The organism is Simplicispira hankyongi (assembly GCF_003570885.1).
Taxonomy (GTDB): Bacteria; Pseudomonadota; Gammaproteobacteria; order Burkholderiales; family Burkholderiaceae_C; genus Simplicispira; species Simplicispira hankyongi.
Window position 1 is genome coordinate 282,946 of the sequence record NZ_QXJC01000003.1, and the last position, 57,671, is coordinate 340,616.

The 57,671-nt window shown below is 65.6% G+C and carries 46 protein-coding genes and 2 tRNA genes (2 of these 48 only partly in view); 22 read left to right on the top strand and 26 right to left on the bottom strand.

Annotated features, from left to right (window positions below; all coding sequences use genetic code 11):
- From D3F03_RS08050 to D3F03_RS08065, 4 genes are all read left to right on the top strand, one after another.
- Window positions 1-951: the 3' portion of a vWA domain-containing protein gene (locus D3F03_RS08050; protein ID WP_119108871.1), read on the top strand. It extends 237 nt beyond the left edge of the window; the window shows 951 of its 1,188 coding nt (coding positions 238-1,188); its start codon lies beyond the left edge, outside the window; its stop codon occupies window positions 949-951.
- Window positions 952-955: 4 nt separating this feature from the next.
- Complete coding sequence (locus D3F03_RS08055) at window positions 956-2,821, top strand: autotransporter assembly complex protein TamA (protein WP_119108872.1); 1,866 nt, start codon at window positions 956-958, stop codon at window positions 2,819-2,821.
- Window positions 2,822-2,823: 2 nt separating this feature from the next.
- A complete protein-coding gene (locus D3F03_RS08060) occupies window positions 2,824-6,951 on the top strand; it encodes a translocation/assembly module TamB domain-containing protein (RefSeq protein WP_119108873.1) in 4,128 nt (1,375 codons plus the stop codon).
- Between the two features lie 25 nt (window positions 6,952-6,976).
- Window positions 6,977-7,051, top strand: a tRNA-Arg gene (locus tag D3F03_RS08065).
- 152 nt (window positions 7,052-7,203) lie between these two features.
- Here the strand turns inward: D3F03_RS08065 and D3F03_RS08070 are convergent.
- Window positions 7,204-7,833 carry a Rossmann-fold NAD(P)-binding domain-containing protein gene (locus D3F03_RS08070; protein ID WP_119108874.1) on the bottom strand — a complete coding sequence of 210 codons (630 nt, stop codon included), beginning with the start codon at window positions 7,831-7,833 and terminating at the stop codon, window positions 7,204-7,206.
- A 337-nt stretch (window positions 7,834-8,170) separates the two neighbouring features.
- On the opposite strand from D3F03_RS08070, the gene D3F03_RS08075 reads away from it, so the two are divergent.
- Window positions 8,171-8,515: a single-stranded DNA-binding protein gene (locus D3F03_RS08075; RefSeq protein WP_119108875.1), complete on the top strand. Its 345-nt coding sequence runs from the start codon at window positions 8,171-8,173 to the stop codon at window positions 8,513-8,515.
- A 210-nt stretch (window positions 8,516-8,725) separates the two neighbouring features.
- Here the strand turns inward: D3F03_RS08075 and D3F03_RS08080 are convergent.
- Both D3F03_RS08080 and serS read right to left on the bottom strand, forming a co-directional pair.
- Window positions 8,726-8,815, bottom strand: a tRNA-Ser gene (locus D3F03_RS08080).
- A 186-nt stretch (window positions 8,816-9,001) separates the two neighbouring features.
- The gene (serS, locus tag D3F03_RS08085) at window positions 9,002-10,315 is read right to left on the bottom strand and encodes a serine--tRNA ligase (RefSeq protein ID WP_119108876.1); all 1,314 of its coding nucleotides are present in this window, start codon (window positions 10,313-10,315) and stop codon (window positions 9,002-9,004) included.
- A gap of 86 nt (window positions 10,316-10,401) precedes the next feature.
- Here serS and D3F03_RS08090 point away from each other — a divergent pair, with 86 nt between their 5' ends.
- Window positions 10,402-11,073 carry a CBS domain-containing protein gene (locus D3F03_RS08090; protein ID WP_119109453.1) on the top strand — a complete coding sequence of 224 codons (672 nt, stop codon included), beginning with the start codon at window positions 10,402-10,404 and terminating at the stop codon, window positions 11,071-11,073.
- A 175-nt stretch (window positions 11,074-11,248) separates the two neighbouring features.
- Here the strand turns inward: D3F03_RS08090 and ispH are convergent, their stop codons facing one another.
- Window positions 11,249-12,217, bottom strand: coding sequence for a 4-hydroxy-3-methylbut-2-enyl diphosphate reductase (gene ispH / locus D3F03_RS08095; RefSeq protein ID WP_199665432.1), 969 nt, complete (start codon window positions 12,215-12,217; stop codon window positions 11,249-11,251).
- A 163-nt stretch (window positions 12,218-12,380) separates the two neighbouring features.
- Window positions 12,381-12,833 (bottom strand): FKBP-type peptidyl-prolyl cis-trans isomerase, encoded by a 453-nt coding sequence (locus D3F03_RS08100; RefSeq protein WP_119108877.1) that lies wholly within the window; start codon window positions 12,831-12,833, stop codon window positions 12,381-12,383.
- Between the two features lie 66 nt (window positions 12,834-12,899).
- Between D3F03_RS08100 and radC the strand changes: the two genes are divergently transcribed.
- Window positions 12,900-13,613, top strand: a complete 714-nt coding sequence (gene radC, locus D3F03_RS08105; protein ID WP_119108878.1) for a RadC family protein — start codon at window positions 12,900-12,902, stop codon at window positions 13,611-13,613.
- Complete coding sequence (locus tag D3F03_RS08110) at window positions 13,610-14,275, top strand: Smr/MutS family protein (protein WP_425453101.1); 666 nt, start codon at window positions 13,610-13,612, stop codon at window positions 14,273-14,275. Before radC ends, D3F03_RS08110 begins: the two co-directional genes overlap by 4 nt.
- A 105-nt stretch (window positions 14,276-14,380) precedes the next feature.
- On the opposite strand, the gene D3F03_RS08115 is transcribed toward D3F03_RS08110, so the two are convergent.
- From D3F03_RS08115 to D3F03_RS08185, 15 genes are all read right to left on the bottom strand, one after another.
- The gene (locus tag D3F03_RS08115; RefSeq protein ID WP_119108879.1) at window positions 14,381-15,499 is read right to left on the bottom strand and encodes a M48 family metalloprotease; all 1,119 of its coding nucleotides are present in this window, start codon (window positions 15,497-15,499) and stop codon (window positions 14,381-14,383) included.
- Between the two features lie 12 nt (window positions 15,500-15,511).
- Entirely contained in the window at window positions 15,512-16,105 is a 594-nt protein-coding gene (locus D3F03_RS08120; RefSeq protein ID WP_119108880.1) for a LemA family protein, read from the bottom strand.
- Between the two features lie 126 nt (window positions 16,106-16,231).
- Window positions 16,232-18,751 carry an ABC transporter permease gene (locus D3F03_RS08125; RefSeq protein WP_119108881.1) on the bottom strand — a complete coding sequence of 840 codons (2,520 nt, stop codon included), beginning with the start codon at window positions 18,749-18,751 and terminating at the stop codon, window positions 16,232-16,234.
- A gap of 23 nt (window positions 18,752-18,774) precedes the next feature.
- Window positions 18,775-19,671 (bottom strand): formate dehydrogenase accessory sulfurtransferase FdhD, encoded by an 897-nt coding sequence (locus tag D3F03_RS08130; RefSeq protein WP_119108882.1) that lies wholly within the window; start codon window positions 19,669-19,671, stop codon window positions 18,775-18,777.
- A 54-nt stretch (window positions 19,672-19,725) separates the two neighbouring features.
- Window positions 19,726-20,094, bottom strand: a complete 369-nt coding sequence (locus D3F03_RS08135) for a hypothetical protein (RefSeq protein WP_119108883.1) — start codon at window positions 20,092-20,094, stop codon at window positions 19,726-19,728.
- A gap of 17 nt (window positions 20,095-20,111) precedes the next feature.
- A complete protein-coding gene (locus tag D3F03_RS08140; protein WP_119108884.1) occupies window positions 20,112-21,341 on the bottom strand; it encodes a formate dehydrogenase subunit gamma in 1,230 nt (409 codons plus the stop codon).
- A gap of 13 nt (window positions 21,342-21,354) precedes the next feature.
- Window positions 21,355-21,582, bottom strand: a complete 228-nt coding sequence (locus D3F03_RS08145) for a hypothetical protein (protein WP_119108885.1) — start codon at window positions 21,580-21,582, stop codon at window positions 21,355-21,357.
- Window positions 21,579-22,226 (bottom strand): formate dehydrogenase FDH3 subunit beta, encoded by a 648-nt coding sequence (gene fdh3B, locus D3F03_RS08150; RefSeq protein ID WP_245960547.1) that lies wholly within the window; start codon window positions 22,224-22,226, stop codon window positions 21,579-21,581. The genes D3F03_RS08145 and fdh3B overlap by 4 nt, the downstream gene beginning before the upstream one ends.
- Before the next feature lie 28 nt (window positions 22,227-22,254).
- Window positions 22,255-25,224, bottom strand: coding sequence for a formate dehydrogenase subunit alpha (locus tag D3F03_RS08155; protein ID WP_119108886.1), 2,970 nt, complete (start codon window positions 25,222-25,224; stop codon window positions 22,255-22,257).
- A gap of 15 nt (window positions 25,225-25,239) precedes the next feature.
- Window positions 25,240-25,449: a formate dehydrogenase gene (locus D3F03_RS08160; RefSeq protein WP_119109456.1), complete on the bottom strand. Its 210-nt coding sequence runs from the start codon at window positions 25,447-25,449 to the stop codon at window positions 25,240-25,242.
- Between the two features lie 154 nt (window positions 25,450-25,603).
- Window positions 25,604-26,182: a TorD/DmsD family molecular chaperone gene (locus D3F03_RS08165; RefSeq protein WP_119109457.1), complete on the bottom strand. Its 579-nt coding sequence runs from the start codon at window positions 26,180-26,182 to the stop codon at window positions 25,604-25,606.
- Between the two features lie 50 nt (window positions 26,183-26,232).
- The gene (locus tag D3F03_RS08170; protein WP_119108887.1) at window positions 26,233-28,299 is read right to left on the bottom strand and encodes a 4Fe-4S binding protein; all 2,067 of its coding nucleotides are present in this window, start codon (window positions 28,297-28,299) and stop codon (window positions 26,233-26,235) included.
- Window positions 28,259-28,924 carry a DUF3306 domain-containing protein gene (locus D3F03_RS08175; protein WP_119108888.1) on the bottom strand — a complete coding sequence of 222 codons (666 nt, stop codon included), beginning with the start codon at window positions 28,922-28,924 and terminating at the stop codon, window positions 28,259-28,261. The genes D3F03_RS08170 and D3F03_RS08175 overlap by 41 nt, the downstream gene beginning before the upstream one ends.
- Window positions 28,921-29,499, bottom strand: a complete 579-nt coding sequence (locus D3F03_RS08180; protein WP_199665433.1) for a DUF3305 domain-containing protein — start codon at window positions 29,497-29,499, stop codon at window positions 28,921-28,923. The genes D3F03_RS08175 and D3F03_RS08180 overlap by 4 nt, the downstream gene beginning before the upstream one ends.
- Window positions 29,490-30,980 carry an ABC transporter substrate-binding protein gene (locus D3F03_RS08185; protein WP_119108889.1) on the bottom strand — a complete coding sequence of 497 codons (1,491 nt, stop codon included), beginning with the start codon at window positions 30,978-30,980 and terminating at the stop codon, window positions 29,490-29,492. The genes D3F03_RS08180 and D3F03_RS08185 overlap by 10 nt, the downstream gene beginning before the upstream one ends.
- 132 nt (window positions 30,981-31,112) lie before the next feature.
- Between D3F03_RS08185 and D3F03_RS08190 the strand changes: the two genes are divergently transcribed.
- On the top strand, window positions 31,113-33,170 hold the full coding sequence (locus D3F03_RS08190; protein WP_119108890.1) for a GGDEF domain-containing protein: 2,058 nt from the start codon (window positions 31,113-31,115) through the stop codon (window positions 33,168-33,170).
- Here D3F03_RS08190 and fdhF read toward each other — a convergent pair.
- The 3 genes from fdhF to apbC form a co-directional block, all read right to left on the bottom strand.
- Window positions 33,136-35,994: a formate dehydrogenase subunit alpha gene (fdhF, locus tag D3F03_RS08195; RefSeq protein ID WP_119108891.1), complete on the bottom strand. Its 2,859-nt coding sequence runs from the start codon at window positions 35,992-35,994 to the stop codon at window positions 33,136-33,138. The genes D3F03_RS08190 and fdhF overlap by 35 nt on opposite strands.
- On the bottom strand, window positions 35,991-37,871 hold the full coding sequence (locus tag D3F03_RS08200; RefSeq protein ID WP_245960548.1) for an NADH-ubiquinone oxidoreductase-F iron-sulfur binding region domain-containing protein: 1,881 nt from the start codon (window positions 37,869-37,871) through the stop codon (window positions 35,991-35,993). The genes fdhF and D3F03_RS08200 overlap by 4 nt, the downstream gene beginning before the upstream one ends.
- Window positions 37,872-38,000: 129 nt before the next feature.
- A complete protein-coding gene (gene apbC / locus D3F03_RS08205; protein ID WP_119108893.1) occupies window positions 38,001-39,092 on the bottom strand; it encodes an iron-sulfur cluster carrier protein ApbC in 1,092 nt (363 codons plus the stop codon).
- 101 nt (window positions 39,093-39,193) lie between these two features.
- On the opposite strand from apbC, the gene D3F03_RS08210 reads away from it, so the two are divergent.
- The 4 genes from D3F03_RS08210 to D3F03_RS08225 all read left to right on the top strand — a co-directional run bounded on the left by D3F03_RS08210 (window position 39,194) and on the right by D3F03_RS08225 (window position 45,125).
- Window positions 39,194-39,769, top strand: a complete 576-nt coding sequence (locus D3F03_RS08210; protein WP_245960549.1) for a restriction endonuclease — start codon at window positions 39,194-39,196, stop codon at window positions 39,767-39,769.
- Between the two features lie 95 nt (window positions 39,770-39,864).
- Window positions 39,865-41,190 (top strand): patatin-like phospholipase family protein, encoded by a 1,326-nt coding sequence (locus tag D3F03_RS08215; protein WP_245960550.1) that lies wholly within the window; start codon window positions 39,865-39,867, stop codon window positions 41,188-41,190.
- 116 nt (window positions 41,191-41,306) lie between these two features.
- Window positions 41,307-43,403, top strand: coding sequence for a methionine--tRNA ligase (metG, locus tag D3F03_RS08220; protein ID WP_119108894.1), 2,097 nt, complete (start codon window positions 41,307-41,309; stop codon window positions 43,401-43,403).
- A gap of 12 nt (window positions 43,404-43,415) precedes the next feature.
- Complete coding sequence (locus D3F03_RS08225; RefSeq protein WP_119108895.1) at window positions 43,416-45,125, top strand: SulP family inorganic anion transporter; 1,710 nt, start codon at window positions 43,416-43,418, stop codon at window positions 45,123-45,125.
- Here D3F03_RS08225 and D3F03_RS08230 read toward each other — a convergent pair.
- Window positions 45,028-46,068, bottom strand: coding sequence for an AraC family transcriptional regulator (locus D3F03_RS08230; RefSeq protein WP_245960551.1), 1,041 nt, complete (start codon window positions 46,066-46,068; stop codon window positions 45,028-45,030). The genes D3F03_RS08225 and D3F03_RS08230 overlap by 98 nt on opposite strands.
- Before the next feature lie 72 nt (window positions 46,069-46,140).
- Here D3F03_RS08230 and D3F03_RS08235 point away from each other — a divergent pair, with 72 nt between their 5' ends.
- The 4 genes from D3F03_RS08235 (at window position 46,141) to D3F03_RS08250 (ending at window position 53,043) form a co-directional block, all read left to right on the top strand.
- Window positions 46,141-47,769, top strand: coding sequence for an FAD-dependent oxidoreductase (locus D3F03_RS08235; protein ID WP_119108896.1), 1,629 nt, complete (start codon window positions 46,141-46,143; stop codon window positions 47,767-47,769).
- 18 nt (window positions 47,770-47,787) lie between these two features.
- Window positions 47,788-49,446: an acetolactate synthase large subunit gene (locus D3F03_RS08240; protein ID WP_119108897.1), complete on the top strand. Its 1,659-nt coding sequence runs from the start codon at window positions 47,788-47,790 to the stop codon at window positions 49,444-49,446.
- Between the two features lie 363 nt (window positions 49,447-49,809).
- Window positions 49,810-50,967 carry an FIST signal transduction protein gene (locus D3F03_RS08245; protein WP_119108898.1) on the top strand — a complete coding sequence of 386 codons (1,158 nt, stop codon included), beginning with the start codon at window positions 49,810-49,812 and terminating at the stop codon, window positions 50,965-50,967.
- A 69-nt stretch (window positions 50,968-51,036) separates the two neighbouring features.
- Window positions 51,037-53,043: an EAL domain-containing protein gene (locus tag D3F03_RS08250; protein WP_158606148.1), complete on the top strand. Its 2,007-nt coding sequence runs from the start codon at window positions 51,037-51,039 to the stop codon at window positions 53,041-53,043.
- A gap of 88 nt (window positions 53,044-53,131) precedes the next feature.
- Here the strand turns inward: D3F03_RS08250 and D3F03_RS08255 are convergent, their stop codons facing one another.
- Entirely contained in the window at window positions 53,132-53,638 is a 507-nt protein-coding gene (locus tag D3F03_RS08255) for an outer membrane protein assembly factor BamE (RefSeq protein ID WP_119108900.1), read from the bottom strand.
- A gap of 44 nt (window positions 53,639-53,682) precedes the next feature.
- Between D3F03_RS08255 and D3F03_RS08260 the strand changes: the two genes are divergently transcribed.
- The 5 genes from D3F03_RS08260 (at window position 53,683) to D3F03_RS08280 (ending at window position 57,212) form a co-directional block, all read left to right on the top strand.
- Complete coding sequence (locus D3F03_RS08260; RefSeq protein ID WP_119108901.1) at window positions 53,683-53,895, top strand: DUF3460 family protein; 213 nt, start codon at window positions 53,683-53,685, stop codon at window positions 53,893-53,895.
- Window positions 53,896-53,957: 62 nt separating this feature from the next.
- A complete protein-coding gene (locus D3F03_RS08265; RefSeq protein WP_119108902.1) occupies window positions 53,958-54,794 on the top strand; it encodes a segregation and condensation protein A in 837 nt (278 codons plus the stop codon).
- A 71-nt stretch (window positions 54,795-54,865) separates the two neighbouring features.
- A complete protein-coding gene (gene nadB, locus D3F03_RS08270; RefSeq protein WP_119108903.1) occupies window positions 54,866-56,446 on the top strand; it encodes an L-aspartate oxidase in 1,581 nt (526 codons plus the stop codon).
- 14 nt (window positions 56,447-56,460) lie between these two features.
- On the top strand, window positions 56,461-56,841 hold the full coding sequence (gene panD / locus D3F03_RS08275; RefSeq protein WP_119108904.1) for an aspartate 1-decarboxylase: 381 nt from the start codon (window positions 56,461-56,463) through the stop codon (window positions 56,839-56,841).
- Window positions 56,842-56,852: 11 nt separating this feature from the next.
- Window positions 56,853-57,212 (top strand): 5-carboxymethyl-2-hydroxymuconate Delta-isomerase, encoded by a 360-nt coding sequence (locus D3F03_RS08280; RefSeq protein ID WP_119108905.1) that lies wholly within the window; start codon window positions 56,853-56,855, stop codon window positions 57,210-57,212.
- 123 nt (window positions 57,213-57,335) lie between these two features.
- Here the strand turns inward: D3F03_RS08280 and tatC are convergent, their stop codons facing one another.
- A protein-coding gene (tatC, locus tag D3F03_RS08285; RefSeq protein WP_119108906.1) for a twin-arginine translocase subunit TatC crosses the window boundary here: on the bottom strand, window positions 57,336-57,671 show its 3' end. It continues 462 nt past the right edge of the window; only the last 336 of its 798 coding nucleotides appear in the window; its start codon lies off the right edge, out of view — the gene reads right to left on this strand; its stop codon occupies window positions 57,336-57,338.

Here is a 57,671-nt window from a genome sequence, read left to right on the forward strand (position 1 = left end):
GACTTCACCAAGGAAGTGCCCGCCGACTGGCTGCGCAAGATCCTGGAAAACGAACTCACGCCCGAGCAAAAGGCCGCCATCGAAAAAATGGGCTGGGACGAGCTCATGGAGACGCTCAAGAAGCGCCTCGAAGAGCAGAAGGAGCGCCACGAAGGCGGCAGCAAGTGGATAGGCACCGGCGGCACCAGCCCGTTTGGCCACGGCGGCTACAACCCGCAGGGCATTCGCATTGGCGGCGCCGGCAAGAACAAAAGCGCCGTCAAGGTGTGGGAGCAGCGCGCCTACCGCGACTACGACGACCAACAGGAACTCGGCACGCGCAACATCAAAGTCGCGCTGCGGCGCCTGCGCAAATTTGCCCGCGAGGGGCACGAGCTGGAACTGGATTTGCCCGACACCATCCGCAGCACGGCCGCCAACGCCGGCTACCTGGACATCAAGATGGTGCCCGAGCGCCACAACAACGTGAAGGTACTGCTGCTGATGGACGTGGGCGGCACCATGGACGAGCATGTTCACCGCGTGGAAGAGCTTTTCAGTGCCGTGAAAAGCGAGTTCAAGCACCTGGAGTTCTATTACTTCCACAACTGCGTCTACGACTTCATGTGGAAGAACAACCGGCGCCGGTTTGCCGAAAAATTCCCCACCTGGGACATCATTCGCAAGTACAACAAGGACTACAAGCTGATCTTCGTGGGCGACGCCACCATGAGCCCCTATGAGATTTTGCAGCCCGGCGGCAGCGTGGAATACAACAACGAGGAAGCCGGCGCCGAGTGGCTGCAGCGCCTCACGCACGCCTTCCCCAAGTTCGCCTGGATCAACCCCGAGCCCCAAGGCGTGTGGCAGTACCGCCAGAGCATCAGCATCATCCAGCAGCTCATCGGCAACCGTATGTACCCTCTGTCACTCAAAGGCCTGGAGGAGACGATGCGGCTGCTGTCAAAATAGGTGCATGCCCCACTCTCGCGCGGTGCGTGCCGGGCAACTCGCCCTGCCCCTTCTTTTTGCCATTTCAGGTGCGCTGACCGGCTGCAGTGCCCTAACCCCCAAGACCAGCGAGCGCAGCAGCGAAGCCGCAACCCCTGATGTCGCCGCGTTCACGCTGCAAGTGCGCGCGCCCAAGGAGGTGCGCGACTATCTGGAAAAGCACCTCGAACTGCAGCGCTTTAGCGCCTTTCCCGATCTGCAGGAACGTGAGCTCTCGCGCCTGCTGGGCGCGGCCGATACCAATGCACGCGAACTGCTCGCCACGCTGGGCTACTTCAGCCCGGACATCCAGATTGATCTGAGCAACACGCCCGACGACCGCCGCGCGCCCCGCGCCATCGTGGCCACCGTCGATCCGGGCGAGCGCACCACCATCAAGGCGCTGGACTTGAGGTTTCAGGGCGACATCGAGACGGGCCTAGCCACCAGCCGCCCCAAGGTGCGCGCACGCGCCGCGTGGACGCTGAACCCTGGCGAATCGTTTACCCAGGAAGCCTGGGACAACGCCAAGAAAAGTGCCCTGCGCGCGCTGCAAAAGCGCCGCTACCCGACCGCCAGCCTCGCCAACAGCCGCGCAGACATCGACGCGGATACGCACCAGGCTGCGCTGTCGGCCACCTTCGATTCGGGCCCAGCCTACCGCTTCGGTCCGCTGCACCTCAAAGGCATGAAGCGCTACGACGCGCAAGGCATCAAGAACATCGCGCGCCTGCCCACCGGGGCCATATACGACGAAACCGAGTTGCTCGATACCCAGCAGCGCCTGGCCGCCAGTGGCTATTTCGACACGGTGTTCCTCACACTGGACCCCGATACCCCGCAACCGGGCGCCGCCCCCGTCACCGCGCAGGTGCGCGAGGCACCGCTGCAAAAAGCCATCTTCGGCATCGGCGTTTCCACCGACAGCGGCGTGCGCCTGTCGCTGGACCACACCTACAACCGGCTTCCCTGGCTCGGCTGGCGCGCACTCACCAAGCTCTCGTTCGATCGGGAAGCCAAAGTTCTCGGCACCGAGTGGACCGCACTGCCCGGCACCAACGGCTGGCGCTGGGTGGCCGGTGCGCAATTGCAGCGCGAAGCCACCGGTGACTACCAGGTCAACGGCACACAGTGGCGCTTTGGCCGCAGCCAGAGCACCGACCACATCGACCGCAACTACGCCTTGCAGTACAACAGTGCCGTCAGCCAAGGCCCCATGGCACCGCCCGAGAGCACGGCACTGAGCCTGAACACGGGCTGGACGGGCCGCTATTTCGATAGCAACACGGCACCGGCCAGCGGTTGGGGCCTGGCGGCTGAATTCGGCGCGGGCACCACGCTGCGCCCTGAGCACGACCCCTTCGTGCGCGCACTGGCCCGCGGCTTGTATTTCCAGCCCCTCGCCAAGGTGACAGCGCCCGACGGCAGCAGCCGACGTGCCCGCATCGCGCTGCGCACTGAAGTCGGCGCAGTATTCGCCCGGCCCGGCGCGCAGATTCCGGTGACGCAGCTGTTTCTGACCGGCGGCGACACCACCGTGCGTGGCTACAGCCTGCGCTCCATTGGCGCGCGTACCGAAAACGACCAGCTCTTTGGCGGACGGTACCTCGCCGTAGCCAGCGCCGAATGGCAGCGCCCCCTCGTGTTTGGCGGCACGGTGAGCGATTTTGAGAGCGCCTTGTTTGTGGACGTGGGCGCCGTTGCCGACCGCGTGGCCGACTTGCACGCGCGTGTCGGCGTGGGCGCGGGGCTGCGCTGGCGCAGCCCGGTCGGGCCTTTGCAGACCGACCTGGCTTACGGGGTGCAAGCCAAACAACTGCGCCTGCATCTGCGCCTGGGCTTTACGTTCTGACGATGGCAAACCGCCCCACCACGCCCCCAGACGCCGGCCCTGACGTCTTTGCTGCCGGCGCCACCCACCGCGCCGGCCCCAACGTTTATGCGGCCGCCTCGGGCAACCACCCCCCACCAACACCTCGGCGCAAGCGCTTGCTGCGCCCCTTCCTGCTCGCCTTTGCCGCCTTGCTGGTGGTGCTGCTGCTGGCCGCCTTGCTGGCCTGGCAATGGCTGGGGCGGGACGATTCGCTCGCCTACGTGCTGCAACGTGCGTCGCAGAGCCTGCCCGCAGGCCAGCAGTTGACAACCGAAGGCGTCCGTGGCTCCCTGCGGCGCGGCGGCCACATCGCGCACCTGCGCTGGCAAAGCAGCACACTCAGCGTGAACGCGCAGGACATCGACCTTGGCTGGAGCCTCACGCCCCTGCTCAACAAGACCCTGCGCCTGGGCAAGCTCGAAGCGGCCCGGGTGGTCATCACGCCCCTAGCGCAGCCTGAGGTGGCAACACCGCCGCCGACGCCTTTGCAGCAACTGAACTTGCCGCTTTACATCGACATCCCCTTTGCCGTGCGCGAACTGGTCTGGGCTGCCGACAAGCCCTTCGACGCCAAAGCCCTCTCGGGCCGCTACCGCTACAACGGCGCCGCGCACCACCTCGAAGTTGCGAGCGTGGATCTACCGCAGGGCCACCTCAGCGCCGATGTGCGAGTGGACGGCAAGGCGCCCATGGCAGTGGACGCCACGCTGCAAGCGCAGTGGCAGGCCCAGCTTCCGAAAGGGGCAGCAGAGAGCGAACGCACGCTCGGCGTCCAAGTTGAAGCCCAGGCCAAAGGCACCCTGGCCGGCCAGGAGGCACGCATCGAACTGACTGCCAAGCTGCGCGCAGCGCCGCAAGAGGCATCGGCACCAAAAGACTCGGCACCCATGCAAGCCGACGCCAGCGCCAGCGTCGCGCCCTGGGCAGCCCAACCGCTGCTCACAGCGCAAGCCGATCTGCAAGGCGTCGACCTGGCAGTGCTGTCGCCCCAAGCCCCCACCACCTTGCTCAGCGGCCACGTCGCAGCCGGGCCAACGCCCGAAGGCTGGGACGTGGAAGCGACCCTCACCAATGCCCGCCCGGCCCCCTGGGACAAAAAGGGCCTGCCGGTGAACGCCGTCACGGCCCATGTGCACTTTGACGGCACGCAATGGAGCACCGAGGACGCCCGCGTCGACATCGGCAAGGGCACGCTGGCCTTGCAAGGCCGTTTCGCGCCAGCATCACAATCCTTCGCACTCAAGGCCCAGGTCGAACGCGTCGACCCAGCGCAACTGCACAGCGCGCTTGCCGCGGCGCCACTGAGCGGCCGCGCCACGGCGGAAGGAAGCGCGCAAGACCTCCAATTCGAGCTGCAATTGGCCGCCAGCGGCGCGCGCAGCGCACGCAAGCGTGCGCCAGCAACCCTGCGCATCGACCGCGTGGCAGCGCGCGGCACCTGGAAAGAGGGCATGCTCCACCTGCCGCAAGCCGATATCGAGACGCTGCAGGCACAGGTCAAGGCGACCGACGTGCAGGTCGCCACCCTTCCTGCGCTCGCCATCAGCGGCAAGGTTCAGGCCAAGCTGCCTGGCACCAGCGCGCAAGCAGACGGCAAGCTTGCCGCGCACCTTGGCGCCGGTACGCTGCAAGTGCAATCGGCGTCAGCGGAGCAGACGCTGGCGTGGCTGAGAACCCTGCCTGGTCTCAGCCAGCTCGCGCCGGACTTTGCGGCGCGCGGCAGCGCCTCGCTCAATGCCCAATGGCGTGGCGGCTGGGAAGGCTTTACCACCTTGCCCAAAGCAACTACCGCTGCCGCCAGCAAGAGCGCCAATGCCCCGCGATTGCAGGCCACGTTCGACGCGCCGAAACTGCAGCTCGATCTGCCAAACGCGAAAGGCGCCGCGCCCACCCAGATCGAACTGCACGGCATGCGCCTGCGCGCGGCGGGCAGCGCCGCCCGCGCCGAGATTTCGCTGCAAGGCGAACTGCGCCGTGACAAGCAAAGCGCCACCGTGCAGAGCAGCGTGATCGCCCGCCTGCTGGAGGCCACCGACAAGGGCGCCGTCGCCGCGAATGCGCAGGTGCAAAGCCTGAGCGTGACGCTGCAAGACGGCCTGCACAAGGGCCGCTGGACCTTGCTGGCAGGCGCTCCTTTTGCCATTGAGGCGCGCCGCGGCATTGGAGGGGCGCTGAGTGCCAAGGTCGGCGCGGGCAGCGCCGCGCTCACCGCACCGGTGCCAGGCAAGGTCGCGCTGCGCTGGGAGCCGCTCGCATTCGCCCGTTCCGCAGGGGGCGCCGTGGCCTTGCGGACGCAGGGCGCCGTCACCGGCATTCCGCTCGCCTGGGCCGATCTGGTCGGCGCGCAGGACCCACCGCTGCTGAAAAAATTCGGCTTGGATACCGACCTCATCTTCGGCGGGCGGTGGGCCGTGGATGCGGGCGACAAGCTCAGCGCCAGCGTGCGCCTGCAGCGCAGCAGCGGCGACCTGCGCATTGCCGTGGAAGACGCGCCACCCGCCACCAGCGTGCAGAGCAAGGGCGACGGCGCCAAGGTCGACGCGGCTCTGCGCGAGCGCACGGACACGATTGCCGCCGGCTTGCGCAATGTCGCACTCACCGCAGAGGCCGAGGGCGACGCCCTGCGCACCGCCTTCACCTGGGACAGCGCGCAGGCCGGCGAGGTGCGCGCCGAGGCATCCACGCGCCTGCAGCACCAGGACGGCGGCTGGGTGTGGCCCGACAACGCAGCGCTGGCCGGCACCGTGCGCGCCAAGCTGCCGCAGGTAGGGGTGTGGTCGGTGCTGGCGCCGCCCGGTTGGCGCATCAGCGGCACACTCGAAGCCGACGCGGCACTCTCGGGCACGCGCGGCAACCCCCTGTGGAGCGGGCAACTCAGCGCCGACAAGCTCACCGTGCGCTCGCTGCTCGATGGCGTAGACCTTCAAGACGGCCAGCTGCGCGCCACGCTGGCCGGCAACCGCATCAACATTACCGCGTTCAGCCTCAAAGGCGGGCGCGGCAGCAGCGCGCGCATCGCAGGCTTCAGCGGCAACCGCACACCTCCACCGGTGGACGGCGGCAGCCTGCAGGGCAGCGGTAGCGTGCAATGGGGCAGCAGCAGCGCAGCAGACCTGCGCATGGACTTCAAAGCCCGAGCCAACCAACTGCAAGTGCTGGTGCGCGCGGACCGCCAGGCCAGCGTCTCGGGCACGCTGGAGGCCACCCTGGGCGAGCGCCAGTTCACGCTGCGCGGCGACTTGCGTATCGACCGCGCCAGCATCCTCTTGCCCGACGCCAGCGCCCCCAGCCTGGGTGCTGATGTGGTGGTGCACTCCAAGGCGCGCGACGCAGCAGCGCAAAAAAATGCCCAGCAAGCGGCCAGTGCCGCGCAGCGCGCAGACACCGTGCTGCCGCCCGACGTCGCCATCACCCTGGACCTGGGCGACGATTTCGCTTTCCAGGGCCAGGGCATCACCACGCGCCTGGAAGGCAAGCTCGACATCCGCAGCAGCTCCATGCCCCACACGCCGCCACGCATCTTTGGCGAGGTGCGCACCGTCGCCGGCCGCTACCGCGCCTGGGGACAGATGCTCGACATCGAAACCGGCCTGGTGCGCTTCAATGGCCCGTACAACAACCCCTCGCTCGACATCCTCGCGCTGCGCCCCAATATCGAAGTGCGCGCCGGCGTGCAGGTCAGCGGCAACGCGCTCGACCCCCGCGTGCGCCTGTACGCCGAGCCCGATTTGCCCGATGCAGAAAAACTCTCCTGGGTGGTACTGGGCCACGGCGCGGCCTCCGGCGGGGCCGAAGCCGCCGTACTGCAACAGGCCGCGCTGGCCCTGCTGGGCGGCAAGGGCGGCGGCGCGGGCGAGAAGGTCGCCAGCCGCCTGGGCCTGGACGAAGTCGGCTTCAAGGGCCCCGGTGCAGGCGAGGGCGCCACCGGCGCCGCCCTCACCTTTGGCAAGCGTCTGTCCAAGGACTTGTACGTCACCTATGAGCGCAGCCTCTCGGGCACGCTGGGTACGCTCTACATCTTCTACGACCTCTCCAAGCGCCTGCGCCTGCGCGGCCAAACCGGCGCCAGCACGGGGCTGGACCTCATCTACACCGTGCGCTACGAATAACGCCAGCGCCTACAATGGCGCCCCTCTCCTCGTAGTTCAATGGATAGAACGAGTGCCTCCTAAGCGCTAGATACAGGTTCGATTCCTGTCGAGGGGACCAAGCAGTCGTTTCATGACGCCTCGCAACACCTCGAAGACCCGCATGCTTCCTAGCATTGCGGGTTTTTTGTTGTCTCAAGCCACATCACACCGTAACAACCTACCGTTGTGTCCGAAAAAACTTGACCAGCACAAACGTCAGGCAATTCATCGTCAGCACAGGTGCTCGGAAGTAATCACATGAACGCCTGGCAGCGGATGAATCGCTGCATTTAGCAAAGCTTCGGCAATCTTCAGCGCGGGGTTCAAGCGCCATTTGCGGGGCAAAATGGGACTGAGTGCGGACAACACCGACACACTTACGCTTTCCCCCGCACGGGATTCTTGGCGATCTCCCCCGATCAATCCGGGGCGCACATGGGTGAGGGACGAAAATCCGAGTTGCTCCAGATCGCGTTCCAATGCTCCCTTCACCCGGCTGTAGAAAAATCGCGAAGACACGTCTGCTCCAAGAGCCGAATTCAACACGTAGGCGGGCGTGCCGTGCTTGCGGGCTAGCCGCCCAGCCTGAAACGGATAGTCGTGATCCACGCGCTGGAAGGCGTCTTGAGAGCCGGCCTTGGCCATGGTGGTCCCCAAGGTGCAAATGACCGCATCGGCTTGCCACCAAGACGCATCTTCGGGAAGCTGCCCAAAATCCACGACTGGCGCCTGCAGTTTGGGGTGATTGGGTAGATCCCTACGAGACGGTGCGACCACGCTGTCTACTCGTTCGTCAGCCAGCGCGAGGCGCAATACGTGGCTGCCCACCAGTCCTGTGGCGCCCACAAGCAAAAGAATCATTTTGCGTTCCTTTCAAATGTGAACACGTATCGAAACGGTAATCATGTTCCATGCAGGCCCACAATTGATCCGGCTTGGCAAGCAGTGTGACCATGAGTGCTTGATCAGTGCTTGACTTCCCACCATTGAGGCAGCGACGCACGCACCGAAGCGAGATGGAATCGGTCGTCGATCAGGCACACAAAACCTCGATCGGCCGGTCGAAGTATTTGCAGCCGGGCCGGCAACTTGACCGCCTGGAGTCGCTCGGTTGGCCCGGCGCTGTCGTTTCGCGTTGCCTGGGTGCTACGCATGCTTGCGTAGGGCATGCTTGCTACTTTAGAGCAAAGGAACACACATGATTGAGGGATTGGTTTCCGGCCGACTGTACGGCCGGCCTGCAGAGCGGGTGGACAAAGCGGGCAAACCCTTTGCGGTTGCGAAGGTGCTCGCATCGGCCGGCGAAGGCGGCGACCTCTTTGTGAACGTCATCGCGTTTGATGCTGCACCCAGCGCTGCGCTGCTGGCACTGGACGACGGCGACAGCGTTGCACTGGCCGGAAGCCTCACGCCCAAGGTTTGGACCGACAAGCAGGACAACACGCGCCCCAGCGTCGATATGGTGGCCACCCAGGTGCTCACCGCCTACCACGTCGCCAGGAAGCGCACCGCGATGGAAGCCGAGCAGGCAGCAGGCCGTTGACTTCCCGCCAGAGCCCTTGAACTTTTCACACCCGACGCTCGCGGCGTACGCCAAAGCTGCATGGGGCCAGCAACACCGATCGATGGGCATCGCTCTTGGCCGCTTGGACAGGGGCGGGCCTCAATATCAACGTCACCAACTGGCCTAAACGTGCGCCAAAAGCAAAAAGGGCTTGCTTCTAAATAAATAGCAGCAAGCCCTTGTGACCATTGGCGGAGAGGGTGGGATTCGAACCCACGGTGATATTGCTACCACGCCTGATTTCGAGTCAGGTACATTCGACCACTCTGCCACCTCTCCGCTCGAAGCCTGCGATTCTAGCAGCAGATTTTGCGGCTTATGGCGTCAGAACCTCGATACCGCCCATGTACGGCCGCAGCACCTCAGGCACCTGCACCGAGCCATCGGCCCGCTGGTAGTTTTAGTTCCGGCACGCTGCGCTTAACTTTCGCTCTGCGAAAGTGAGCCTGCACTGAAACCATCTGCTCATGTCGGCGCAAGCTCCGACACTCCGCCCATGTATGGGCGGAGAACGGACGGAACCTCAACGGTTCCGTCCGCACGCTGATAGTTTTCCAGCACCGCGACCAGCGTGCGCCCCACCGCCAGGCCCGAGCCGTTCAAGGTGTGCACCAGCTCATTTTTGCCCTGCGCATTCTTGAATCTTGCCTGCAAGCGTCGCGCCTGGAAGGCTTCGCAGTTGCTGATGGAACTGATCTCGCGGTAGTTGTTCTGGCCGGGAAGCCAGACTTCGAGGTCGTAGGTTTTGGCGGCGCCAAAGCCCATGTCGCCGGTGCACAGGCTCATGACGCGGTACGGCAGGCCGAGCTTTTGCAGCACGGCTTCGGCGTGGCCGGTCATTTGTTCCAGCGCTTCATAGCTCTTTTCGGGATGCACGATCTGCACCATTTCGACCTTGTCGAACTGGTGCTGGCGGATCATGCCGCGCGTGTCCCGGCCGTAGCTGCCGGCCTCGGACCGGAAGCACGGCGTGTGGGCGGTGAGCTTGATGGGCAGCTGATCTTCAGCCACCACCACGTCGCGGACGAAATTGGTCAGCGGCACTTCGCTGGTCGGGATGAGGTAGAGCGCCGCGTTATCGGGCACGGGTTCGGCGTCCTGCCCGCCCTTTTGCGCGGCGAACAGGTCGCCTTCGAACTTGGGCAATTGGCCGGTGCCTTTGAGCGAATCGGCATTCACCGCGTAGGGCACGTAGCACTCGGTGTAGCCGTGCTCTTGCGTCTGCAGGTCCAGCATGAACTGGCTGAGCGCGCGGTGCAACCGGGCAATCGGCCCTTTCATGACCGTGAAGCGCGAGCCCGAGAGTTTCACGCCCATGTCGAAATCCAGCCCCAGCGGGGTGCCGACATCGACGTGGTCTTTGGGCGCGAAGTCGAAGCTGGGCGGGGTGCCCCAACGGCGCACTTCCACGTTGCCCGCTTCGTCGGCGCCGACCGGCACGCTGGCGTGCGGCAGGTTGGGCACGGCCAGCAGCAGGGCTTGGATCTCGGGCTGGATCTGGTCGAGCCGCGCGGCCGACTGCTCCAGCTCGGCTTTGAGCGCGCCGACCTGGGCCATCACGGCATCGGCGCTTTCGCCTTTGGCCTTGAGCTGGCCGATCTGTTTGGAGAGCTGGTTGCGCTGCGCCTGCAGCTCTTCGGTGCGCGTCTGCAGCGTCTTGCGCTCGGCTTCGAGCGCCTGGAAGGCCGCCACGTCAAGAAAGGGCTGGGGGTTTTTGCGGGTTTCCAGGCCGGCAATCGCGGTCGGAAGGTCTTTGCGGAGAAGGAGGATGTCGAGCATGCCGGGATTTTAGGCGGCGCCCCTTGAGGCTGGCACCCCGGATGCCGATAACATGGCACAAGGCACACGACGTGCGGGAGGAAGCCATGTTTTTTGTCTTTGGTCCTTCAGGGCAGATGCTACGGGGCGGCCCGGAGCAGATTTCCCGCATTGCATCCGTACGCAGGGTGCGGCGTCCGCAGGCGCTGCGTGCCACCGGCCCGCGCGGGACGGCGCAGGCGGAACCCGTCACGCCCGCCGCGTACGACAGCGCCTTTGGCAGTTTGCGGGCACAGGACGCCGTCAGCGCCTATGCGCAGACCGACCAGGGGCCGGCCACGGTACGCCAGCCGCTCAGTCTGGTGAGCGATGTGATGACGCGCGGCGCCCTGACGGTGCCCAGCGGCGCGCTGGTCAGCGAGGCCTGGGGCCTGCTGGCAGAGCACGGCGTGGGGCAGGCACCCGTGGTGGATACGCTGGGCCGCGTCATCGGCCTGCTGCTGCGCGCCGACATGGTGCCGCTCGAGCTGATTCCCAAACCGGGCGGCGTGCCAGCCGCCATTGCGCGGGCGCGCCGGCTGGTGGATGAGGTGATGGTCTCGCCAGTGCCCACGGCGTCTGCCGATACCGGCCTGCGCCGTGTCGCTTCGGTGCTGCTGGACACCGGCTTGCCCGGCCTGCCGGTCACCAACGAGCTGGGGCTGCCGGAGGGCTTTGTCTCGCGCACCGACATCCTGCGCGCGGTGGCGGCAGACCCGCCGCTTGATCTGTGGACCTGATTGCCTTGCCAAATCCAAGGTGCGCTTTGTCGGCCTCGCTTGCCGTAGGCCTGGGCCGTCTGCGCTCTGCCTTCGCGTTCACGCTGGATTTAGAAACGGGAAGGCGCAAAAACTTTAAGCAAAATAAGGCTCTAGCGCTTATCCCATAAGCGCTGTCAGCTATCAAAACAATAGTTCAGGCCTCTTCGCCGGCCTCTGGCGCCACGCCGTCCATGCGCAGGCCCTTGGGCAGCGGGAACTTGATGGATTCTTCGATGCCGCTGAGCGTGCGCACCGACACCGCCCCCAGGGCCTTGACGCGCTCGAGCACTTCGGCCACCAGCACTTCGGGCGCCGAGGCGCCAGCGGTCAGGCCCACGCGGGCGATGCCGGTGAACCATGCGGGCTGCAGTTCGTCGGCGCTGTCGACCATGTAGGCCGTGGTGCCCAGGCGCTCGGCCAGCTCGCGCAGGCGGTTGCTGTTGGAGCTTGTCGGGCTGCCGACCACGATCACCAGGTCCACCTGCCGGCTCATCAGCTTGACGGCATCCTGGCGGTTCTGCGTGGCGTAGCAGATGTCCTGCTGCTTGGGCTCGCGCACCTGCGGGAAGCGCGCGCGCACGGCGGCCATGATTTCGGCGGCATCGTCCACCGACAGCGTGGTCTGCGTGACCACGGCCAGCTTCTCCTGCTGCACCGTTTGCACGCGGGCCACGTCCGCCACGTCTTCCACCAGGTGGATGCCGCCGTCGAGCTGGCCCAATGTGCCCTCGACCTCGGGGTGGCCCTTGTGGCCGATCATGATGAATTCGTAGCCCTCTTGCGCCAGCTTGGCCACTTCGACGTGCACCTTGCTGACCAGCGGGCAGGTGGCGTCAAAAATGTGGAAACCGCGCGCCTTGGCTTCTTCCTGCACCGCTTTGCTGACGCCATGGGCGCTGAAGATCAGCGTGGCGCCGGGCGGCACGTCGGAGAGCTCTTCGATGAAGATCGCGCCCTTGGCCTTGAGGTCGTTGACCACGTAGGTGTTGTGCACGATCTCGTGGCGCACGTAGATGGGCGCGCCGAACTTGGCCAGCGCCCGTTCGACGATCTCGATCGCCCGGTCGACGCCAGCGCAAAAGCCGCGCGGCTCGGCCAGCAGGACTTCTTGCGGACTCATCATTTCAACACTCCATGGCACTGAGCACCGCACAAAAGGTTGGAAACCGACGCGATCAATGCCAGCAACCGCCGCGCAAGGGCCGCCCCGCCGCGCTGGCGGTGTCCCCCTTCCCGTGCGCAGCGCGAGAGAAGGGGGCAGCGGCGTAGCCGCGCAGGGGGATGCCTCATAAAACGCCGATCACGTAGGCCTCGAAGCTCACGGCGTGGCCCGCCAGCGGGTGGTTGAAGTCCACCAGCAGGGCGCGCGGGTCGCCCTCCTTGCCCACGCGCAGCACGGCGCCGGCGTAGGTGCCCTGGCCGTCGGGCGTGGGGAACTCGATGACCTCGCCGACGTGGTACTGCTCGTCCGGGTCGCCCACCTCGTCGAGCAGCTTGCCGGGCAACCACTGCTGCATTTCGGGGTTGCGCTCGCCAAAGGCCTCGCCAGCCGCCAGCTCAAAGGTGGTGCGCGCGCCTTCCTGCATACCGACCAGGCGCGCCTCCAGCGCGGGCGAGAGCTCACTGTTGCCCAGCGTAAGCGTGGCCGGTTTGTCGTCGAAAGTATTGATCACATCGCCAGCCGGGCCGGCCAGGCGGTAGTGAAGCGTGAGAAAGGAGCCTTGTTGAACGATTGCCATGCGTGCCTCTATAAACTGGCTGCATTTTAGGATTCCTGGAATTCCCACTCGGGAAAGTACCAATCCATGCCCCTCAAAGACCTCCCCGCCGACGCCCGCCCGCGTGAAAAACTGCTCGCACGCGGCCCGGCCGCGCTCAGCGACGCCGAGTTGCTGGCCCTGCTGCTGCGCACCGGCATCGTCGGCAAGGGCGTGCTGCAATTGGCGCAAGAGCTGCTTGATGCCCCGCGCACCTGCCCCGAAACCAGCCGCCCGGCAGGTGGGTTTGGCGGCATCGCCGGCCTGCTGCACGCCAGCATGGCGGACCTCTCGCGCATCAAGGGCCTGGGGCCCGCCAAACGCGCCGAGCTGGTGGCGGTGCTCGAACTCGCACGGCGGGCCTTGGCCCAGCAGCTTCGCGAGCGCGAGGTGTTCGACTCGCCTGATGCGGTGGGCCATTACCTGCAACTGCACCTGGCGGCCAAGGGCCATGAGGTGTTTGCCGTGCTGTTCCTCGACAGCCAGCACCGGCTGATTGCCCTTGAAGAGCTGTTTCGCGGCACGCTCACGCAAACCAGCGTCTACCCGCGCGAAGTGGTGCTGCGCGCCCTGCACCTGCAGGCCGCTGCCGTAGTGCTGGCGCACAACCACCCCAGCGGCAGCGTGCAACCGAGCCGCGCCGACGAGGTGCTGACGCAAACCCTCAAAAGCGCCCTGGCGCTGGTGGATGTGCGCGTGCTGGACCACGTCATCGTCGCACACGGCCAGTGGCTGTCGATGGCGGCCAAGGGGCTGGTGTGAGTCTGAGGCGCGAGCGCTTTCACGGCCTGGCCTCACTCGCCCAGCTCGCCCGCCACCTGCGCGAGCAGCAGGCGCTGCGCGCTGCGCAGGAGCAGGCCGCGCGCGAAGCCGCCGCCCGGCGCGAGGCGGAACGCCATCTGTTTGCCCGCAGCGTGGGTGCGGTCACCGCGCTGAAAACCCGCAACCTGGCACACCTCGCACCGGCCCGGCCCGAGCCGCTGCCGGTGCAGCATTGGCTGGACGAAGCACAGGTGCTGCGCGAATCCATGAGCGACGAGTTCGACGTCAGCACCCTGCTCGACGTGGACGACCAACTGAGTTTTCGCCGCCCCGGCATCGGCACCGACGTGACCGCGCGCCTGCGCGCGGGCCGCTGGAGCATCCAGCGCCAGCTCGATCTGCACGGCCTGCGCGTTCATGAAGCGCGCGAAACGCTGGGGGAGTTCATCCGCCAGGCGCACAAGGCCGGTCTGCGCTGCGTGCGGGTGGTGCACGGCAAGGGCCTGGGCTCGCCGGGCAAGGCGCCGGTGCTCAAGAGCCGGGTACAGCGCTGGTTGGTGCAAAAGAGCGAGGTGCTGGCCTTCGTGCAGGCCAAGCCTGCCGATGGCGGTGCCGGCGCCCTGGTGGTGCTGTTGGCGCCCATGGGGCGGCGGCAAGTGTGAACTGCGCCGGCATAGGCCGGCGTGAAGGCTCCCGCAAAAAATATTAGCGTTTTAAGCCTCTAGCGCTTATCCCATAAGCGATAGCAGCTATTATTTTTATAACATTTACAACCGTGCAAACGGGTCCACCAGCGACGCCAGCGAAGGCCCACTCGCTGGGGCCGCCGTGCCAGACGCCCCGTGCGCCCGCTCGGGCGGCTCGTTCACTGGCGTGAGTGGCAGCGGCGCCATGCTGCGGCCATAAACACGCCGCACCCGGTCTTCCAGCGTAGGGTGCGAATCAAGCCGGCCAGCGAGGCGCGCGGCAAGCCCTTCGCCCCAGCGCCCGTTGGTTTCCACGTCGACCAGCAGCATGTGTTGCACGCTCGGGTGCGCCAGGCCGCTGCGGCGTGATTCTTGCTGCCCGGTGCGCTCGGCCGCCTGGCGCTGGCCCATCACCTTGCGCAGCACGCCGCCCAGGCCGTTCTGGCTGCGCGTCCATTGCACGGCGCGGGCGTCGGCCAGGTATTCGCGCTGGCGCGACACCGCCGCCTTGAGAATCTGCCCGGTGAGCCAACCCGCCAGGCCGGCCAGCATGATGGCCGAGCCAAACCACCAGGCCAGGCCGCCGGATTCGCGCATTTCGTCGCCAAAGTTATAGACCAGCTCCAGCCCGAAGACCATACCCGCCAGCCGCATCTTCAGGCGCGTGTCGCCCTCGTGCAAATGGCTGAGTTCGTGCGCCACCATGCCCTGCATTTCTTCGCGCGTGAGGTGGTCAAGCGCGCCCTGGGTGACGGCGAGTACGGCATCCTGCTCGTCCCAGCCGGCGGCAAAGGCGTTGATGGCGTCCACGCGCGGCAGCACCATGATTTGGGGGCGCGGCATCTGCGCCGCAAGGCACAGCTCATCGACCACGTTGGCCAGGCGCTGCTCGGCATGCGAGAGGCTGGGCCGCAGCTCGCGCGCACCGATGCGCTTGGCCAACTTGACACCGCCGTCGCGCAGGTTCGATGTCTCGACCCACCAGCCGCCCAGCACCAGCAGCAGCGACACGCCCACGTTGGCCACCAGAAACCCCGCCGGAAACGGCAGGCGCACCGGCAACAACAGCGCCATCAGCCACCAGGCAAGCACCAGCGAGGCATGCACGGCCAGCACCAACAGGACGGTGGCGACCGCGAACGCCAGCAGCAGGCGCCGCGTTTCGCTGCGCGCGTCATGCTGCTGATCCCAAAAGCGCATTGGCCCGCTGACTTAGAACTGCACGCGCGGCGCCCGGCGCTCCTCGTCGCTTTGCGTCGATGCGAGTACGGCGGCGGGGGCGAACCCGGCCAGCCGCGCGACGATGAGCGTGGGGAACCGCTGGGCGGCGTTGTTGAAGTCCAGCACCTGGTCATTGAAAGCCTGGCGGGCAAAACCGACCCGGTTTTCGGTGCTGGCGAGTTCTTCGGAGAGCGACTGCATCGTGGCGTCGGCCTTGAGTTCAGGGTAGCGCTCGGACACGGCCATCAAGCGGCCCAGGCTCGCACCCAGCACGCCTTCGGCCATGGCCAAGCCGCCCACCGCGCCCGCGTTGGTGGGCGCTGCACGCGCCACGGCGGCTGCGCCCTGTGCCTGACCGCGCGCCTCGATCACGGCCTGCAGCGTGCTGGCTTCGTGCTGCAGATAGCCGCGCGCGACCTCCACCAGATTCGGAATCAGGTCGTAACGGCGCTTGAGCTGCACGTCGATCTGGCCGAAGGCGTTGGCAATGCGGTTGCGCAGCTCGACCAGGCGGTTGTAGGCGGCAATGGCCCACCACACGAGTGCCGCCACGATGGCAAGAAGAACCCAGCCGGTTGTTGTCATGTTGCTCCCTCGCTTGGATATTCTGGAAGCCGCATCTTAGAGGCAAGCGCCGGGCAAGCCGAAAAAACAAGGCAAATAGGCCTCTAACGCACTACCCATAAGCGCAAGCAGCTATTTAATCAATAGCTATTCCGGGGCGCTGCGCAGGGTCTCCACCACCGGCCGCGCCAGCACGTCGCGCAGCCCCCACCAACCCGCCAGCAGCGCCAGCACCGCACCGGCCAGGCTGCCGGCGAGCGGCACCAGGGGTGAGGCGGTCCAGGTGAAGCCAAACACGTAGTGCGCCAGGGCCCAGCCCACCACCACGGCCGCGCTACTGGCCAGCAGGCCGGCGAGCAGGCCGACGCCCGCCAGTTCGGCGCGCTGCACCTGGCGCAGCAGGCGGCTGCCCGCGCCCAGCGCCCGCATGATGGCGAATTCGCGCGCACGCTCTTCGCGCGTGGCGGTGACGGCGGCAAACAGCACCACGAGCCCGGCGGCCAGGGTGAAGACGAACAGGAATTCCACCGCGCGAATGACCTGGTCGAGCACGCCCTGAATCTGCGCCAGCGTGGCGCCCATGTCCACATTGGTCACATTGGGAAAGCGCCGCACCAATGCGTTGTCAAACCCCGGCGTCTCGGGCGCGCGGTAGGCGGCCAGGTAGGTGATGGCCACATCCGGCATCGCATCCACCGGGTACATGACGAAAAAGTTGGCGTGCAGCGAGCCCCAGTCCACCTTGCGCAGCGAGGTGATGCGCGCTTCGGACTGAACCCCGCCCGTGTCAAAGCGCAGTCGGTCGCCCAGCGCCAAACCCAAGGTCTTGGCCAAGCCCTCTTCCACGCTGATGGCGCCGCTCTCGCCTGCCTTCCAGGCGCCCGCGACGATCAGGTTGTGCGGCGGCTGTACCGCGCTGTTAGACAGATTGAACTCGCGTTCGACCAGCCGCTTGGCGCGGTCGTCGGCAAAAGAGCCCTCTTCCACCGCCTTGCCGTTGATGGCCACCAGCCGGCCGCGGAACATGGGGTACCAGTCGTAGCGGGCAACGCCTGCGCCTTCCAACATGGCGCGAAAGTCCTGCGCCTGATCGGGCTGGACGTTGATGACAAAGCGGTTGGGCGCGTCCGGCGGTGTGGCTTCGCGCCAGCTGGCGATCAGGTCGGTGCGCAGCAGCACCAGCAGCACCAGCGCCAAAAGCCCCACGGCGAGACTGCTGACCTGCACCACCGCATAGGCCGGGCGGGCGGAAATCTGCCGCGTGGCCAGCACCAGCCAGCGCGGCGCTGTGGCCTCGTTCACGGTGCGGCGCAGCAGGCGCACCGCGAGCCAACTGAGCAGCGCAAACAGCAGCACGGCAGCGGCAAAGCCGCCGATGGCAATCAGGCCCAGTCGCAGGTCGCGGCTGACCACCAGCAGCAGCGCGGCAAAGCCCGCGACGCCAATCCCGAGCACGGCCAGCGACGCGGGCCGTAGCGCCCCCACGTCGCGACGGATGACGCGCAGCGGCGGCACCTGGGCGAGCTGCAGCACCGGTGGCAGGCCAAACGCGAGCAACAAGGTCATGCCCACACCGACGCCGAGCAGCGCCGGCCAGATGCTGGCAGCCGGCAGGCCGGCCGTCACCAGGCCAGAGAGCAAATAGACAAAGGCGTAGTGCACTGCAAAACCCAACGCTACGCCCAGCACGCTCGCCAGCAGGCCGACCAGCGCGAATTCGGTGGTGTAGCTCGCGGCAATGCGCCGCTGGCTCTGGCCGAGCACGCGCAGCATGGCGGACGCATCAAGGTGGCTGGCGGCAAAGGCACGCGCCGCCAGCGCCACGGCCACCGCCGACAGCATGGCGGCCAGCAGCGCCACGAGGCTGAGGAAGTTCTGCGCGCGCTCCAGCGTCTGCTTCATGTCGGCGCGACCGGAATCCAGCGATTCCACGCGCATGCCGCGCATACCCGGCTGCTGCAACTGCGCATCGACAAAGGCCTGGAACTGGCGCACCGGCGCCGCTGCGCCTGCCACCACCAGCCGGTAAGTGACGCGGCTGGCCGGCTGCACCAGGCCCGTGGCGGCAACGTCGGCGTCGTTGACCATGACGCGCGGGGAAAAGCTCATGAAGCCCGCGCCGCGGTCAGGCTCCAGCGTGATGATGCGGGCAATGCGCAGGCTGGCGTCGCCCAGCAGCAGCGGGTCGCCCAGCTTCAGGCCCAGCGCGTCCAGCAGCGAGGCATCGACCCAGGCCTCACCGGGCACAGGAATCTCGCGCGTCGGCCGTCCGGGAACATTGAGTGCATCGGCCACGCGCACGCTGCCGCGCAGCGGGTAGCCCGGCGTCACGCTCTTGAAGGCCACCAGCCGGCTGGCGCCGCCCTGCGCGTCGTCGGCGCGCGCCATGGTGGGAAAGCTCGCCGTGCGCACCATGCGCAGGCCCAGCGCCCGGGCACGCTCCACGATGGCCGCTGGCGTGGGGTGGTCGCTGGCCACCACGAAATCACCGCCGAGCAGTTGCAGTGCGTCGCGCTGCAAACCACCCTGAAGACGGTCGGCAAAAAACCCGACCGCGGTCAGTGCGGCCACGGCCAGCGTGACCGCCACCATCAAGAGCCGCAGTTCACCGGCGCGCAGGTCGCGCAACAGGGTGCGCCAGGCCAGGCGGGCAAAGGAAAGATTCATGAAGCGTGGAAAAGAGAGAAATTTCAAACGCGCCCCTGGCCAAATTCCCCGACCAGCTCGGGTTGCAGCTCCAGCCGCTCGGCGCCGGTATAGCAGACAAAACGCCGGTTGGTGGCGCGGCCAATCGCGCAGAGCCCCAGTTGCGCGGCGACGGCGTGCCCCATCTGGGTCATGCCGCTGCGCGAGACGACGATGGGCACGCCCATCTGGGCCGATTTGATGACCATCTCACTGGTCAGGCGGCCCGTGGTGTAGAACACCTTGTCGCCACCCTGCACCGTATGGGGCTGCATCCACATCCAGCCGGCAATGGTGTCGATGGCGTTGTGACGGCCAACATCCTCGACAAACACCAGCAGCTCGCTGCCCCGAAACAGCGCGCAGCCATGCACCGAGCCGGCCGATTTGTAGGTGCTTTCCTTGAGGCGGATGGCGTTGACCAGGCCATAAAGCTCGCCCTGGGTGATGCGCGCGGGCGGGAGCGCAATGCTGGCAACGTCGTCCATCAGTGCGCCAAACACGCTGCCCTGGCCGCAACCGGTGGTGACGACGCGGCTGGCGGTGCGCTCTTCGATGCGCTCTATGCCACGCCGCGTCTTCACCGCCGCAGCCCCCACGTCCCAATCCACCGTGATGGACTCGATGTCCCTCGCATCGGCCACCAGCCGCTGGTTGCGCAAATAGCCGAGCACCAGCAGCTCGGGGTATGCACCCAAGGTCATCAGCGTGACGAGCTCGCGCTTGTCGACGTACAAGGTCAGGGCGCGCTCGGCGGGAATGTGCACAAGCTCTGTCTCGCCCCGCTCGTTGATGGCTTCGACGGCGTGCGTGAGCGGCGCATGTGCGTCAGTCAGGCGCGGCAATTCGCCACCCTTTAGCGCAGTTGCGAGCGGCTTGGAAATGGCGGGCGCGTGTGTCATGGCCTCAGCGTAGCGCCATTTGCGCCGCGCCGACGCCTGCCGCGTGCAATGCCCTCAGGATTTGGGCGCCGCCTGCATCGGTTGGGTTGGCGCGCCCGTGCTGGGCGGGCTGCTGGCATTGCCCGTTGGCGAGTGGGCGCCAGAGGCTTCCATGGGTTTTTCGGCGGGCGGCGTATAGGCAAACGGCCCCGGTTGCACACAGGCAGGCATGGCAGATGCATCGGCTTGCCGGGGTTTGCCAAACTTGGCGGCAATGCGGTCCTGAACCTGGCATAGCTGGAACGCGTCCATCTGGCCCGCCCATTTGGCGCGCGCGGCGCTCTCTGCGGCTTTGGCAGCCGCCTCGGGTGCCGGAGGTGGGAGTTTGGCCCAGGCCGAACCGATCAGGGCAGACAATGCAAGCAACCAAAGTGTGCGTTTCATGGCGGAGCTCTCCAGGTTCAAGCCTGCAACGGGGCAGCGGGCCGCTCCGGTGCAGGGGCGCCGTCGCCGCTGCGCTGCGCCGGAATGCGGCCGGCACGGATGTCATCGGCCCACAGCTTGTGGTGTTCCAGGGCCCAGCCCTCGGGAACATAGCCGGTTTTCATCGCGCGGTAGGCGCCGCGCATGCCGATGGTGCCCATGTAGATATGGCCGATGAGGAGCGCCACCATCCACAGCGCCAAACTGGCGTGCAGCATGTGCGCGATCTGCATCTGGCCGCGCAATTCGCCCACACCCGGAATCAGCTTGTCAAGCACCAGACCCGAGCCGACGACGAAGATGCCGGGAATCGTGATGCCCCACCAGAACAGGCCTTTCTCACCGGCGTTGAAGCGGTGCGAGGGCACTTGCGCGTCGCCGAGCAAGCCGCCGAGTTTCATCAGCCAATGGAAGTCAGCCCGATTGGCAATGTTGTCCTTGACGAAGGTGAGGACGATGATGGCCAAAGACACGGCGAACAAGGGCCCCATGAAGTTGTGCACGTATTTCAGCGCATACGCGAGCCAGCCCGCGAGGGACAGGCCCAGCACGGGCAGCAGGAAAAACTTGCCGAACGCCATCACCAGGCCCGAGGTGGCCAGGGCCACGAAGGCAAAGGCGTTGGACCAATGCGCAGCGCGCTCAAAGGGGGTGAAACGCTCGAACTTGCGCTCCGACTCGGGGTGCGTGTGGCCGAGCGGGCCTTTGGCCAAGAAGAACAGGGCCAGGGCCAGCACCACGATACCCAGCAAGGCCGCGCCGTACGGAAGAATCCAGCGGTTGCGCACCTGCCGCCAGGCTTCTCCGGCGTTGGTCTCGCGCATGAAGGGGTAGTCCACAAAGCCCTGAATGAGGTTGCCTGCTTCCGGTGCCTGGCTGGCCGGGAGGCTGCTGTAGCCGGTAATGCCGCCCGACACCTGGCGCCACATCGGCGCATTGTTGCCTGGCTGCACCTTGGCGCGCTCCCCATTGGTTTGGTCGCGGTAGCCCGGCTCCGTGCTGGCGTCAGGCTGCACGTCAAAAATGTTCTGGCTGCGAATGGCGCCAGCGGCAGCTTGGCTGGCCGACCCACTTGGCGCAGGCGCCGCCACACCTACTGGGCCTGACTGCTGGCTCCCCGCAGGAGACGCAGCCGCCGGCTGCGCAATACCCGGCGTGACCACCAGTGCAGCCGTGGCAAATACGAGGGTCGAGAGGAACTGGTTCATGGCCCGCCTCCCCTCACGGCATGCGCGAATAGTCGTTCTGGCCACGCTGCATGCGCGCACGCAGATGCTGCTCCCAGCTGTTCTTGTCTCCCACCTTCCAGCCCGCATCGACAAACGCATCCTTCGCGCCTTCGTATGCGGCGGTGTCCAGCGTCCCTCGGTTCGGCTGAGGCCGCTCGCCACAAGCGCTCAGGGCCGCAAGGCACAAACCCGCCGCGAGACAGACAGAGAGTCGGCTCATGATTGGGCTCCTTCCGCTTTGTGCTGGCCATTTCCCTGGCCTTCACCCTGGCCCTTGTGTTGGGCGCCATAGGCGGTGCCCCAGCCCCAGATTTCTGCCCCCTTGCCGCGCTGCACGACGCGGGTGCGGAAGATATCGGCCACCACATCGCCATCGCCGGCCAGCAAGGCCTTGGTGGAGCACATTTCGGCACAGGCTGGCAGCTTGCCCTCTGCCAAGCGGTTGCGGCCGTATTTTTCAAACTCCGCCTCGCTGCCACTCACTTCCGGGCCGCCAGCGCAGAAGGTGCATTTGTCCATCTTGCCACGCACGCCGAAGCTGCCTTGCGACGGGAACTGGGGTGCGCCAAAAGGACAGGCGTAGCTGCAATAGCCGCAGCCAATGCAAACATCCTTGTCGTGCAGCACCACGCCTTCGTCGGTGCGGTAGAAGCAATTGACGGGGCACACCGCCATGCAGGGCGCGTCGCTGCAATGCATACACGCGACGGAGATGGATTTTTCCCCCGGCACGCCGTCGTTGAGCGTGACCACGCGGCGGCGGTTCACGCCCCAGGGGATCTCATGCTCGTTCTTGCACGCCGTGACGCAGCCGTTGCACTCGATGCAGCGCTCGGCGTCGCAGATGAATTTCATTCTTGCCATTGCTGTCTCCTGCTGGCGGGCGGGCCGGTTACGCACGTTCCACGTTGCACACCGTGGTCTTGGTTTCCTGCATCATGGTCACGGAGTCGTAGCCATAGGTCGTGGCCGTATTGACGGCCTCGCCGCGCACCACGGGGTGCGCGCCATCGGGGTAGTACGCCAGCATGTCCGCGCCCTGCCAGCGGCCCGAGAAGTGGAACGGCATCCAGCAGGTGTCGGGCCCGACGCGTTCTGTCACCAGGGCCTGGACGTTGAGCCGGGCCCCGGTGGGGGAACTGAGCCAGACGCGGTCGCCGTTGCGGATGCCGCGATCGGCCGCAGCCTTGGGGTTGATCTCGACAAAGGCCTCTTGCTGCAGTTCGGCCAGCCAGGGATTGGAGCGGGTTTCCTCGCCCCCGCCTTCGTATTCGGTCAGGCGGCCCGAAGAGAGGATGAGCGGGAATTTCTCGTACACCTTTTCGGCGACGTTCTTGTCCTGGAGGCTTTTGTAGAGCGTGGGAAGGCGCCAGAAATTGCGCTTGTCGTCGTGCGTCGGGTACTTGGCGACCAGATCCGGGCGCGTGCCGTAAATCGGTTCGCGGTGCAAGGGAATCGCGTCAGGGAAGTTCCACACCACGGCGCGCGCCTTGGCATTGCCGAAGGGGTGGCAGCCATGCACCTGCATGACCACGCGCTGGATGCCGCCCGACATGTCGGTTTTCCAGTTCTTGCCCTCGGCCGCCTGCTTTTCAGCATCGGTCAGGTCGTTCCACCAGCCGAGCTTCTTGAGCAGCACATGGTCGAACTCGGGGTAGCCGGTGGTGATATCGGCACCCAGCGAATGCGAGCCGTCTTCGGCCAGCAAGTTGACGCCGTCCTTTTCCACGCCAAAGTTGGCGCGAAAGTTACCGCCGCCGTCCATGACGTGCTTGCTGGTGTCGTAGAGGTTGGGGCTGCCGGGGTGCTTGAGTTCGGGCGTGCCGTAGCAAGGCCAGGGCAGTCCGAAGTAGTCGCCAGTAAGGTCGTAGCCGGTTTCCTTGTCCTTGCCACCGCGTGCCTTGAGTGTTTTCACGTCAAACACGCCCATGTTGCGCATGTGCGCCTTGAGGCGCTCGGGGCTCTGGCCGGTGTAGCCGATGGTCCACATGCTGCCGTTGATTTCGCGCAGGATGTCCTCGATCACGGGCTCGTCCTGGCCCTTGACCTTTTGCATCTTGTAATTCTTGACCAGTTCCGGCCCAAAGCCCAGTTTCTGTGCGAACTGGTACATGATCATGTGGTCGCTGCGGCTTTCCCACAGCGGCTCAATGACCTTTTCGCGCCATTGCAGGGAGCGGTTCGACGCCGTCACCGAGCCACTGGTCTCAAACTGCGTGGCGGCCGGCAACAGGTACACCGCGCGGTTGGGGTTCAGGTCTTCTGGCTTGCCCGGCATGGCGGCCATGGCGGCGGTGGCTGAGGGGTACGGGTCCACCACCACCAGCAGGTCGAGCTTGTCCATGGCGCGCTTCATCTCCAGACCACGCGTCTGCGAGTTGGGCGCGTGGCCCCAGAAGAACACGCCGCGCAGGTTGGAATCCTGGTCGATCAGCTCGTTCTTTTCCAGCACGCCATCGATCCAGCGCGAAACCGTAAGGCCCGATTTGGTCATCATGGCCGGGCTGGCAAAACGCCCCTTGATCCACTCATAGTCCACGCCCCAGGCTTTGGCGAAGTGCTTCCATGAGCCTTCGGCGATACCGTAGTAGCCCGGCAGGGAGTCAGGGTTCGGGCCAATATCGGTCGCACCCTGCACGTTGTCGTGGCCACGAAAGATGTTGGCACCGCCGCCGCTCTTGCCAACGTTGCCCAACGCCAACTGCACGATGCATGAGGCGCGCACCATGGCGTTGCCAATACTGTGCTGCGTCTGACCCATGCACCACACCAGCGTGGACGGGCGATTCTTGGCCATCATCTCGGCCACACGCGCCATCTGCTCTTCCTTGACGCCACAGGCTTCCTCGACCTTGTCGGGCGTCCATTTGGCCATCACCTCGGCCTTCACGGCGTCCATGCCGTAAACGCGGTCGTGCAGGTACTGCTTGTCTTCCCATCCGTTCTTGAAGATGTGGTAGAGCAGGCCGAAGAGGAAAGGAATATCGGTTCCCGAGCGGATGCGCACGTACTCGTCGGCCTTGGCTGCCGTGCGGGTGAAGCGCGGGTCCACCACAATCATCTTGCAACCCATTTCCTTGGAGTGCAGCATGTGCAGCATGCTGACAGGGTGGGCTTCCGCCGCATTGGAGCCGATGTACAACGCGCACTTGCTGTTTTGCATGTCGTTGTACGAATTGGTCATGGCGCCGTAGCCCCAGGTGTTGGCTACGCCGGCCACCGTGGTGCTGTGGCAGATGCGCGCCTGGTGGTCGCAGTTGTTGCTGCCCCAGAAACTGACGAACTTGCGCAGCAGGTACGACTGCTCGTTGTTGTGCTTGGACGAGCCCACGAAGTACACGCTGTCTGGGCCGCTGGCCTTGCGCAGCTCCTGCATTTTGGCAGTGATCTCGCTCAGCGCCGTGTCCCAGCTGATGCGTTCGTATTTGCCGTTCACCAGCTTCATCGGATAACGCAGCCGGTATTCGCCATGGCCGTGCTCGCGCAAAGCAGCCCCTTTGGCGCAGTGCGCGCCCATGTTGATGGGCGAGTCAAACACCGGTTCCTGGCGCGTCCAGACACCGTTTTCCACCACCGCATCAACCGCGCAACCCACCGAGCAGTGCGAACACACCGTGCGGCGCACGACGATGCCGCTCTTGTCGCCGCCAGCAGCAGGGGCATCGGCCGCATCGGCCTTCTTGATCAGGCTCAGTTGCGCAGCGGCCAGCCCCACGCTCACGCCCAGACCCGAGCGGCGCAGAAAGGCGCGGCGGTCCATGGTAGGGATAGCGTGCGCAAGGCCGCGGCGCAGGCTGTGAACAAAAGGCGATTCAGCGGATACCAATGCGCCTGAGGAAGGAACTTTTCGGGTCAACAACATGCTGCACTCCGCCGGTCAAAGTTGGGTGGACTGGTAGTACCGCTGCACATGCTCGGACAGCCAGTAGCCGCCGCCGCGCTCCGGTGGGGGTGGCGCTGCCTCAGCGCGGGCAGGCACCGAAGCGGGAAGTCCAGGGAGAACGGTGACTGCAGCGGCGGCGGCCCCTACGGTAGCGGCACCAGCAAAAAAGCGGCGACGTGAGGCTTGGGACTTGGGGTCGGACATGCGGATCTCCATCAGGGCATGCGATTTGTATGAAACGGCGTGCATACCCAGTCTAAGCCGCTTCTCCCCATTGGATATAGGGAAAACCCGAGAAAATCATCCCGCCGACCATCCTGGGAGGCGCGCGGGCGCGATAGCCGCCCCGAAACCTTGCTTAACTGTCCAGCATGTCAAAGCCTTGCGCTTCTACCGTCACAAACGCCTGCGTAAAAGCAGCAAGCGCCCGGCAGAACCGCGCCTTGGGATGCGCGAGCAGCGCCTCGCACAGAGCGGGAACCCAGGGCTGCACGTGGGTGGCGAAGAAGTGGCTTTGGCCTGCAAGGTGGCACACGGCGCCATCGTCACCGGCAATCAGGTAGCGCATCACTTCACAAATGCAGGCGACGTGGTCTTCGGGCTCGGACATGGCGTCGCTGCGTGCAAGCCCTAGCGCGGCAAGGTCGCCGCGCAGCTTGGCGAGGGGCCGCTCGTTCAGAAAACCGCTCAGGTAGTGCGAGGCGTAGAGGTAAATCTCCGGTTTGCCCAGCCCGCCGAACAGGGCGTCGTATTCGGCGGCCAGTGCAAGAGCGTCCAATTCGCGCGCCGCGCTGACCAACTGCTGCCATGGCTCTTCCAGGAAACCGCCCGCCGCGGGCGCTTCGGTGATGGCGGCTCGCAAGGCCAGAAGCTGCGTACCGTCGGGCGCCGCGTAGTACAACTGTGCGAGCAGCCCGTAGACCTCGGCGCGGGCCATTTCTTCGTCGAGGCCCGTGCTGGCCACGACATGCAAAGGGTGCACAGTGCTCACAGATCAATCACTTTCCGCTCGTTGGAGGAAGAATACAGGTCAATCACCCGACAATCTCCGCACATCTTGAGACGTTCCAGCGCCTCACCCTGGAACATGGCATGGCCCGCCAATTTGCCGAGCATCCCTTCAATCGCCTTGAGCGTGCCAAAGGGCGTTCCACAGCGGATGCAGACGTACGGCGGCATCTCGTTCAGCACACGCGCCTGTGCCCGATCGGGCGAGAGTGAGAGGCGCGCGTGCAGCCCAATGGCGTCCTCCGGACAGGTGGTTTCGCACAAACCACACTGGACGCAATTTTTTTCGATGAAGCGCAGCTGGGGCAGTTGCGGGTTGTCGAGCAGCGCGCCCGCCGGGCAGGCGCTGACACAGCTCAGGCACAGGGTGCAGCGGTCCTTGTTGACCAGCACCTCGCCCAGCGGTGCGCCGGGCGCCGGCAGTTCGATGGCCGTGGCACCCGCCGGAACAAGCGGCGCAAGCGCGAGCAAATGGTCCAACGCCATTTCCAGCGTGCTGCGCTTCTCCGGCGCTGCGGCAAACCGGGCGGGCCTCGCGATGGCCGCGCGCCGCGACCCCAGCAGGGCCTGCAATCCCGCATCCAGATCGGTGTGTGCCTTGCAGTGCAGCAGCTGCACTGCGCCCGCAGGGTAGCCGAGGCCGGTCACCATCGCCTCGACCACATCGGCCTGCTGTTGCAGGACTTCAAGGTACTGCGGCGCTTCTTCCTCGGTGACGACGAGCACCACCCGCGCAGCGCCCCAGGCCAGGGCACTGAGCCACAGCTCAATGCCGGTGCTGGCCGTGTGCCACAACCCCAAGGGAATGCAGCTTGCCGGCAACCCCTTCGCCACACCCAGTTGGGCGGCGCGGCCCAATTCCTCGACCAACGCCAGGCCGCGCTCCTGGCTATGCAGCACCAGAACCGCGTCGCGCCCCCCTGCCGCAACGTAGTGCGTCAGGACGGTGCGCAGACGCAAGCCCTGGTCGGCAATGCCCGGCGCCCGGTACGCCATGGCGCCCGTGGGGCACACCGTCGTGCATGCGCCGCAGCCAACGCACAGGTGCGGGTTCACCTCTACCCGCTGGTGCTTGGGATCGCTGGCGATGGCTTCTGCCGAGCACACGTCCAGGCAGGCACGGCAGCCGACGGCGCCATTGCGGCTGTGCGCGCAAATTTTCTGCTCGTAGGTGATGAAACGCGGTTTTTCAAAATCCCCCACCAAGGCGCGCAGGGCCAGCAGGGCAGCCAGGTCGCGGCCATCCCAGCGCAAATAGCCTTGTGGCGGCGCATGCTGGTTGAACGTCGGCGTCGCAGCGCTGCTGCGCAGGTCGAGCACCAAATCAAAACACTCGGTTTGCGTTTGCAGCGGGCGCTGGAAATCGATCGCTCCGGCCACCTGGCACGCCTTGACGCAATCGCGGTGCGAGCGGCACAAGGCCATGTCGATTTGGTAATCCAGCCCGATAGCGCCTTCCGGGCAGGCCTGCACACAGGCATTGCAACGCGTGCACACGTCCAGCGAGATGGGGTTGTCCGCCTGCCAGGACAATTCGAACGCGCCCAGCCAGCCGTGCAAACGGGTGATGCGGCCAGCAAGTACCGGGTAGCGCCGCTCCTGCATGCCGCCCGCATCGCCGGGGCCAGTCGCAAACAGCGTGATAGAGAAGTCCTCGCCAAACAAGGCCGCCGCGCGTTCGGCGGCATCCAGCGGGCCGAGGATCAGCAAGTGCCCGGTACTGTGAAACGGTACCGTTGCCACTGGCTCAGGCTCGGGCAAACGTGCTGCCGCAATCAGCGCCGCAATTTTGGGTGTGGCGCGCGGCGCTTCGCTGCTCCAGCCTGCGGTTTCACGAATATTGACGAATCGCAGCGGCGAGACAGCCCCCTCGGTCTGTTCAGCCAGTTCGCTGAACAGGCGGCGCTCCTGCGTGCATGCGACGAGCACTTCTTCACCAGAGCGGATGGCGTTCTGGAACGCCCCGGCTTCGCGCCGGCACAGCGTGGAGTGGAGCGTGAGGGACTCACCGATCGCCGTCCCCAGACTGTCCGTCTGGAGGGGCATGGTCCGGTTGCAATCGCAGAGGAGCGTGGGCATGGGGCGTTGGGCTGGCGGTGGCTGGCGAAGGAAGGTGCGGCACGGCGGCCTGCCCGTGGTGCGCGAGGTCGCCTTGCGACTGTGCCACGTCTGGCGCCAAAGGGGTACTCTGATTTTCCGGGTCTGGCAGTGTGGGCCCGGGTTGGGCGGCCGTCTGTGAAGCGGCCTCGTCCTCAGCCGGCACCATGCCGAGAAACTTCGCACTGGCCAGCTTGCGCAAGGTCGCCAGCGGTATTGGATCGGCGCCGCTGTAGTCGCCAATGTAGGTATCGAGCCCATCCATCACGTTGAAATGCGGGTCGCGAAAGAGCCGCTTCATGGCGGCGTTGCGCACTTCAGGCGCCACGGCGCGCGAGACAAAACGGGAAAAGTCAGACGCGGGTGTAAGCGTCTGCGCCTCGGCCAGGGTGGGAGCAAGTTCAGACGGTGCCCCAGGCGCAAGCCCTGAGGGCGCCAGTGGCGCGGCAACCGGAGTCGGCGCCGCCAATGGCTTTTCGCGGGCCGGCTCTACGGACAGCTCTGGCGCCTCGCCGCGCCCTTCCCGCGCCTCCTGCTTGCGGCGTGACCAACGTCCCAGGAAACCGTCGCTCATGACCCGTCCCGCTTTTTAAAGGTGCTGACGGACGCCGGGTTGCCGAAGCGGTCCGTCAGCGCCTGGAAGCTCTGCGGCCGCCGGCGCCTGCGCGGCTCGGGTTGGTAGTGCTGGTTCACAAACGCCTGCAGCCATTGCACGACCACCGGGTCGGCAGGCAATTGGTCCACCGACTCCTGCGCGTCAAGCCAACGGCCTGCGTCGTGGTAGCTCAGGCTGACCGCCACAGGGCGCGCCAGCGGCTCGCCATCGGCTTGCGGTGCTTCGTCAAGCCGCCAGAGCACAAACCAACAAGGTGCAGGTGAATCGAGATTGAGGTGGTAGCCCTCTGCGTCGTCACGAAACAGCTCCACGCGCAGGGCCGGGAACAACCAGCGCGCTTCGTCTTGCGATTGCCGCAAGACTCGCGGCTCGGTGCCGAAGGCCGGCTCGTGCGGCACGACCTCTTCAGGGGCCCAGCGCCAAGTCTGCCAGCGGCTTTGCGGACCCTGAACCTTGGCGCGCCGCATCACCACGGCCACCTCCAGGCTGGGGTGCAAAGCCACCCCTTCGGCCTCATGCGGCGTCACTCCCATCGCAGCGCTGCCAGGTCGTGTACGAAGATGGGGTAGTTCATCCACAAGCCTTTGAGCCCTTTGCGCGCCACCGTGCTGATTTGCGGAGCAAAAATCCAGGCGTTGACGGCATCGGCGGCCAGCTTGCGCTGGATTTTCGCAAACAGCACTTGGCGCTCACGCGCGTTGCCGCTGGCGGCGTGGCGGGCAACGAGATCGCGGAACTCGGCACTGTCATAGCCAAAATAGTAGTCTGGATCGGTGTAGATCTGGTAATCCAGCGGCTCTACATGGTTAATGAGCGTGAGGTCGAAATTGCCACTGAACGGCCCCGACATCCAGTGCGCCCAATCCACTTCCTGGGTCTCGACCTCAATACCAATGCGCGCCAGCGCAGCGACGATGAGTGGCGCGCCCCCACGCGCGTACGGCGTGGGGGGCAGCGTCAGCCTGAGCTTGAGCGGCAAGGCCACGCCGGCTTCGCGCATCAGCGCCTGCGCACGCTCGGGATCGTAGGGGTAGAGGCCCGCCAGGTGCACATAGCCTGCATCGGTGGGTGAAAAGTGGCTCCCTATGGCTTTCCCACGGCCGTCGAGCACCTCCTGAATGAAACGCTCGCGGTCGATGGCATGCACGATGGCGCGGCGCACGCGCACGTCGTTCAGCGGTGTTTTTCGGTTGTTGATCGCCAGCATGCCCTTGCCGCTGGATGCCCCGATCAGCACCTGGTAGGCGCTATTGGCCTGGAAATGTGCCACGGCCTGGGTGGCGATATTGAAGAACACGTCCACTTCGCGTGCTTCCAGGGCCTCGGCCTGCGCCGCGGGCTGGTTGATAAAGCGAAACAGCACCTCCCGGATGTGCACGTCAGGCGCATTGCGGTAGCCCTCGAACTTGACGAGCGAGATTCCGTAGCCGCGTTTCCAGCTCTCAAATCGGTAGGGGCCCGTGCCGATCGGCGCCGTGACGGCCTGCGCGGCACTCGCCGGGTGCAGCACTACGGCCGGGCCCTCGCCCAGGCGAAACAGCGTATTGGCGTCTGGATGGCGCAGATGCAGCACCACGGTGTAGGGATCAGGCGTTTCGATGCTGGCGATGTTGTCGAACAACGACTTTTTGGATTTGTTGGCCGAGCCTGGCGCCATGGCCCGCTCAAAACTGAAGCGCACGGCCGCGGCGTCAAAAAGCGCTCCGTCGTGAAAGTGCACGTTTTTGCGCAGCACAAAGCGGTAGGTGGTGCCGCCCTCTTCGACCTTCCAACTGCTGGCCAGCAAAGGCGTGGTGGCACCACTCTCTTCGATTTTTATCAGACCTTCAAGCACGTTGTAGTGCACCACTTCGCCGATGGAAGCTGACGGCGCAATGGTCGGGTCAAGGCCGCCAGGCTCCAGGGACAGGCTGAACACCACGCGCGAAGAAACCGTTTGTGCTTGCGCCACCGCACCCGGGCCCGGCACTGCCAGCAGCAGCGCGACAAGGAAATGAACCGCTAAACGCAACATTTCTGCCCTTCTCCTGCGTGTTTTCCCTGGACCCCAAGCCCCCGGGAATTGCAAGTCTGTTTACAAAATCTGACATAGTGTGCCATTGCTTGCCACGTCTGATCGCACCCGCATTTCCTTCGTCCTTTGTCCATGCCTGTACCCCGCCGACTGTTTCGCGCTCCAAGCCGCAGCCTGCTCGCACGGCTGGCCGCGCTCATCGCGCTCCTCGTCGGCGCGTTGCTCGTATGGACACTGTCCACTGTGTATGAGCAGCGCAAGCTGATGCACCGCCACCAGGCTGAGCGCGAGCTGCAGACGATTGGCCGTTTGCAGGCGCAGGCGGTGGCCGACTGGCGGACCAGCCGCCTGGCAGACGCCAATGCCCTGACGGACGACAGCCTGTTCGCGCAGGCAGTGGCACGCTGGCAAAGCGCGCCTCAGACAGAACATGAAGCGACAGCCTTCGTACAGGAGCGGCTGCGCATTCTGCAAGAGCGGGCACGCTACAGCGTCGTGTCCTTTGTCGCCCCGGATGGCACCGTATCCATGGGCAACAGCAGCAAAACGGTGCCCGATGCGGAAAAGAAAGCGCTCGCTCACGCCATAGAAAGTGCAGCGCCAGCGATAGTCGAGCCGCGGCGCGCCCCATTTTTTGCATTCCCGTTCTTCAGCCTGATGGCGCCCATCTTTGACGGCACTCGCCCGCTGGGCGCCGTGTGGCTGGTGATGGACGTACGCACCAGTCTCTACCCCCTGCTCTCCCCCTGGCCCACGGCAAGCGAAACGGCCGAATCGGTTCTTGTGCAAGCACAGGGGAAAGATGCCTTGCTGCTGACTCCGCTGCGCCGCCATGGCGAGTTGGAAACACCGACCGTGGTCTCCGCGTCGGACACGGCCAGACCCTTGGTGCAGGCAGTCGCAGGCGCGCGCGGCCTGCTCTACGGACGTGATGACCGGAACACTCCTGTCATCGCTGTGGTCAACGCCATTGCCGAATCCCCCTGGCTTCTCGTCTCCGAAATCGAAGTGAATGAGGCTTTTGGCGAGGCGGCCACGCGCGAACTGTGGGTACTAAGCCTGCCGGTGAGTGCCGCCGTGCTGATCGCTGCGCTGCTGCTGGGCGGCTGGCAGTGGCGGGCGCGGCTGCGCGAGAGCGCGCTCAAGGACAAGCTGGCGCAGAACATGCAGTGGCTGGAGAGCGCGCAAAAAGCGGCGTTGGTGGGCTACTACGTGTACGAGCGCAGTGGGGACACCTTTACGCTCTCGCCCATGGCCAGCGAGCTGTTTGGTCTCACGCCCGAAGCGCCCGTGGCGCGAACGCAGTGGCTGGCGCAGGTGCATCCGGCGGATCGCGCGCAGGTGCTGGCGGGGCTGGACGAGGCACTGCGCGAGCGCAAGCCACTGCGCATGCAGTACCGCCTTGTCGATGGAAGCCAAGAACGCTGGGTGGACATGTGGGGCGAGCACGACGCCCCCAGTGCCAACGCTCGCATGACGGGCACGGTGCAGGACATTACCGAACGCCAGCGCGCGGAAGAAAAACTGGGGCAATACCGCACGGCGCTCGAAGCCCTGGTGCGCCAGGACCCGATGACGGGCGTCGCCAACCGGCGCGCGCTCACCGAGGCCCTGACGGTGGAGTGGCAGCGTGCAGCGCGCATCCAGGCGCCCCTGTCGGTGCTGATGATCGACGTCGACCATTTCAAGGCGTTCAATGACCGCTATGGCCACCTGGCAGGCGATGAGTGCCTGCGCAAGGTCGCCAAGGCACTGGCGCGCACAGTCGCGCGGGCGACCGACCTGGTGGCGCGCTACGGCGGCGAAGAATTTGCCGTGCTGCTGCCGGCTACCGGCCGCGCGGAGGCGCAAGCCATTGCCGAAAAGCTGCGCCTTGCCGTGCGCAAGCTGGCGATCGTGCACGCGGCGTCCGGCGTGGCCACCGTGGTCACCGTCAGCATTGGCGTCGCCACCGCGCAGACCAAAACCGCGATGCGCAGCGAAGAACTGGGCCGCGCCGGAGCACAGGCCAATGCCGAGCGCGAGAGCCTGCACCTCATTCACCAGGCCGACCAGGCCCTCTATGCCGCCAAGGAGGGCGGGCGCGATGCCGTGGTGGCGCAGGCCGAAGCCCCCTCCAGCACCGCGCTTGTGGGCAGCGGAGCAGCGCCAGACCCTACAGTTTCACCACCGCCACCGCGCAGTACTTGACTTCGGGAATTTTTCCAAAGGGGTCCAGCGCTGCATTGGTCAGCAAATTGGCGGCCGCTTCGCGGTAAGCAAAGGGCAGAAACACCGTGGCATCGGGCGTGCCGTCGTCCTGGCGCAGCAGGACCTCAACCCGCCCCCGGCGCGAGGCAATCACCACGCGCTCGCCCGCGGCCAGGCCCAGCCGCGCCATGGCCGCGCCATTCATGGACGCAGTCGCTACCGGCTCGATCGCGTCCAGCACGTGGCTGCGCCGCGTCATGCTGCCGGTGTGCCAGTGCTCCAACTGGCGGCCCGTGATGAGCACCAGCGGGTAGTCGGCATCAGGCTGCTCATCACCTGGCACCAGGCCCGCAGGCACCAGGCGCACGCGGCCGCTGGCGGTGGGAAAGCGTTCCGTGAAAACAATGGGCTGGCCGGGATCGTCCAGGGACAGACAGGGGTAGGTGACGCTGCCTTCGCTCTCCAGCCGCTCCCAGGTGATGCCGGCTATTGAAGCGTGCATGGCCTGCCGCATTTCCTCGTACACCGCCGCTACGCCATCATGGGCTCCGGGGTAGTTCCAGGCCAGGCCCATGCCAGAGGCCATTTGCTGAAGAATCCACAGGTCGGCCCGCGCATCCCCGGGCGGGGCGATGGCCCGTCGGCCAAGCTGCACCATGCGGTCGGTGTTGCTGGCCGTGCCGGTTTTTTCCATCCAGCTGCTGGCGGGCAGCACCACGTCGGCCAGCCAGGCGGTTTCGGTCAGGAAGATGTCCTGCACCACGAGGTGCGACAGGCTGCCCAGGGCATGGCGCGCGTGGTTCAGGTCGGGGTCGCTCATGGCGGGGTTCTCGCCCAGGATGTACATGCCGCGCACCTTGTGCGGGTCGCCGTCCGGCGCCAGTGCCTTGTGCAAGATTTCCACGACGGTGTAGCCAGGCTCGCTGTCGAGTGGCTGGCCCCAGAAATTCTCGAACCACGCCCGCGCTGCCGGGTCGTCCACGCGCTGGTAGTTGGGCAGCATCATGGGGATCAGCCCCGCGTCGCTGGCGCCCTGGACGTTGTTCTGGCCCCGCAGCGGGTGCAGGCCGGTGCCGGGCCGGCCGATCTGGCCGGTGATGGCGGCGAGCGCAATCAGGCAGCGCACGTTGTCGGTGCCGTGCACATGCTGGCTGACGCCCATGCCCCACAGAATCATCGCGCTTTTGGCCGTGGCAAAGGCCCGCGCCACCTCGCGCAGCAGCGGCGCCGCAATGCCGCAGACCGGTGCCATGGCCTCGGGGCTGAAAGGGGCAAGGTGCTCGCACAGTTCGTCGAAGCCTTCGACCCGCTCGCGCACAAAGGCTTCGTTGACCAGGCCCTCGTCGATCACCGCGTGCAACAGGGCATTGAGCAGCGCCACATCGCTGTCGGCGCGGAACGCCAGCGTGCGCCAGGCGTGGGCGCCCAGGTCGGTGATGCGTGGGTCGGCCAGCACAATCTTGGCGCCACGGGCAGCGGCGTTCTTCATCCAGGTGGCCGCCACCGGGTGGTTGGCCGTGGGGTTGGAACCGATGACGAAAATCAGCTCGGAGAATTCGACATCGCGCACCGGGTTGCTCACCGCCCCCGAACCCACGCCTTCGAGCAGCGCAGCGACGCTCGATGCATGGCACAGCCGCGTGCAATGGTCGACGTTGTTGCTGCCAAAGCCGGAGCGCACCAGCTTCTGGAACAAATAGGCCTCTTCGTTGCTGCCCTTGGCCGAGCCAAACCCGGCCAGCGCCTTGGGGCCATGGGCATCGCGCAGCTGCCTGAGGCCCCCCGCGGCCAGCGCCAGCGCCTCGTCCCAGGAAGCTTCGCGGAAGGTATCGCGCCAGTCGGCGCCCGGCTCGGGCATACCCTTGGGAACGCCGGGCTTGCGAATCAGGGGTGCCGTCAGCCGGTCGGGGTGGTGGATGTAGTCAAAACCAAAGCGGCCCTTGACGCACAGCCGCCCCTCGTTGGCCGGGCCATCCCTGCCCTGTACGCCGACAATTTTTTCACCGCGCACCTGCCAGGTGACCAGGCAGCCGACGCCGCAGAAGGGGCAGACCGAATCGACGCTGCGGTCCATGGCCTGCGAGCCCACCAGGGGTTTGGCGCTGAGCGCGCCGGTCGGGCAGGCCTGCACGCACTCGCCGCAACCTACGCAGGTGCTCAGCCCCATGGGATCGTCCAGGTCGAACACGGGCCGGGCGTCGGCCCCGCGCAGCGCCATGCCGATGACGCCATTGGCCTGTTCCTCGCGGCAGGCGCGCACGCAGCGGCCGCACTGGATACAGGCGTCGAGCTGCACCGCCATGGCGGGGTGGCTGACGTCGGGCGCCAGCGGCGCGCGGCGCAAGGCTGCGAGCGTGGGACGCACCGCCACCTGCAGGCGCTCAGCCCACTGGCTAAGCTCGCCGTGCTGGCCGACATTTTTTAAGCTTTTTTGGCCTCCAGCGCTTACGCCACTTGCGCTGGCAGCTATTGTTTCCGTAGTGTTTATGCTCTCTGGTCCATCGCGCCACTGGTAGCCGGTGTCTGGCATATCCGAGAGCAGCAGCTCCACCACCATGCGCTGCGCTGCGCGCGCGCGCGGGCTTTGCGCCCGCACCTGCATACCGGGCGTGGGCGCGCGGCAGCAGCTGGGAGCCAGCGTGCGCTCGCCATCAATTTCGACCACGCAGGCGCGGCAGTTGCCATCGGGCCGCAAGCCGTCGGTGTGGCACAGGTGCGGAATTTCGACACCGTGGCGCAGGGCGGCCTGCCACAGGCTCTCGCCTGGCAGAGCCCGGGCCACTTCGCCATCGAGTTCGAAGGCGATGCCATCGGGCGCGCTCACGCGGCCCCCTCGGGTGGCAGGGTTTCGGTGAGGGATCTGCCGTGCGGGTGTGGCAGATCGCCCGGCGGCGCGCCCATCGGCTGGCCCTGCCCCACCTCGTGCGCAAAGTACTGGTACACGCAGCGGATCGGGTTCGGTGCCGCCTGGCCCAGGCCGCAGATGGAGGCGTCCGCCATGACCTGCGCCAGATCGTCCAGCAATTCGGCGTCCCAGGCCGGCGCTTGCATGAGGCTGGCCGCCTTGTCCGTGCCGACGCGGCAGGGCGTGCACTGGCCGCAGCTCTCATGGGCCAAGAAACGCATCACGTTCAGCGCCGCGTCGCGCGCGCGGTCGTGGTGGCCGAGCACGATGACGGCGGCCGAACCGATAAAGCAGCCGTGGGGTTGCAAGGTATCGAAATCCAGCGGCAGATCCGCCAGCCGCGCGGGCAGGATGCCGCCCGAGGCGCCGCCGGGCAGGTAGGCGTACAGCTCGTGCCCGTCCTGCATGCCGCCGCAGTATTCGGCTATGAGTTCGCGCAGGGTGATGCCCGCCGGCGCGAGCTTGACGCCGGGCTGCCTGACCCGCCCGCTGACGCTGAAACTGCGCAGGCCATGGCGGCCGTGCCGGCCAAAGCCGGCAAACCACTCTGGGCCGCGTTCGACAATATCGCGCACCCAGTACAGCGTCTCGAAGTTGTGCTCCAGCGTGGGCCTGCCAAACAGGCCGCGCTCGGCAATGTAGGGCGGGCGCAGGCGCGGCATGCCGCGTTTGCCTTCGATGCTCTCGATCATGGCCGATTCTTCGCCGCAGACGTAGGCGCCCGCGCCGCGCCGCAGTTCGATGTGCGGCAGATGGCAAGGCGGGTCGGCACGGAGCTTGGCGAGTTCGGCTTGCAAAAGCGCTCGGCAGCCGTGGTATTCGTCCCGCAGGTAGAGGTAGACCGCCTCGGTGCCCACCACTTGCGCGGCAATCAGCACGCCTTCCAGAAACCGGTGCGGGTCGCGTTCCAGGTAAGTCCGGTCCTTGAAAGTACCGGGCTCGCCCTCGTCGATATTGACGGCCATGAACCGGGGGGCAGGCTGCTCGCGGACGATGCGCCACTTGCGCCCAGCGGGAAAGCCCGCGCCGCCCAGCCCACGCAGGCCCGAGCCTTCCATGGCCGCGAGCACCGCCTCCGCATCCCTCTCGCCATTGACCAGCGCCGCCGCCAGCGCGTAGCCGCCTTGGGCGCGGTAGCTGGCGTAGCCGGTGGGGCCGGCATGGTCCGGCAGGCTGCGCTCCGCCCAGTCGGATGCTACGAAAGGAGTAGCTGCTAGCGCAGGTGCGATAAGCGCTAGAGGCCTATTTGATGCCAAAACCACGGCCTCCGGCGTGGCGTGCGGCACGGGCGTCTGGCGCACCACCGCCACGGGCGCCTGCTCGCAGCGGCCGACGCAGGGCACGGGGACAACGCGCACATCCTGCCCTGAAAAAAATCCCGGCAGTCGCGCCAGCAGTTCCTGCGCCCCGGCCAACTGGCACGAGAGCGAATCGCAAACACGCACCGTCAGGCCCGGCGCTTCGCGCTCACCCCGCACCACGTCGAAGTGGTGGTAAAAGCTCGCCACCTCGTAGACCTCGGCCATCGGTATTCGCATCTCCCGGGCCAAGGCCACCAGATGCCGGTCGTGCAGACAGCGCCAGGCATCGTTCAACAGATGCAGGTATTCGATCAGCAGGTCGCGGCGATGGCCTTCGGGCGGGTACTCGCCAATGAGGGCCCGCACCTCGGCCGTGGATGCCGCATCCGGCTGGCGGCCCTTGAGCCGGCTATTGCGGCGCAGGCCTGCACGCAACGCGTCGGGGGTGGCAAGGGCGACGGCTTGGGGGAAAGAAGGCTTCGCGGCAAAGCTCACTGGGTAACCTCCGTGCGGCGCAGTGCGGTGCTAACTGGCTTGGGGCGGCCCGGCGCGGCGCCCATGCGCCACTATGGCACGGCGCGCGGGCCTTGCGAAGCCTGCCGGGCGCAGAACGCGAACCCGTTCTCAGGTGTCCTTGCTGACCGAGATCGTCGGAAACTTGGCGGAGAAATCCTTGGCCTGCTGCGCAATTTTCACCGCCACGCTGCGCGCCACCTGTTTGTAGATTTGCGCCACATCGCCGTCCGGGTCGGCGACCACGGTGGGCTTGCCGCTGTCGGCCTGGAGCCGAATCTGCATGTCCAGCGGCAAGGCGCCCAGGTACGCCATACCGTAGTCCTGCGCCATTTTCTTGCCGCCATCGGCACCAAAAATATGCTCGATGTGGCCGCAGTTGGTGCACACATGGACGGCCATGTTCTCGACGATGCCCAGGATCGGCACGCCCACCTTTTCAAACATCTTGATGCCGCGCTTGGCATCGAGCAGGGCAATGTCCTGCGGCGTGGTGACGATGACGCCGCCGGTAATCGGCACGCGCTGGCACAGCGTGAGCTGGATGTCGCCGGTGCCGGGCGGCAGGTCGATGACGAGGTAGTCCAAATCGCGCCAGTTGGTCTGGCGCAGCAGTTGCTCCAGCGCCTGCGTGGCCATGGGGCCGCGCCAGATCATGGCTTCGTCCTGGTTCACCAGGAAGCCGATGGACATCACCTGGATGCCGTAGTTTTCCAGCGGCTCCATGTTCTTGCCGTCCACGCTCTCGGGCCGGCGGTTGATGCCCAGCATCATCGGCTGGCTGGGGCCGTAGATGTCGGCGTCCAGCACACCCACGCTGGCGCCCTCGGCGGCCAGGGCCAGGGCGAGGTTGGCGGCGGTGGTGCTCTTGCCCACGCCGCCCTTGCCCGAGGCCACGGCAATGATGTTTTTGACCTGCGGCAAGAGCTGGACGCCGCGCTGTACCGCGTGCGCGGCAATCTTGCTGCTGATATGCGCCGAGACGTTGGCCACACCGGCCACGCCCCGCGCGGCAGCCACGAGCTGCGTGCGCAGGCCCGGAATCAGGCTTTTGGCCGGGTAGCCCAGCTCGACATCAAAGGCAACATCGCCGCCCGTGATCTGCAAGTTGCGCAGCGCCTGCGTGCTGACAAAATCCTTGCCGGTATGCGGGTCCTGCACCTTGGCCAGGGCGGCCAGCAGGTCCTGTTCGGAAACAGCCATTCAAATCTCTCCTGGTAAGTGCCGCGAGTCTATTGCGCGAAGCAATGACAATGGAGGCAGTGGGGCGGATGCCCTTCCCCCCGAGAGCATGAAAGAGACCCGTGAAACTGAAAATGGCCGACAACTCGCTGTTCGCAATCCTGCTGCGCTCGCCCTGGTGGGTGAGCATGCTGCTGGCAGGCGCCATGACCCTGGCGGTTGCCGCACTGGCACCGGAGCGCTTCAAGCTGCTGGGCGCTTTTGGCGCCCTGCCGCTGTACGGCGTGGGCTGCGTGGCCGCCTGGCGCCAGTGGCACGCGCCTTCTGCTGCTGCGGTTGCTGCGCAATCTGCCGCTCTGCGCGCCATGGCCTGGCGCGAGTTTTCTGCCGCGCTGGAACAGGCCTGGCGCGCGCAGGGCGCGAGCGTGCAGCCGATTACAGGCCTGGAAGCCGATTTTTGCGTAGAGCAAGGCGGCCGCACCACCTTGGTCAGCGCCCGCCGCTGGAAGGCCGCGAGCCACGGCGCGGATGCCATCGGCCACCTGGTGGCGGCGATGCGCAAGCGGGACATTCATGCCGGCCAATACCTGGTGGCGCACGGCACCGTCAGCGATGCAGCGCGCGACCTGGCCCGTACCGAAGGCGTGGCGCTGGTGGAGGGCGACGCCCTGGCGCGGCTGCTACTGCCAAAAACTTGAGCCCCGGATCGCCACGGGTTTTCCCGTGGCGATCCTCGGGCGGCACTGTCGCACACTGCTGCCAGCGCATTGCACCAGCCCTGCTCCCCAGGGACATGACAAACGAAATGGCCCAGGCAGCACTCCCAGCCACCGAAACCCCGGCAGCAGACGCCGGCAGCGCCGCGCCGCACACCGGCCACACGGGTCTATTGCTCACGGGCGGCGGCGCTCGCGCAGCCTACCAAGTGGGCGTACTCGAAGCCATTGCCGACCTGCGCCTGGCCTGCGGCGCGGGCCAGGCCCCTAATCCGTTTCCCATCATCACCGGCACTTCGGCGGGCGCTATCAATGCGGCGGCGCTGGCCTGCGGGGCAGACCAGTTCGACCGCACGGTGCGCCGCATCGCCCGCGTGTGGCGCAACTTCCAGGCGCAGCAGGTGTACCGGGCCGATTCGCTCAGTGTGGCGCAAAGCGGTGCGCGCTGGCTCACGCTGCTCTCGCTGGGCTGGGTGCTGGCGCGCTGGCGCCGGCTGCGCCCGCGCTCGCTGCTGGACAACGGTCCGCTGATCAAGCTGCTGGCAAAAATGGTGCCGCTGGTGCGCCTGCCACAGGTCATCCGCAAGGGGCACCTGTACGCGCTCGCCGTGACCGCATCGAGCTACACCACGGGCGACCATGTCACCTTTTTCGAGGCGGGCGAGCGGCTTGACCCCTGGGTGCGCTCGCAGCGCCGGGCCGTGCGCGACCGCATCACGCACGAGCATTTGCTGGCCTCAAGCGCCATTCCCTTCATCTTCCCGGCCACAGCCATCGAAGTGGCCAATCGCACCGAGTATTTTGGCGACGGCTCCATGCGCCAGTCGGCGCCTATCGCCGCCGCCATTCACCTGGGCGCCCAGCGCATCCTGGTCGTTGGCGCCGGCCGCATGCACGAGCCCAGGGAGCTGGCGCCCGAAAGCACCATGCCGTCCTACCCCTCGCTCGCGCAAATTGCCGGCCACGCGCTCTCGAATATCTTTCTCGACGCGCTGGCCGTGGACATCGAACGCATGCAGCGCATCAACCAGACGATCTCGCTCATTCCGCAAGCCTCGCGCAGTGGCAGCCTGCTGCGCCCCATCGAACTGCTGGTCATTGCCCCCTCGGAGCGCATCGACGCCCTGGCAGCGCGCCACGTGGGCGACCTGCCCGCGGCTGTGCGCACCATGCTGGGCGCGCTCGGCGTCACCGCGAACATGCAGGACGTGCGCGGCGCGGCGCTCGCCAGCTACCTGCTGTTCGAGGCGGCCTATACGCGCGAACTGATGGCCCTGGGCCGCGCCGACACGCTCGCCAAGCGGGGCGACGTGTGCCGCTTCTTTGGCTGGCAGGACGCGGGCGTGCCGGTCGCGACCGCGCTGCAGGTGACGGATTCGGATTTCCCGCGAAGCGCCGCATAGACAGCTTTCAGGGCGGGCTCCCACGCCGAGGAACAGGCGGCACAGAAGCTGGTCCTAGAATTGCCGATTGCGCCGCCCAGCCTTTCGGCAGCGCCGCCCCCGACCACCTTCTGCCCATGCCCCGCAAACTTTTCGTCACTACCGCCCTTCCCTACGCCAACGGCAAGTTCCACATTGGCCACATCATGGAATACATCCAGGCCGACATCTGGGTGCGCACGCAGCGCATGTTGGGCAACGAAGTCAACTTTGTCGGCGCCGACGACACACATGGCGCACCCATCATGATCGCCGCCGAGAAGGCGGGCCTGACGCCGCAGCAGTTCGTCGCCAACATTGCCGCCGGCCGCAAACAGTACCTCGACGGCTTTCACATCGCGTTCGACAACTGGCACAGCACCGATGCCCCCGAAAACCACCAGCTCGCGCAAGATATCTACCGCGATCTCAAAGCCAACGACCTGATCGAGACGCGCACCATCGACCAGTTTTTCGACCCTCAGAAGTCGATGTTCCTGCCGGACCGCTACATCAAGGGCGAATGCCCGCGCTGCCATGCCAAGGACCAGTACGGCGACAACTGCGAGGTCTGCGGCTCGGTGTATGCGCCCACCGACCTGATCGACCCCTACTCCACCCTCTCGGGCGCCAAGCCGGTGCTCAAGTCGTCCGAGCATTTCTTCTTCAAGCTCTCCGATCCGCGCTGCGTGGCCTTCCTGGAAGACTGGACCCAGGACGGACGCCTGCAGCCCGAGGTGGCCAACAAGGTGCGCGAGTGGTTCAGCGTGCGCACCAACCCCGACGGAACGACCAGCGAGGGCCTGGGCGACTGGGACATCTCGCGCGACGCGCCCTACTTCGGCATTGAGATTCCCGATGCGCCGGGCAAATATTTCTATGTGTGGCTCGACGCCCCCATCGGCTACCTGGCCTCGCTGAAGAACCTGCTATCCAAGCGCGGCGAGGACTACGGCGCCTACATGGCCGACCCGGCGCTGGAGCAGGTGCACTTCATCGGCAAGGACATCGTCACCTTCCACACCTTGTTCTGGCCCGCCACGCTCAAATTCAGTGGCCGCAAGGTGCCCGACCGCGTGTTCGTGCACGGTTTTCTCACCGTGAACAACGGCGAGAAGATGAGCAAGAGCCGGGGCACGGGCCTGGACCCGCTCAAGTACCTGGAGCTCGGCATGAACCCCGAGTGGCTGCGCTACTACCTGGCGGCTAAGCTCAGCAGCCGCAACGAAGACATCGACTTCAACGCTAGCGACTTCATGGCGCGCGTGAACAGCGACCTGGTGGGCAAGTACATCAACATTGCGTCCCGCGCCGCGGGCTTTCTGACCAAGCGCTTTGGCGGCCAACTGGCCGAAGTGTCGGCCGACGGCGACGCGCTGCTGGAGCATCTGAAGGACGTCGCCCCCAGCATCATCGAGCTGCTGGCCGAACGCGAGTACGGCAAGGCGCTGCGCGAAACCATGCTGCTGGCCGACCGCGTGAACGCCTACGTGGACCAGAACAAGCCCTGGGAACTGGCCAAGCAGCAAGGCATGGACAGCCGCCTGCAGGACGTGTGCAGCACCTGCATGGAAGCGTTCCGCCTGCTGACCATTGTGATGAAGCCAGTGCTGCCTGCGCTGGCAAGCGAGGTGGAAGCCTTCCTCAACGTCCCGCCCTTCACCTTCGAGAGCGCGCAGCAACGCCTGGGCGCGGGCCACGTGATTGGCAGTTACCAGCACCTGCTGCAGCGCGTGGATATCAAGCAACTTGAAGCACTTTTTGAGCCTCCAGCGCAAGAGGAGCAAGCGGATGCAGCTATTGATTCAGGAGCATCCGGCGCCAATGCCCTGCCCGGCGGCGAAGCCATTGCCCCGACCATCACCATCGACGATTTCGCCAAGATTGATTTGCGCATTGCCCGCATCGAGCAGTGCGAGCGCGTCGAAGGCTCCACCAAGTTGCTGCGCCTGACACTGGACGCGGGCGAGGGAAAGACCCGCAACGTCTTCAGCGGCATTGCCAGCGCCTACGCACCCGAGCAGCTCACCGGCAAGCTCACTGTGCTGGTCGCCAACCTGGCGCCGCGCAAGATGAAATTTGGCGTCTCCGAGGGCATGGTGCTGGCCGCCAGCCACGCCGATGGCAAGGCACAACCCGGCATCTACGTGCTGGAGCCCGGGCCGGGCGCAGCCCCCGGCATGCGCGTGAAGTAACCAAGACTCGCCATGGTCCCCATCCACCGCTTTCAGCCCCGCGTCTTCGAAGCCCTGCGCGGCTACAGCCGAAGTCGCCTGCTTGCCGACCTGGGGGCCGGGGTCACGGTCGGTGTGGTGGCCCTGCCGCTCGCCATGGCCTTTGCCATTGCCAGTGGCCTGACGCCGCAGGCAGGGCTGTGGACGGCCATCATCGGCGGTTTCCTGGTGGCGCTGCTGGGTGGCACCAACGTGCAGATCGGTGGGCCGGCGGGGGCCTTTATCGTCATTGTCTACGGCATCGTCGATCGCTATGGCGTGGCCAACCTGCTCATTGCCACCGCCTGCGCAGGTGTGCTGCTGTTTGCGCTTGGCCTGCTGCGCCTGGGGAGCCTGGTGCGCTTTGTGCCGGTGAGCATCGTTATCGGCTTCACCAATGGCATTGCGGTGCTGATTGCCGTCTCGCAGCTCAAGGATTTTCTGGGTCTGCAGATTTCCAAGATGCCTGGCAACTTCTTCTCACAAGTGGATGTGATGGCGCGGCACGCAGGCACTGTGAACCCTTACGCCCTGGGCCTGGGCGCAGCCTGCCTGGGTGGCCTGTTCCTGTGGCCACGCCTCTTCATGAGCGGCTCCCCCGTGCTGCACATGGCCGAGGGGCATACGGTGCGCAACTTCGCGCGCATTCCCGCGCCTGTGGTGGCGCTGATTACCCTCACCGCGCTCTCGCACGGCATGGGCTACCCGGTCGAAACCCTGGGAACGCGTTTTGGCGGCATTCCCCAAAGCCTGCCCATCTTCGCCTTGCCCGCTTTTTCCTGGGACACCGTGCGCCTGCTGGTTGCGCCCACGATCACCATTGCCTTGCTGGGCGCCATCGAGTCGCTGCTCTGCGCACGCGTGGCCGACCAGTTGGCTACCGACCCGCATATCCGCAAGCACGACCCCAACCAGGAGCTGATGGCTCAGGGTGTGGCCAATTTCGTCGTGCCATTTTTTGGCGGTATGCCGGTGACGGGCACGGTTGCCCGCACGGTGACGAATCTGCGCGCCGGTGCCACGTCGCCGGTGGCGGGCATCGTGCACGCGGCAACCATCGCTGTCATCGTGCTGGTGGCGGCTCCGCTGGCGATGCACATTCCGCTTGCCGTGCTGGCCGGCATCCTGCTGCATGTGGCCTGGAACATGGGCGAGTGGCACGAGTTTGGGCGCCTCAAGCACTTCTCCAACCACTATCGGCTGCTGCTGCTGGGCACTTTCTTCCTCACCGTGGTGTTTGACTTGACGGTGGCCGTGCAAGTCGGGCTGGCGCTGGCCTGCGTGCTGTTTGTACGGCGCATGAGCGAACTTTTCCGTGCCGAGCCCGAAAGGCTACCCGCCGCGGCTGGCGTGCCGCAGCTTGGCTGGCAACTGCATGGCGCACTGTTCTTTGGTGCGACCACCAAAATCGACCCCCTGGTGGGCGCCATTGAGGCGGCCCCCGAGGGCGTACAGGTGCACCTGGATATCCACGACCTGTTCGCCCTGGATACCACGGGCCTCGAAGGTCTGGAGCAAATCCTCAAAACAGTGGCCGAGCGCGGCGGGCGGTTGACGCTCTCGGGCGCGCAGGCCCAGCCTGCATCGCTCATGGAGCGATCGGGCTTCAATGCCCGGCTGGCGGCGCAGTCTGCGGCGCCACAGGGCCCTGCTGCTGCCAGTGCCCCGGGGCATGGCCCGTCCAGCGGCGAAACGCCCGGTTGAAGGCACTGGCCTCCGAAAACCCCAGGCGCCGCGCAATGCGAACAAACGGCTCGGCCCCGCTCGCCACGGCCTGGCGGGCCAGCGCATGGCGCACGCCATCGACCAGGTCGGCGTAGCACACGCCCTCCTCCTGCAACCGGCGCGCAAACGCCCGCTCCCCCAGCCCGAACTGGCGCGCCGCCTGGGCGCGGCCAGGCACGCTGCCGTCCAGCGCGCCGGTCAGCCACTGCTCGACCCGGGTGCTCAGCAGCATGGGTGCCGACAACGCCGCCAACTGCGCCGCCGCATGGGTGCGGTGCAACAGCGCCAGCTCGGCATCGGCCTGGGGCAAAGGGGCATCCAGGACGGTGTTGTCCAGCAGCAAGCCATTGAAGGCCTGCTCGAACTGCACCTCGGCCCCCAGAGCCTGCGCATAGGCCGACAAAGGCCCGATCTGCCCATGGCTGAACTGCACGCGCACCGGCTGCAGAGGCCGGCCCGTCACCCAGCGGCTGAAGCACACGGCAGCGGCCAGCACCGACTCCACCTGGTGCGGGCTGAACGCAAGGCTGCCCTGCTGCGGGTGGTAGATAAGCCAGCTGTGCTGCTCCCCGACCAGAGTCTGGAAGCGACCGCCGTCGCTGATGAGGCGCTGGTACTCCTGCAACTGGCCGATGGCGCTGCGCAGCGTGGACGACGACAGCAGAATAAAGCTGACCACATTGAAGCTGCCCGGCCCCACCTGGCGCCCGGTGTTCAGGCCAAAGGCGGCGTCGCCCGTCAGCGCGGCGGCGGCCCGCCAGAGGCGGGTGATGTCGTCGACCGGCCAGCGCGGCGCGCCCAAGCGGTCGTTCGCCACCCCGGCGCGCGCCAGCAGGTCGGCGCAAGGCACGCCCTGGCGCTCGGCGGCGGCAATGACGGTGTTGACCCAGCTGAGCGACACGCTGGGCGCTGAAGTCAACATGCAGTGGCTCCAAGGTCAAGAGAAATTCCATGATACGGCGCTATGGTTCAGTGATAAAAAAGGAGACAAGCGATGCACTCACAGCGGCACGATGTGGTGGTGGTCGGTGGGGGACTGGCCGGTATCGTCACCGCGCTGGAATGCCTGCGCGCGGGCCAATCCGTCGCCCTGGTGGACCGCGACACGCCCGAGCGCTTCGGCGGCTTGGCGCTGTGGGCCTTTGGCGGTATGGCACTGGTGGGCACGCCGCTACAGGCGCGTATGAAGATCCCCGACACGCCCGAGCGGGCGCTGGCCGACTGGCTGCGCTTTGGGGAACTGGGCGAGAACGACATGCTGCCGCGCCAATGGGCACAGCACTACGTGCAGCATTCGCGCAGCCAGGTGTACGACTGGCTGCTGCAGGAGGGCGTCAAGTTCATGCCCGCCGTGAACTGGGTCGAGCGCGGAATGAACGGCGACGGCAACAGCGTGCCGCGCTACCACATCGTCTGGGGAACGTCGCGTGAACTTACGCTCCGCATGATTGCCGCGCTGCGTGCGGCGGCCTCGACAGGCCGAGGCGCCGGACGCCTCACCCTGCTACACCAACACCGGGTCACCGCGCTGGAACACAGCGCAGGCCAGGTCTCGGGCGCTGTGGCGGTGAACGACGCCACCGGCGCAGAGGTGCGCCTGTCGGCGCCCGTGGTGGTGCTGGCCATGGGCGGCATCAACGGCAGCCATGAAGAAGCGCGCGCCAACTGGCCCCAAGATCGCCCCCGCCCCAGCCAGATGCTCAATGGCGCACACCCCTTTGCCGACGGCAAGATGCACCACTGGGTGGCCGACGCGATGAAAGGGCGCATCACCCACGCAGGCGAGATGTGGAACTACGCCGCAGGCTTTCCGCACCCGTTCCCGCATTTCGAGGGCCATGGGCTCTCGACCATTCCCTGCAAGTCGGCCCTGTGGCTCGACCACCGGGGCGAGCGCATCGGCCCCGAGCCGCTGGTCACCGGTTTTGACACCCACTGGCTGTGCCAGCGCGTCGCCGCGCAAGACAAGCCCTGGACCTGGCACCTGCTCAACTGGCGCATCGCCATCAAGGAATTCGCCATTTCGGGGGCCGAGCACAACCAGCGCATCCGCGATAGGCAGTTCCCCGCGTTCTTGAAAGAAACCCTGCTCGGCAACCACCGCCTGGTGCGCCAAATGCAGAGCGAAAGCCGGCACTTTCTGGTGGACGACACCCTTGCTGGTCTTACCGCCAAAATGAATGCGCTGACCTGCTCGCACGACATTGACCCCGCCGTACTGCAGGATACCGCCGACCGCTTCGACGCCAATTTTGCGAATGGCAGCAAGCTGCACAACGACGACCAGATCCGCCGCATCCTGCATGCGCGCCAGTGGGGGCCGGACAAGCTGCGCACCTGCGCACCGGCCCCGCTGCAAAAGCCAGGCGCCGGGCCATTCATCGCCATCCAGATGCAACTCATCACGCGCAAAAGCCTGGGCGGCCTGCAGACCGACTTGCAAAGCCGCGTCTTGGACGGCGCGGGCCAGCCCATCGGCGGCCTGTACTGCGTGGGCGAAGCCGCCGGCTTTGGCGGCGGCGGTGCCAACGGTAAACGCGCACTGGAGGGCACCTTCTTGCCCGGCTGCATTCTCACGGCGCGGGCTGCGGCGCGCTCCATTACCACGGGCCGCGCGCTCTGAAAACCAAAGGAATACACCATGTCCAACGGCGCACAAGCCCTCATGAAAACGCTGGTCGATGCCGGCATCGAAGTCTGCTTCTCCAATCCCGGCACCAGCGAGATGCACTTTGTGGCGGCGCTGGACAGCGAACCGCGCATGCGCGCCGTGCTCGCCCTGTTCGAGGGCGTGGCCACTGGCGCTGCCGACGGCTATGCCCGCATGGCGGGCAAACCCGCTGCCACGCTTTTGCACCTGGGCTGCGGCCTGGGCAATGGCCTGGCCAACCTGCACAACGCGCGCAAGGGCAAGGTGCCCATCGTCAATATCGTGGGCGACCACGCCACGTACCACACGCGGCTAGACGCCCAACTCCAGTCGGACATTGAAACCGTGGCGCGCAATGTGTCGCCTGGTTTTGTGCGCACCTCTTCCAGCACCGCCCAGTTGTGCCAGGACGCCACCGACGCCATCACCGCCGCGCGCGGCCTGCCGGGGCAAGTGGCGACGCTGATCCTGCCGGCCGACGTGTCTTGGGGCGAGGGCGCCGAGCCCTGCCCGCCGCCCGCACAGCCCGCACCCCAGGCCGCGGATGCTGCGGTGGTGCAAGCCATTGCCGAGGTGCTGCGCTCGGGCAAGAAGGCCGCCTTGCTGCTGGGCGGGCACGCCCTGCGCGAGCCCGCGCTGCTGGCCGCCGCGCGCATTGCCGCGCACAGCGGCGTGCAACTGCTGGCCGAAGTGTTCCCCACCCGCATGGAGCGGGGCGCCGGGCTGCCCTATGTCGAGCGCATTGCCTACCTGGCCGAAATGGCCGGCGTGCAGTTGGCCGGGATCGAACACCTGGTGCTGGTCGACGCCAAAGCGCCAGTGTCGTTCTTCGCCTACCCCGGCAAGAAGAGCGAGCTGGTGCCCGACACCTGCACAGTACATACGCTCTCCACCCCGGCCCAAGACGCAGCCGCCAGCCTGCAACAACTCGCCACCGCGCTGGGCGCCACGCAGACCGCGCCCGCCCTGCAGGCTGCACAGCGCCCAGGCTGCCCGCGCGGCAAACTTACCGCGCCCAAGGTGTGCAAGGCCGTGGGCCATCTGCTGCCGGACAACGCCATCCTGATCGATGAAGCCATCACCTCGGGGCTGATGCTCTCCACCATGACGGCAGGCGCGCCGCGCCACGACCTCATCACCCTCACCGGCGGCGCCATCGGCCAAGGGCTGCCCAACGCCGTCGGCGCGGCCATTGCCTGCCCGGGCCGCCCCGTCATCGCGCTGATTGGCGACGGCACCGCCATGTACACCTTTCAGGCCCTTTGGACCATGGCGCGCGAGAAGCTGCATGTGGTGTCCGTCGTTTTCAACAACGCGTCCTACTCGGTGTTGAACGTGGAGCTGGAGCGCGTCGGCGCCGACGAAGTCGGGCCCAAGGCCCAGTCGCAGCTCGACCTGAGCGAGCCCACGCTGAACTTCGCGCTGCTCGCCCAGGGCATGGGCGTGCATGCGGTACGCACCGACACCGCCGAAGGCTTCGCCAAAGCGCTGGAATATGCCCTGGCAGAGCCGGGGCCGCACCTGATCGAGGCACTGGTGCCCGAGTCCCTGAGCGGTGCCAAGCGCAAGGTGCTGCCCTGGCTGCTGCGCTCCATGCCCCACTTGCCGCAGCCGGTGGCGCGGGCGCTAAAACGGAAAATCGCACCGTAGGCGCGCCCTCACCCCCCTGCGCCGCTCCGTACGGCCGCCTGAGGCGGCGGCTCCTCGGGATCGTCCAAACCTGCGCAGATGTGCGTGGCTCACCCAGAAAGCACACTGCACGGGGAATTGTGAGAGCGCTCACTTGGATTGAAGCTAGATCACAGCGGGAATACTGGCTTGCATGCCTTTGAAATGCCTCAGCCGCCTACCACTTGGGCGCTTGACGACCGTGCTTCGGGTTTCTCCGGGAGGGGAAATTCTCTCGAATGGGCGCATATTTCCTGCATCTCGTCTTGAAGGCTGCGATCTCAAAATCCAGCGCATGTCTGTGGAAATGGGATACCGCTCAGCACAGCGTCACAAGGGAAAACCATGCAGATATTCCAGCGTATTTTTACTGCCAGCAATCGCCCACATTTTGACGCGCTACCCGTCCATCGCCAGAACCAGCTCATTCTGGTCTTTGGCAGCACGGCATTGCTCAGCGACAGCGGTCATTTCGACGCGATTCGCAGCGCCTTTCCGGGTGGATTGGTCGTTGGATGCTCCACCGCAGGGGAGATTCATGGCACCGAGGTAAGCGATGACACCTTGGTGGTGACCGAGGTGAATTTCGAGCACACCCGGCTGCATTTTTCCCAAGGGCATATCGTCGACTCCTCGCAAAGTTTTGCGGTTGGGCTTGCTCTGGCCGAGTCTTTGCCCGCTGACGAACTCGTGCATGTGCTGGTTTTCTCGGATGGACTCCATGTCAATGGCACGGCCCTGGTGCGGGGCATGCGGGAAGGACTTCCGCCACACGTCGAGATCACGGGAGGTTTGTCCGCGGATGGCGCCAGGTTCCAAAAAACCCTGGTGTGCGCCAATGACGTGCCAGCACCCAACCAGGTGGCCGTTGTGGGCTTGTATGGCGACCGTATCAAGGTCGGCTATGGGTCGTTGGGCGGCTGGGATCCGTTTGGCCCCGAACGGGAAATCACCCGCGCCCAAGGCACCGTGTTGTTCGACCTGGACCGCAAGCCCGCGCTGGAGCTGTACAAACGTTATTTGGGAGAGCATGCCGCTGGTTTGCCGGCAACCGGGCTCCTGTTTCCGCTGGCCCTGCGCCATCCCGAAATGGTGGGCGGTACGCACGGAGGCAGCAGCAGCGTGGTGCGCACCATTCTCGGTATCGACGAGGAGCTCGGCAGCATGACCTTTGCCGGCGACATGCCTGAAGGTGGATACGTCCGACTCATGAAAGCCAACTTCGAACGCTTGATCGACGGCGCATCCGGCGCGGCAAGAATCAGCATGCAACCTTTGCAGGACCAGTCGGCTCAGTTGGCTTTGCTCATCAGTTGCGTGGGCCGCAAGCTGGTACTCAAACAGCGGGTGGAAGAAGAAGTCGAGAGTGTGCGCGACGTCCTGGGTGATCAGGCCGTATTCACCGGGTTCTATTCCTATGGAGAAATTTCGCCGCACATGGCGGGCGACGCGTGCGAACTGCACAACCAGACGATGACCATTACCACGCTTTTTGAAAACTAAGGGATGCACAGCCTACTTCTGCGCCAGATCCGACGGCTTTTCGGAGAAGTCCAGGAGCTTCCCGTCAGGATGCTGCCTCTTTTCGAGGCTATTGACGCCTACTACCACCAGGCCGACAACGACCGCGAGATGATCGAGCGCTCGCTGGACATTGCCTCACAGGAAATGCTGGAGCAAAACCACGTGCTGACCAGCGAACTTGAGGCGCGCAGGGCCGCAGAGTCCCGTGTGATGACCTTGTCCAACTTCGATACGCTGACCGGGCTTGCCAATCGCAGCCTGTTCGTGGACCGGCTCAACCAAGCGATTGCCGGTGCCCTGCGGGAAAGCCATAAAGTGGTGGTCGTGGTACTGGGGCTGGACTATTTCAAGCTGGTCAACGAGAGCCTGGGCTACAGCACCGGCAACGAGTTGCTGAAGGTTGTTGGTGACCGCTTGCGCGGCTGCGTCCGCGGCAGTGACATGGTGGCCCGTTTGGGCGGCGACGAATTCGCCCTGATCTTTACGGAGTCGGCGCCGGGTCAGCGCGACATCCATCCCCCCCACTACCGCAGAAACACCAACGATGAAGTCGAACCGGGGACCGCCGAACTTCTGCAACGGATCATGAAGACCGTTTCAACCTCACTCATGCTGGCTGACCGGGAACTTGAAGTCACCTGCAGCATGGGCGTCAGCCTGTATCCGCGGGACGGCACGAACAGTGAGGCCCTGCTCAAGGCGGCCGGCGTGGCGTTGAGCAACGCCAAGCGCATCGGGAGCAATAATTTTCAGTTCTTCACAGTGGACCTCAGTGCCAAAATCCAGGCACGATTGGCCTTGCAGGGGCAGCTTCGATTGGCAGTCGAGCGTGAGGAGTTTGTCTTGCACTACCAGCCCCAGGTGGACCTATGCAGCGGCCGCATTGTGGGCGTGGAAGCGCTGATCCGCTGGAACCACCCCGAGCTTGGCTTGGTGCCACCGGGGCAATTCATCGGCTTGGCGGAAGAAACCGGTCTGATCGTGCCGATCGGCGCCTGGGTCATCCGTACCGCATGCGCGCAAAGCAAAGCCTGGGAGCGACAGGGACTTGGCAGTTTCCGCATGGCGGTGAATGTGTCAGTCCGCCAGTTCGCTCAGCCCGACCTGGTTGAATACATCGCAGCGGTGTTGGCAGAGACCGGCCTGGAGCCGCAATCGCTGGAAATCGAATTGACCGAGAGTCTGGTCATGAACGATGTGGATCGATCCATCGACATCTTGCAACGGCTCAAGGCCATCGGTCTGCAAATGTCGATTGACGATTTCGGGACCGGTTATTCGAGCCTTGCGTATTTGAAACGGTTTCCCATCGACCTGCTGAAGATCGACCAGGCGTTCGTGCGCGACATCGAGACCTCCTCGGATGATGCCGCAATCGTAAAGACCATCATTTCCATGGCGCACAGCCTGGGAATTCGCGTCATTGCCGAGGGAGTGGAAACCGAGGCACAGTGCAATTTCCTGCGGCTCAACATGTGCGACGAAATACAGGGCTATTTCTTCAGCAGACCCGTTGACGCGGCACGTATCGGGGAGCTTCTGGCACAGGATCAGCGCCTGGCGGATCATTTGCTGCGCTTCAAGCGAACCAAGCGCTCTTTGTTGCTGGTCGATGACGAACCCAGCGTCGCACACGCACTCAAGCGCCTCCTCCGACGCGAGAATTTGCAGATCCTGATCGCTGATGGTGGGCAGGCGGGCCTGGACATCTTGGCGCAGCACCCGGTTGACGTGATCATTTCTGACCAGCGCATGCCCGGCATGACCGGGGTTGAGTTCCTGAAAATTGCCAAAAACCGCTATCCAGATGCCATCCGCATCGTACTTTCCGGGGACTCGGAAATGCGCTCGGTGACCGAAGCGGTAAATGATGGTGCCATCTACAAGTTTCTGAGCAAGCCATGGAGCGACCAGCAGCTTTGTGACTGCATTGAGGAGGCGTTCCTGCACAAGGAAATGGCCGATGACAACCGCCAACTACAAATGGAAATATTGGCTACCAATCAAAAGTTGGCGGCAGCGAACCGCGAGCTGGAGAAGCGACACGCAAGATGAACTGCCCCGGTGGACTGGCGGAGCCAGATCCACAGTGCCACGGGTTTGGGGGCGCGCCCATTTCAGAGGGCCTTGGTGGTTCTCGGCTCTATCGCCCACCGCCCTGGTTCTGCGGCGCGTTCAGGTCGGGGCCGTTTTGCGTGCGCAGCACTCGGCCGTCGTTGCCGGTGACCACGGAGAACAGCATGTGCGTGTCGGGCTGCACCAGGTAGTGCCAATCCAGATGCGTCTCGCCACTCAAGTCAAAATGCGTGGTCTTGGCCGGTTTGCCCAGCAGGCGGCGCACTTGCCCTATGGCCATACCCGGCTGCACGCGCGCGAAATTCTCTTGCGTGAGCACCTGGCGCACGGCGACAAGCCTGCCGTCGGCGCCAATCGTGATCATGTAGTTCTCAACTCCGGCGGGCTGGCGGTTGTACTCTAGTGTGTGGCCGCCGTCGGGCTCGGGCCAGGTGTTCTCGGGCACGCCAAAGCGGTCGCGCACGTCGGCTTCGGTGGACTGGCCGCTCTGCAGTTCGCTGATGCGTTGGGCATCGCAAGCTGCGAGAAGCACCAGACCCACGAGTGTGGTGGCAAACAGTTTGGCGATAGGCATGGTGGTCCCCGGTAAAATCGTGAGAACTAGCGTAACCCAAAGCCATGTCCCTCTTCGCCCGCCCCCACTACACCTCCGACGCCACCCAGTTCATCGAGAAGCTCAAGCACGAGCGCCCCGAGCTCGATGCCCAGCAACGCGCCGGGCGCGCCCTGCTGTGGGACAAGCCGGTGGATCGGGCACTCTGGCAAGAGTACCGCGCCGGCCGTGTGCCGCAAAAATCCTACGTCTACTACTCGTACAGCGACGAGCAGTAAAACTGGCTCCAGCGCATTATTGACAAGCGCTTGTAGCTATAAAAACCATAGTGACTATCGGCATGGTGAGCGACGCTTCTCAAGACGCGCCCACAGTTGCCATGCCCGAGGTGGTGGACCAGGTGGCGCTCGCCCGCCTGTACGGCGAGCCGCTGTTCGCGCTGCCAAGCGACCTGTACATTCCGCCCGACGCACTCGAAGTCTTCCTGGAGGCCTTTGAAGGCCCGCTGGACCTGCTGCTCTACCTGATCCGCAAGCAGAACTTCAACATCCTCGACATCCCCATGGCCGGGCTGACGCGCCAGTATTTGGCCTATGTGGAGGAAATCCGCAGCCGCAACCTGGAGCTGGCCGCCGAATACCTGCTGATGGCGGCCATGCTCATCGAGATCAAGTCGCGCATGCTGCTGCCGCCGCGCAAAACCGAGGGGGCCGAGGAAGCCGAAGACCCACGCGCCGCCCTGGTGCGCCGCCTGCTCGAATACGAGCAGATGAAGCTCGCGGCCGCCCGCCTGAACGCATGGCCGCAGCACGGACGGGATTTTCTGTGCGCCCAGGCGGTGATCGAGCAGGGCCTGCAGCCACGCTTTCCCGATGTGAGCCTGGCCGACCTGCAGCAGGCCTGGCAGGACATCATGAAGCGCGCGCGCCTGGTGCAGCACCACCACATTTCCCGCGAGGAGCTGAGCGTGCGCGAGCACATGAGCCAGGTGCTCAAGGCGCTGCAGGGCCGGCGCTTCGTCGAATTTGAAACCCTGTTCGACCCGGCACGCGGCAGCACGGTGCTGGTCGTCACCTTTATCGCCTTGCTCGAACTCGCCAAGGAAACCCTGATAGAAATTACCCAGGCGGAAGCCTTTGCCCCCATCTACGTCCGGCTGGCATACACCCCCAGCTGACACACCTCCAACCCCTTTGCAACCCTCCGAGTCGGCCCGCTGGCACGCAGTTGCACCGATTGCATTGACCCATGGCTTCACACGATTTTGACGTTCTGATTGTGGGCAGCGGCCTGGCCGGCCTGTCCGCTGCCCTGCACCTCGCCCCCACGCACCGCGTGGCCGTGATCACCAAGCGCCAGATGCAAGACGGCGCCAGCGCCTGGGCCCAGGGCGGCATTGCCGCCGTGCTGGCCAACGACGACAGCTTTGAGGCACATATCCAGGACACCCTGGTGGCGGGCGCCGGCCTGTGCGATCTGGCCACCACCCGTTTCGTTGTCGAAAACGCCCCTGCCGCTATTGCCTGGCTGCGCGGCCTGGGCGTGCCGTTCACGCAGGAAGCAGGCGAGCTGCACCTCACGCGCGAAGGCGGCCACAGCGCACGCCGTATCGCCCATGTCACCGACGCCACCGGTGCAGCCGTGCAGAAAACCTTGATTGACGTGGTGCGTGCCACCCCTGGCATCACGCTGTTCGAGCACCACACGCTGGTGGACCTGATCACCAGCCACAAACTGGGGCTGGCTGGACAGCGGTGCCTGGGCCTGTACGCGCTGGACGAGTCGACGGACGAGGTGGTCACCTTCCGCGCACCACAAACCATTCTGGCCACTGGCGGCGCAGGCAAGGTCTACCTCTACACGACCAACCCCGACACCGCCACGGGCGACGGCATTGCCGCTGCCTGGCGCGCCGGCTGCCGCGTGGGAAATATGGAATTCATCCAGTTCCACCCCACGGGCCTGTACCACCCGCACGCCAAGTCTTTCCTCATCAGCGAGGCGGTGCGCGGCGAAGGCGGCAAACTGCTGCTGCCCGACGGCACCCGCTTCATGCCGGAGCATGATGCACGCGCCGAGCTTGCCCCGCGCGACGTGGTCGCCCGCGCCATCGACTACGAAATGAAGAAGCACGGCCTGGACTGCGTGTTGCTCGACATCTCGCACCAAAGCCCCGCGTTCTTGCAGGAGCATTTCCCCAACATCCTGGCACACTGCGCCAATCTGGGTATCGACATCACCAAAGAGCCGATTCCGGTGGTGCCCACGGCGCACTTCACCTGCGGCGGCGTGCTGACCGACCTCTCGGCGCGCACCGACCTGCCCGGCCTGTACGCGGTGGGCGAAGTGGCCTGCACCGGCCTGCACGGCGCCAACCGGCTGGCCAGCAACTCGCTGCTCGAATGCATGGTCTTCGCCCGCGCCGCCGCCCAGCACATCGCCAGCGCGCCGCGCGTGCAGATTCCGGCGCTGCCACGCTGGGACGACAGCCGTGTGACCGACGCCGACGAATGCGTGGTCATCTCGCACAACTGGGACGAGCTGCGCCGCTTCATGTGGGACTACGTGGGCATCGTGCGCACCAACAAGCGCCTGGAGCGCGCCACGCACCGCATCACCTTGCTGCTGACCGAGATCGACGAGTTCTACGCCAATTTCCATGTCACGCGCGACCTGCTGGAACTGCGCAACCTGGTGCAGGTGGCACAGCTCATCGTGCGCTCGGCGCAGCTCAGACGCGAGAGCCGCGGCCTGCACTACAGCCGCGACTACCCGGACCTTGCCGCGCCAGCCGCGTCCACCATTCTGGTCCCCCCTGTCACCCACTAATCCCTTCACGCCCCATGCTGCGCACCCTGCTCAAATCCAAAATCCACCGCGTCGCCGCCACGCACTGCGAGCTGCACTACGAAGGCTCCTGCGCCATTGACGAAGATTTGCTCGACGCTGCCGGCATTGTCGAAAACGAACAGGTCCACATCTGGAACATCGACAACGGCGAGCGCATCGTCACCTACGCCATCAAAGGCCAGCGCGGCAGCGGCATGATCTCCGTGAACGGCTCGGCCGCGCGCCGCGCCAGCGTGGGCGATCTGCTGATCATTGCCGCCTTCGCCCAAGTGCCGGAAGCCGATGTCCCCAGCCACCGCCCCCAGCTCGTGTTCGTGGACGCCCACAACCGCCAATGCGGTCTGCGCGACCACGTGCCTACCCAGGCTCTCTGAAAGGCCATGCCATGCCACACCTGACCGTCGAATACTCCGCCAACCTGGCCCCCTTTCCCGAGCGCAAGGCGCTGGGGGAACTGAACGAGGCACTCTGTGCCAGCCCCGAGGTGCAGACCGAGGCCGACCTGAAGACCCGCTTTGTCTGCCAAAGCAGTTTTGCCGTCGGTACGGAATCGGGCCCGCGTGGCTTCGTGCACGCCCAGCTGCGCTTGCTCGCCGGCCGCACGCCCGAAGCCAAACAGGACCTGGCTGAGCGCGTGGCGACCGTACTGCGCCGCCGCACCCCGAAACCCGAGGGCATGCTGGTGCAGCTCTCCGTGGAAATCGTGGATATGGACCGCCCGTCCTACATCAAGGAACGGCTGTAGGCTTGTCGGCCCAGCATTGACCCAGCCCTAAAGCGCGGTCAAAAACTCATGAATTGATAGCTGCTAGCGCTTTGTGCACAAGCGCTAGAGCCAAATTTCACTATAAATTTTGGCGCGCAAACCCTACGAAGAGGCCGATGCAGATTCCTCGGCATCTTCGGGCGCCTTGGTATGGCGAATGAAGACTTGGGCCGCCCAGATACCCATTTCATAGAGCAGCACCATGGGGATGGCCAGCGCCAATTGCGACACCACATCGGGCGGGGTGACGACGGCGGCAACAATGAAGGCCACCACGATGAAGTAGCCCCGATAGCGTTTGAGCTGCGCCACACTGACGATGCCCAGGCGTGCCAGCACGATAACCACGATAGGCACCTCGAACGCCAGGCCAAAGGCAATGAACATGGTGAGCACAAAGCTCAGATAGGCCTCAATGTCAGGCGCGGCCGTGATGCT

Bases quoted from the DNA above. Each gene is read 5' to 3' on its own strand.
- fdh3B (WP_245960547.1), bottom strand. From the start codon at position 22,226: ATGGCAAGAATGAAATTCATCTGCGACGCCGAGCGCTGCATCGAGTGC.
- D3F03_RS08260 (WP_119108901.1), top strand. From the start codon at position 53,683: ATGTCCCTCTTCGCCCGCCCCCACTACACCTCCGACGCCACCCAGTTC.
- D3F03_RS08145 (WP_119108885.1), bottom strand. From the start codon at position 21,582: ATGAGCCGACTCTCTGTCTGTCTCGCGGCGGGTTTGTGCCTTGCGGCC.
- D3F03_RS08180 (WP_199665433.1), bottom strand. From the start codon at position 29,499: ATGGGAGTGACGCCGCATGAGGCCGAAGGGGTGGCTTTGCACCCCAGC.
- D3F03_RS08070 (WP_119108874.1), bottom strand. From the start codon at position 7,833: ATGATTCTTTTGCTTGTGGGCGCCACAGGACTGGTGGGCAGCCACGTA.
- D3F03_RS08185 (WP_119108889.1), bottom strand. From the start codon at position 30,980: ATGTTGCGTTTAGCGGTTCATTTCCTTGTCGCGCTGCTGCTGGCAGTG.
- D3F03_RS08230 (WP_245960551.1), bottom strand. From the start codon at position 46,068: ATGTTGACTTCAGCGCCCAGCGTGTCGCTCAGCTGGGTCAACACCGTC.
- D3F03_RS08235 (WP_119108896.1), top strand. From the start codon at position 46,141: ATGCACTCACAGCGGCACGATGTGGTGGTGGTCGGTGGGGGACTGGCC.
- D3F03_RS08215 (WP_245960550.1), top strand. From the start codon at position 39,865: ATGACAAACGAAATGGCCCAGGCAGCACTCCCAGCCACCGAAACCCCG.
- D3F03_RS08060 (WP_119108873.1), top strand. From the start codon at position 2,824: ATGGCAAACCGCCCCACCACGCCCCCAGACGCCGGCCCTGACGTCTTT.
- D3F03_RS08170 (WP_119108887.1), bottom strand. From the start codon at position 28,299: ATGCCCCTCCAGACGGACAGTCTGGGGACGGCGATCGGTGAGTCCCTC.
- radC (WP_119108878.1), top strand. From the start codon at position 12,900: ATGCCCCTCAAAGACCTCCCCGCCGACGCCCGCCCGCGTGAAAAACTG.
- D3F03_RS08250 (WP_158606148.1), top strand. From the start codon at position 51,037: ATGCTGCCTCTTTTCGAGGCTATTGACGCCTACTACCACCAGGCCGAC.
- D3F03_RS08245 (WP_119108898.1), top strand. From the start codon at position 49,810: ATGCAGATATTCCAGCGTATTTTTACTGCCAGCAATCGCCCACATTTT.
- D3F03_RS08190 (WP_119108890.1), top strand. From the start codon at position 31,113: ATGCCTGTACCCCGCCGACTGTTTCGCGCTCCAAGCCGCAGCCTGCTC.
- D3F03_RS08090 (WP_119109453.1), top strand. From the start codon at position 10,402: ATGTTTTTTGTCTTTGGTCCTTCAGGGCAGATGCTACGGGGCGGCCCG.
- nadB (WP_119108903.1), top strand. From the start codon at position 54,866: ATGGCTTCACACGATTTTGACGTTCTGATTGTGGGCAGCGGCCTGGCC.
- panD (WP_119108904.1), top strand. From the start codon at position 56,461: ATGCTGCGCACCCTGCTCAAATCCAAAATCCACCGCGTCGCCGCCACG.
- D3F03_RS08125 (WP_119108881.1), bottom strand. From the start codon at position 18,751: ATGAATCTTTCCTTTGCCCGCCTGGCCTGGCGCACCCTGTTGCGCGAC.
- D3F03_RS08255 (WP_119108900.1), bottom strand. From the start codon at position 53,638: ATGCCTATCGCCAAACTGTTTGCCACCACACTCGTGGGTCTGGTGCTT.
- D3F03_RS08100 (WP_119108877.1), bottom strand. From the start codon at position 12,833: ATGGCAATCGTTCAACAAGGCTCCTTTCTCACGCTTCACTACCGCCTG.
- serS (WP_119108876.1), bottom strand. From the start codon at position 10,315: ATGCTCGACATCCTCCTTCTCCGCAAAGACCTTCCGACCGCGATTGCC.
- D3F03_RS08225 (WP_119108895.1), top strand. From the start codon at position 43,416: ATGGTCCCCATCCACCGCTTTCAGCCCCGCGTCTTCGAAGCCCTGCGC.
- D3F03_RS08055 (WP_119108872.1), top strand. From the start codon at position 956: ATGCCCCACTCTCGCGCGGTGCGTGCCGGGCAACTCGCCCTGCCCCTT.
- D3F03_RS08140 (WP_119108884.1), bottom strand. From the start codon at position 21,341: ATGAACCAGTTCCTCTCGACCCTCGTATTTGCCACGGCTGCACTGGTG.
- D3F03_RS08075 (WP_119108875.1), top strand. From the start codon at position 8,171: ATGATTGAGGGATTGGTTTCCGGCCGACTGTACGGCCGGCCTGCAGAG.
- D3F03_RS08175 (WP_119108888.1), bottom strand. From the start codon at position 28,924: ATGAGCGACGGTTTCCTGGGACGTTGGTCACGCCGCAAGCAGGAGGCG.
- apbC (WP_119108893.1), bottom strand. From the start codon at position 39,092: ATGGCTGTTTCCGAACAGGACCTGCTGGCCGCCCTGGCCAAGGTGCAG.
- D3F03_RS08265 (WP_119108902.1), top strand. From the start codon at position 53,958: ATGGTGAGCGACGCTTCTCAAGACGCGCCCACAGTTGCCATGCCCGAG.
- D3F03_RS08160 (WP_119109456.1), bottom strand. From the start codon at position 25,449: ATGTCCGACCCCAAGTCCCAAGCCTCACGTCGCCGCTTTTTTGCTGGT.
- D3F03_RS08135 (WP_119108883.1), bottom strand. From the start codon at position 20,094: ATGAAACGCACACTTTGGTTGCTTGCATTGTCTGCCCTGATCGGTTCG.
- metG (WP_119108894.1), top strand. From the start codon at position 41,307: ATGCCCCGCAAACTTTTCGTCACTACCGCCCTTCCCTACGCCAACGGC.
- D3F03_RS08115 (WP_119108879.1), bottom strand. From the start codon at position 15,499: ATGCGCTTTTGGGATCAGCAGCATGACGCGCGCAGCGAAACGCGGCGC.
- D3F03_RS08120 (WP_119108880.1), bottom strand. From the start codon at position 16,105: ATGACAACAACCGGCTGGGTTCTTCTTGCCATCGTGGCGGCACTCGTG.
- D3F03_RS08130 (WP_119108882.1), bottom strand. From the start codon at position 19,671: ATGACACACGCGCCCGCCATTTCCAAGCCGCTCGCAACTGCGCTAAAG.
- ispH (WP_199665432.1), bottom strand. From the start codon at position 12,217: ATGATGAGTCCGCAAGAAGTCCTGCTGGCCGAGCCGCGCGGCTTTTGC.
- D3F03_RS08155 (WP_119108886.1), bottom strand. From the start codon at position 25,224: ATGTTGTTGACCCGAAAAGTTCCTTCCTCAGGCGCATTGGTATCCGCT.
- D3F03_RS08280 (WP_119108905.1), top strand. From the start codon at position 56,853: ATGCCACACCTGACCGTCGAATACTCCGCCAACCTGGCCCCCTTTCCC.
- D3F03_RS08240 (WP_119108897.1), top strand. From the start codon at position 47,788: ATGTCCAACGGCGCACAAGCCCTCATGAAAACGCTGGTCGATGCCGGC.
- D3F03_RS08165 (WP_119109457.1), bottom strand. From the start codon at position 26,182: ATGGCCCGCGCCGAGGTCTACGGGCTGCTCGCACAGTTGTACTACGCG.